Origin of the sequence: Acinetobacter sp. ANC 5600 (assembly GCF_002018395.1) — a bacterium.
Classification (GTDB): domain Bacteria; phylum Pseudomonadota; class Gammaproteobacteria; order Pseudomonadales; family Moraxellaceae; genus Acinetobacter; species Acinetobacter amyesii.
Genome location: NZ_MVKW01000002.1, coordinates 1 through 54,846, shown reverse-complemented (window position 1 = coordinate 54,846; position 54,846 = coordinate 1). Strand labels below are relative to the sequence as shown.

Annotated in this window: 67 protein-coding genes, 4 tRNA genes and 2 pseudogenes (1 of these 73 only partly in view); 52 read left to right on the top strand and 21 right to left on the bottom strand. The window is 41.9% G+C overall.

The window, feature by feature from the left end; translation table 11 throughout:
• The 29 genes and pseudogenes from rplC to B1201_RS03975 all read left to right on the top strand — a co-directional run.
• On the top strand, positions 1-588 hold the 3' portion of the coding sequence (rplC, locus tag B1201_RS04115) for a 50S ribosomal protein L3 (RefSeq protein ID WP_078189280.1). It extends 51 nt beyond the left edge of the window; only the last 588 of its 639 coding nucleotides appear in the window; its start codon lies beyond the left edge, outside the window; its stop codon occupies positions 586-588.
• Between the two features lie 11 nt (positions 589-599).
• Positions 600-1,202: a 50S ribosomal protein L4 gene (gene rplD / locus B1201_RS04110; RefSeq protein WP_078189279.1), complete on the top strand. Its 603-nt coding sequence runs from the start codon at positions 600-602 to the stop codon at positions 1,200-1,202.
• Entirely contained in the window at positions 1,199-1,519 is a 321-nt protein-coding gene (gene rplW, locus B1201_RS04105) for a 50S ribosomal protein L23 (RefSeq protein WP_005012992.1), read from the top strand. Before rplD ends, rplW begins: the two co-directional genes overlap by 4 nt.
• Before the next feature lie 11 nt (positions 1,520-1,530).
• Positions 1,531-2,355 (top strand): 50S ribosomal protein L2, encoded by an 825-nt coding sequence (gene rplB, locus B1201_RS04100; RefSeq protein ID WP_078189278.1) that lies wholly within the window; start codon positions 1,531-1,533, stop codon positions 2,353-2,355.
• 19 nt (positions 2,356-2,374) lie between these two features.
• The gene (gene rpsS, locus B1201_RS04095; protein ID WP_004281508.1) at positions 2,375-2,650 is read left to right on the top strand and encodes a 30S ribosomal protein S19; all 276 of its coding nucleotides are present in this window, start codon (positions 2,375-2,377) and stop codon (positions 2,648-2,650) included.
• An 11-nt stretch (positions 2,651-2,661) separates the two neighbouring features.
• Positions 2,662-2,991, top strand: a complete 330-nt coding sequence (rplV, locus tag B1201_RS04090; protein WP_035265103.1) for a 50S ribosomal protein L22 — start codon at positions 2,662-2,664, stop codon at positions 2,989-2,991.
• Position 2,992: 1 nt separating this feature from the next.
• Positions 2,993-3,809: pseudogene (rpsC, locus tag B1201_RS04085) on the top strand (30S ribosomal protein S3).
• A complete protein-coding gene (rplP, locus tag B1201_RS04080) occupies positions 3,749-4,162 on the top strand; it encodes a 50S ribosomal protein L16 (RefSeq protein ID WP_068909575.1) in 414 nt (137 codons plus the stop codon). The pseudogene rpsC and the gene rplP overlap by 61 nt, the downstream one beginning before the upstream one ends.
• On the top strand, positions 4,162-4,359 hold the full coding sequence (rpmC, locus tag B1201_RS04075; RefSeq protein WP_005012982.1) for a 50S ribosomal protein L29: 198 nt from the start codon (positions 4,162-4,164) through the stop codon (positions 4,357-4,359). Before rplP ends, rpmC begins: the two co-directional genes overlap by 1 nt.
• On the top strand, positions 4,356-4,613 hold the full coding sequence (gene rpsQ / locus B1201_RS04070; protein ID WP_078192456.1) for a 30S ribosomal protein S17: 258 nt from the start codon (positions 4,356-4,358) through the stop codon (positions 4,611-4,613). The genes rpmC and rpsQ overlap by 4 nt, the downstream gene beginning before the upstream one ends.
• 89 nt (positions 4,614-4,702) lie before the next feature.
• A complete protein-coding gene (rplN, locus tag B1201_RS04065) occupies positions 4,703-5,071 on the top strand; it encodes a 50S ribosomal protein L14 (RefSeq protein WP_005012978.1) in 369 nt (122 codons plus the stop codon).
• Between the two features lie 9 nt (positions 5,072-5,080).
• Positions 5,081-5,398: a 50S ribosomal protein L24 gene (rplX, locus tag B1201_RS04060; protein ID WP_078189274.1), complete on the top strand. Its 318-nt coding sequence runs from the start codon at positions 5,081-5,083 to the stop codon at positions 5,396-5,398.
• 15 nt (positions 5,399-5,413) lie between these two features.
• The gene (rplE, locus tag B1201_RS04055; protein ID WP_067762907.1) at positions 5,414-5,950 is read left to right on the top strand and encodes a 50S ribosomal protein L5; all 537 of its coding nucleotides are present in this window, start codon (positions 5,414-5,416) and stop codon (positions 5,948-5,950) included.
• Between the two features lie 9 nt (positions 5,951-5,959).
• Complete coding sequence (gene rpsN / locus B1201_RS04050) at positions 5,960-6,265, top strand: 30S ribosomal protein S14 (protein WP_067762906.1); 306 nt, start codon at positions 5,960-5,962, stop codon at positions 6,263-6,265.
• A 12-nt stretch (positions 6,266-6,277) separates the two neighbouring features.
• On the top strand, positions 6,278-6,673 hold the full coding sequence (gene rpsH, locus B1201_RS04045; protein WP_078189273.1) for a 30S ribosomal protein S8: 396 nt from the start codon (positions 6,278-6,280) through the stop codon (positions 6,671-6,673).
• Between the two features lie 13 nt (positions 6,674-6,686).
• A complete protein-coding gene (rplF, locus tag B1201_RS04040; RefSeq protein WP_078189272.1) occupies positions 6,687-7,220 on the top strand; it encodes a 50S ribosomal protein L6 in 534 nt (177 codons plus the stop codon).
• 14 nt (positions 7,221-7,234) lie between these two features.
• On the top strand, positions 7,235-7,585 hold the full coding sequence (gene rplR, locus B1201_RS04035; protein ID WP_067762903.1) for a 50S ribosomal protein L18: 351 nt from the start codon (positions 7,235-7,237) through the stop codon (positions 7,583-7,585).
• Positions 7,586-7,587: 2 nt separating this feature from the next.
• Positions 7,588-8,085, top strand: coding sequence for a 30S ribosomal protein S5 (gene rpsE, locus B1201_RS04030; protein ID WP_067762902.1), 498 nt, complete (start codon positions 7,588-7,590; stop codon positions 8,083-8,085).
• A gap of 6 nt (positions 8,086-8,091) precedes the next feature.
• Complete coding sequence (gene rpmD, locus B1201_RS04025; RefSeq protein WP_005012961.1) at positions 8,092-8,268, top strand: 50S ribosomal protein L30; 177 nt, start codon at positions 8,092-8,094, stop codon at positions 8,266-8,268.
• 3 nt (positions 8,269-8,271) lie between these two features.
• Positions 8,272-8,712, top strand: a complete 441-nt coding sequence (gene rplO / locus B1201_RS04020; RefSeq protein WP_078189271.1) for a 50S ribosomal protein L15 — start codon at positions 8,272-8,274, stop codon at positions 8,710-8,712.
• 45 nt (positions 8,713-8,757) lie between these two features.
• Positions 8,758-10,077, top strand: a complete 1,320-nt coding sequence (gene secY, locus B1201_RS04015) for a preprotein translocase subunit SecY (protein ID WP_171263746.1) — start codon at positions 8,758-8,760, stop codon at positions 10,075-10,077.
• 20 nt (positions 10,078-10,097) lie between these two features.
• Entirely contained in the window at positions 10,098-10,214 is a 117-nt protein-coding gene (gene rpmJ, locus B1201_RS04010; protein WP_000867907.1) for a 50S ribosomal protein L36, read from the top strand.
• A gap of 107 nt (positions 10,215-10,321) precedes the next feature.
• Positions 10,322-10,678 (top strand): 30S ribosomal protein S13, encoded by a 357-nt coding sequence (rpsM, locus tag B1201_RS04005; RefSeq protein WP_078189269.1) that lies wholly within the window; start codon positions 10,322-10,324, stop codon positions 10,676-10,678.
• A 19-nt stretch (positions 10,679-10,697) separates the two neighbouring features.
• On the top strand, positions 10,698-11,084 hold the full coding sequence (rpsK, locus tag B1201_RS04000) for a 30S ribosomal protein S11 (protein WP_001040166.1): 387 nt from the start codon (positions 10,698-10,700) through the stop codon (positions 11,082-11,084).
• A 12-nt stretch (positions 11,085-11,096) separates the two neighbouring features.
• A complete protein-coding gene (gene rpsD / locus B1201_RS03995; RefSeq protein WP_078192454.1) occupies positions 11,097-11,723 on the top strand; it encodes a 30S ribosomal protein S4 in 627 nt (208 codons plus the stop codon).
• A 17-nt stretch (positions 11,724-11,740) separates the two neighbouring features.
• Positions 11,741-12,748, top strand: coding sequence for a DNA-directed RNA polymerase subunit alpha (locus B1201_RS03990; RefSeq protein WP_004650465.1), 1,008 nt, complete (start codon positions 11,741-11,743; stop codon positions 12,746-12,748).
• An 18-nt stretch (positions 12,749-12,766) separates the two neighbouring features.
• Positions 12,767-13,132: a 50S ribosomal protein L17 gene (gene rplQ / locus B1201_RS03985; RefSeq protein WP_005012953.1), complete on the top strand. Its 366-nt coding sequence runs from the start codon at positions 12,767-12,769 to the stop codon at positions 13,130-13,132.
• A 216-nt stretch (positions 13,133-13,348) separates the two neighbouring features.
• On the top strand, positions 13,349-14,839 hold the full coding sequence (locus tag B1201_RS03980) for a flavin-containing monooxygenase (protein ID WP_078192453.1): 1,491 nt from the start codon (positions 13,349-13,351) through the stop codon (positions 14,837-14,839).
• Between the two features lie 133 nt (positions 14,840-14,972).
• Complete coding sequence (locus B1201_RS03975) at positions 14,973-15,770, top strand: alpha/beta fold hydrolase (RefSeq protein WP_228144752.1); 798 nt, start codon at positions 14,973-14,975, stop codon at positions 15,768-15,770.
• Positions 15,771-15,814: 44 nt separating this feature from the next.
• On the opposite strand, the gene B1201_RS03970 is transcribed toward B1201_RS03975, so the two are convergent.
• Positions 15,815-16,987 (bottom strand): acyl-CoA dehydrogenase family protein, encoded by a 1,173-nt coding sequence (locus B1201_RS03970; RefSeq protein ID WP_078192452.1) that lies wholly within the window; start codon positions 16,985-16,987, stop codon positions 15,815-15,817.
• A 181-nt stretch (positions 16,988-17,168) separates the two neighbouring features.
• On the opposite strand from B1201_RS03970, the gene B1201_RS03965 reads away from it, so the two are divergent.
• The 5 genes from B1201_RS03965 to B1201_RS03945 all read left to right on the top strand — a co-directional run bounded on the left by B1201_RS03965 (position 17,169) and on the right by B1201_RS03945 (position 22,414).
• Complete coding sequence (locus B1201_RS03965) at positions 17,169-17,426, top strand: succinate dehydrogenase assembly factor 2 (RefSeq protein ID WP_078189264.1); 258 nt, start codon at positions 17,169-17,171, stop codon at positions 17,424-17,426.
• Positions 17,419-17,805, top strand: a complete 387-nt coding sequence (locus tag B1201_RS03960; RefSeq protein WP_078192451.1) for a hypothetical protein — start codon at positions 17,419-17,421, stop codon at positions 17,803-17,805. The genes B1201_RS03965 and B1201_RS03960 overlap by 8 nt, the downstream gene beginning before the upstream one ends.
• Positions 17,806-18,324: 519 nt before the next feature.
• Positions 18,325-19,407 (top strand): hypothetical protein, encoded by a 1,083-nt coding sequence (locus B1201_RS03955; protein ID WP_078192450.1) that lies wholly within the window; start codon positions 18,325-18,327, stop codon positions 19,405-19,407.
• Between the two features lie 41 nt (positions 19,408-19,448).
• Complete coding sequence (rrtA, locus tag B1201_RS03950) at positions 19,449-20,021, top strand: rhombosortase (RefSeq protein ID WP_078192449.1); 573 nt, start codon at positions 19,449-19,451, stop codon at positions 20,019-20,021.
• Between the two features lie 191 nt (positions 20,022-20,212).
• Positions 20,213-22,414, top strand: coding sequence for a TRAP transporter large permease subunit (locus tag B1201_RS03945; protein ID WP_078192448.1), 2,202 nt, complete (start codon positions 20,213-20,215; stop codon positions 22,412-22,414).
• Positions 22,415-22,501: 87 nt separating this feature from the next.
• Here the strand turns inward: B1201_RS03945 and B1201_RS03940 are convergent, their stop codons facing one another.
• The 5 genes from B1201_RS03940 to rnr form a co-directional block, all read right to left on the bottom strand.
• Positions 22,502-23,377 carry a DMT family transporter gene (locus tag B1201_RS03940; protein WP_078192447.1) on the bottom strand — a complete coding sequence of 292 codons (876 nt, stop codon included), beginning with the start codon at positions 23,375-23,377 and terminating at the stop codon, positions 22,502-22,504.
• A gap of 66 nt (positions 23,378-23,443) precedes the next feature.
• Positions 23,444-23,881: a hypothetical protein gene (locus tag B1201_RS03935; protein WP_078192446.1), complete on the bottom strand. Its 438-nt coding sequence runs from the start codon at positions 23,879-23,881 to the stop codon at positions 23,444-23,446.
• A 16-nt stretch (positions 23,882-23,897) separates the two neighbouring features.
• Complete coding sequence (locus tag B1201_RS03930) at positions 23,898-24,107, bottom strand: YheV family putative zinc ribbon protein (protein WP_171256675.1); 210 nt, start codon at positions 24,105-24,107, stop codon at positions 23,898-23,900.
• Positions 24,108-24,147: 40 nt separating this feature from the next.
• Positions 24,148-26,187 carry a M3 family metallopeptidase gene (locus tag B1201_RS03925; RefSeq protein WP_078192445.1) on the bottom strand — a complete coding sequence of 680 codons (2,040 nt, stop codon included), beginning with the start codon at positions 26,185-26,187 and terminating at the stop codon, positions 24,148-24,150.
• A 160-nt stretch (positions 26,188-26,347) separates the two neighbouring features.
• Positions 26,348-28,765: a ribonuclease R gene (gene rnr, locus B1201_RS03920; RefSeq protein ID WP_078192444.1), complete on the bottom strand. Its 2,418-nt coding sequence runs from the start codon at positions 28,763-28,765 to the stop codon at positions 26,348-26,350.
• A 268-nt stretch (positions 28,766-29,033) separates the two neighbouring features.
• On the opposite strand from rnr, the gene B1201_RS03915 reads away from it, so the two are divergent.
• The 4 genes from B1201_RS03915 to B1201_RS03900 all read left to right on the top strand — a co-directional run bounded on the left by B1201_RS03915 (position 29,034) and on the right by B1201_RS03900 (position 29,871).
• Positions 29,034-29,123, top strand: a tRNA-Ser gene (locus B1201_RS03915).
• A gap of 15 nt (positions 29,124-29,138) precedes the next feature.
• A tRNA-Arg gene (locus B1201_RS03910) sits at positions 29,139-29,215 on the top strand.
• Between the two features lie 45 nt (positions 29,216-29,260).
• Positions 29,261-29,337, top strand: a tRNA-Arg gene (locus tag B1201_RS03905).
• 457 nt (positions 29,338-29,794) lie between these two features.
• Positions 29,795-29,871: transfer RNA gene (locus B1201_RS03900), tRNA-Arg, on the top strand.
• Positions 29,872-29,952: 81 nt separating this feature from the next.
• Here the strand turns inward: B1201_RS03900 and B1201_RS03895 are convergent.
• Positions 29,953-31,269 (bottom strand): hypothetical protein, encoded by a 1,317-nt coding sequence (locus B1201_RS03895; RefSeq protein WP_078192443.1) that lies wholly within the window; start codon positions 31,267-31,269, stop codon positions 29,953-29,955.
• 163 nt (positions 31,270-31,432) lie between these two features.
• On the opposite strand from B1201_RS03895, the gene B1201_RS03890 reads away from it, so the two are divergent.
• Both B1201_RS03890 and B1201_RS03885 read left to right on the top strand, forming a co-directional pair.
• Positions 31,433-31,930: a YcxB family protein gene (locus B1201_RS03890; protein WP_078192442.1), complete on the top strand. Its 498-nt coding sequence runs from the start codon at positions 31,433-31,435 to the stop codon at positions 31,928-31,930.
• Positions 31,931-31,962: 32 nt separating this feature from the next.
• Positions 31,963-32,604, top strand: coding sequence for a fumarylacetoacetate hydrolase family protein (locus tag B1201_RS03885; RefSeq protein ID WP_078192441.1), 642 nt, complete (start codon positions 31,963-31,965; stop codon positions 32,602-32,604).
• 52 nt (positions 32,605-32,656) lie between these two features.
• Here the strand turns inward: B1201_RS03885 and B1201_RS03880 are convergent, their stop codons facing one another.
• Positions 32,657-33,430, bottom strand: coding sequence for a tetratricopeptide repeat protein (locus B1201_RS03880; RefSeq protein WP_171263736.1), 774 nt, complete (start codon positions 33,428-33,430; stop codon positions 32,657-32,659).
• 96 nt (positions 33,431-33,526) lie between these two features.
• Complete coding sequence (locus tag B1201_RS03875; RefSeq protein WP_078192439.1) at positions 33,527-34,342, bottom strand: AraC family transcriptional regulator; 816 nt, start codon at positions 34,340-34,342, stop codon at positions 33,527-33,529.
• Positions 34,343-34,445: 103 nt separating this feature from the next.
• Between B1201_RS03875 and B1201_RS03870 the strand changes: the two genes are divergently transcribed.
• Positions 34,446-35,375 carry a DMT family transporter gene (locus tag B1201_RS03870; protein WP_213032927.1) on the top strand — a complete coding sequence of 310 codons (930 nt, stop codon included), beginning with the start codon at positions 34,446-34,448 and terminating at the stop codon, positions 35,373-35,375.
• Positions 35,376-35,427: 52 nt separating this feature from the next.
• On the opposite strand, the gene B1201_RS03865 is transcribed toward B1201_RS03870, so the two are convergent.
• Positions 35,428-36,675: a YihY family inner membrane protein gene (locus B1201_RS03865; RefSeq protein ID WP_078192438.1), complete on the bottom strand. Its 1,248-nt coding sequence runs from the start codon at positions 36,673-36,675 to the stop codon at positions 35,428-35,430.
• A gap of 112 nt (positions 36,676-36,787) precedes the next feature.
• Between B1201_RS03865 and wrbA the strand changes: the two genes are divergently transcribed.
• Together wrbA and B1201_RS03855 are read left to right on the top strand one after the other, a co-directional pair.
• Positions 36,788-37,381: an NAD(P)H:quinone oxidoreductase gene (wrbA, locus tag B1201_RS03860; protein WP_078192437.1), complete on the top strand. Its 594-nt coding sequence runs from the start codon at positions 36,788-36,790 to the stop codon at positions 37,379-37,381.
• Positions 37,382-37,698: 317 nt separating this feature from the next.
• Positions 37,699-37,884: a hypothetical protein gene (locus tag B1201_RS03855; RefSeq protein ID WP_078192436.1), complete on the top strand. Its 186-nt coding sequence runs from the start codon at positions 37,699-37,701 to the stop codon at positions 37,882-37,884.
• 107 nt (positions 37,885-37,991) lie between these two features.
• Here the strand turns inward: B1201_RS03855 and B1201_RS03850 are convergent, their stop codons facing one another.
• From B1201_RS03850 to B1201_RS03835, 5 genes and pseudogenes are all read right to left on the bottom strand, one after another.
• The gene (locus tag B1201_RS03850; RefSeq protein ID WP_143221668.1) at positions 37,992-38,390 is read right to left on the bottom strand and encodes a hypothetical protein; all 399 of its coding nucleotides are present in this window, start codon (positions 38,388-38,390) and stop codon (positions 37,992-37,994) included.
• Between the two features lie 268 nt (positions 38,391-38,658).
• On the bottom strand, positions 38,659-39,234 hold the full coding sequence (locus tag B1201_RS03845; RefSeq protein WP_078189246.1) for a xanthine phosphoribosyltransferase: 576 nt from the start codon (positions 39,232-39,234) through the stop codon (positions 38,659-38,661).
• A 90-nt stretch (positions 39,235-39,324) separates the two neighbouring features.
• Positions 39,325-40,038, bottom strand: coding sequence for a DUF3108 domain-containing protein (locus B1201_RS03840; protein WP_078192434.1), 714 nt, complete (start codon positions 40,036-40,038; stop codon positions 39,325-39,327).
• Positions 40,039-40,051: 13 nt separating this feature from the next.
• Positions 40,052-40,177, bottom strand: a pseudogene (locus tag B1201_RS17285) (hypothetical protein); the annotation flags it as partial.
• An 18-nt stretch (positions 40,178-40,195) separates the two neighbouring features.
• Entirely contained in the window at positions 40,196-40,879 is a 684-nt protein-coding gene (locus tag B1201_RS03835) for a hypothetical protein (RefSeq protein WP_078192433.1), read from the bottom strand.
• A 258-nt stretch (positions 40,880-41,137) separates the two neighbouring features.
• On the opposite strand from B1201_RS03835, the gene B1201_RS03830 reads away from it, so the two are divergent.
• Entirely contained in the window at positions 41,138-41,995 is an 858-nt protein-coding gene (locus B1201_RS03830) for an energy transducer TonB (RefSeq protein ID WP_213032932.1), read from the top strand.
• Here the strand turns inward: B1201_RS03830 and B1201_RS03825 are convergent, their stop codons facing one another.
• The 4 genes from B1201_RS03825 to miaB form a co-directional block, all read right to left on the bottom strand.
• On the bottom strand, positions 41,996-42,286 hold the full coding sequence (locus B1201_RS03825) for an antibiotic biosynthesis monooxygenase family protein (RefSeq protein ID WP_078189242.1): 291 nt from the start codon (positions 42,284-42,286) through the stop codon (positions 41,996-41,998).
• A 63-nt stretch (positions 42,287-42,349) separates the two neighbouring features.
• The gene (gene ybeY / locus B1201_RS03820) at positions 42,350-42,832 is read right to left on the bottom strand and encodes an rRNA maturation RNase YbeY (protein WP_078192431.1); all 483 of its coding nucleotides are present in this window, start codon (positions 42,830-42,832) and stop codon (positions 42,350-42,352) included.
• A 9-nt stretch (positions 42,833-42,841) separates the two neighbouring features.
• On the bottom strand, positions 42,842-43,933 hold the full coding sequence (locus tag B1201_RS03815) for a PhoH family protein (protein ID WP_078192430.1): 1,092 nt from the start codon (positions 43,931-43,933) through the stop codon (positions 42,842-42,844).
• A gap of 38 nt (positions 43,934-43,971) precedes the next feature.
• Positions 43,972-45,429 (bottom strand): tRNA (N6-isopentenyl adenosine(37)-C2)-methylthiotransferase MiaB, encoded by a 1,458-nt coding sequence (gene miaB / locus B1201_RS03810; RefSeq protein ID WP_078192429.1) that lies wholly within the window; start codon positions 45,427-45,429, stop codon positions 43,972-43,974.
• Positions 45,430-45,736: 307 nt separating this feature from the next.
• Here miaB and B1201_RS03805 point away from each other — a divergent pair, with 307 nt between their 5' ends.
• From B1201_RS03805 to B1201_RS03785, 5 genes are all read left to right on the top strand, one after another.
• Complete coding sequence (locus tag B1201_RS03805; protein WP_078192428.1) at positions 45,737-47,713, top strand: lytic transglycosylase domain-containing protein; 1,977 nt, start codon at positions 45,737-45,739, stop codon at positions 47,711-47,713.
• A gap of 45 nt (positions 47,714-47,758) precedes the next feature.
• A complete protein-coding gene (locus B1201_RS03800) occupies positions 47,759-48,418 on the top strand; it encodes a ribonuclease I (RefSeq protein ID WP_078192427.1) in 660 nt (219 codons plus the stop codon).
• Between the two features lie 170 nt (positions 48,419-48,588).
• Positions 48,589-49,575 carry a malate dehydrogenase gene (locus B1201_RS03795; RefSeq protein WP_078192426.1) on the top strand — a complete coding sequence of 329 codons (987 nt, stop codon included), beginning with the start codon at positions 48,589-48,591 and terminating at the stop codon, positions 49,573-49,575.
• Between the two features lie 189 nt (positions 49,576-49,764).
• Positions 49,765-50,025, top strand: a complete 261-nt coding sequence (locus tag B1201_RS03790) for a DUF2789 family protein (protein ID WP_078192425.1) — start codon at positions 49,765-49,767, stop codon at positions 50,023-50,025.
• Positions 50,026-50,130: 105 nt separating this feature from the next.
• Complete coding sequence (locus B1201_RS03785; RefSeq protein WP_078189234.1) at positions 50,131-50,388, top strand: DUF2789 family protein; 258 nt, start codon at positions 50,131-50,133, stop codon at positions 50,386-50,388.
• Between the two features lie 51 nt (positions 50,389-50,439).
• Here the strand turns inward: B1201_RS03785 and B1201_RS03780 are convergent, their stop codons facing one another.
• Positions 50,440-50,967 (bottom strand): hypothetical protein, encoded by a 528-nt coding sequence (locus B1201_RS03780; RefSeq protein WP_078192424.1) that lies wholly within the window; start codon positions 50,965-50,967, stop codon positions 50,440-50,442.
• A gap of 71 nt (positions 50,968-51,038) precedes the next feature.
• The gene (locus tag B1201_RS03775; RefSeq protein ID WP_078192423.1) at positions 51,039-51,641 is read right to left on the bottom strand and encodes a 2OG-Fe(II) oxygenase; all 603 of its coding nucleotides are present in this window, start codon (positions 51,639-51,641) and stop codon (positions 51,039-51,041) included.
• Between the two features lie 114 nt (positions 51,642-51,755).
• Here B1201_RS03775 and B1201_RS03770 point away from each other — a divergent pair, with 114 nt between their 5' ends.
• Genes B1201_RS03770 through B1201_RS03760 form a run of 3 tightly spaced genes read left to right on the top strand, consistent with a single transcriptional unit; the run spans position 51,756 to position 54,592 of the window.
• Positions 51,756-52,613, top strand: coding sequence for a 23S rRNA (adenine(2030)-N(6))-methyltransferase RlmJ (locus B1201_RS03770; RefSeq protein ID WP_078189232.1), 858 nt, complete (start codon positions 51,756-51,758; stop codon positions 52,611-52,613).
• A gap of 41 nt (positions 52,614-52,654) precedes the next feature.
• A complete protein-coding gene (gene pssA, locus B1201_RS03765; protein WP_078192422.1) occupies positions 52,655-53,479 on the top strand; it encodes a CDP-diacylglycerol--serine O-phosphatidyltransferase in 825 nt (274 codons plus the stop codon).
• A gap of 36 nt (positions 53,480-53,515) precedes the next feature.
• The gene (locus B1201_RS03760; RefSeq protein WP_078192421.1) at positions 53,516-54,592 is read left to right on the top strand and encodes a DUF6670 family protein; all 1,077 of its coding nucleotides are present in this window, start codon (positions 53,516-53,518) and stop codon (positions 54,590-54,592) included.
• Positions 54,593-54,846: the final 254 nt, after the last annotated feature.

Below are 54,846 nucleotides of genomic sequence, written 5' to 3'. Positions count from 1 at the left end.
GATGCTGGTGTTTCTGTACCTGTAACAGTGATTGAGGTTGATCCTAACCGCATCACACAAATCAAAACGCTTGAAACTGATGGTTATCAAGCGATTCAAATCACTACTGGTGAACGTCGCGAATCTCGCGTAACTAATGCTCAGAAAGGTCACTTTGCGAAAGCTGGTGTTGCTGCTGGTCGTCTAGTTCAAGAATTTCGCGCTACAGAAGCTGATCTTGAAGGTCGTGAAGTTGGCGGAACTATCGGTGTAGATGTGTTTACAGTGGGTCAAATTGTTGACGTTACTGGTACATCTAAAGGTAAAGGTTTCCAAGGTGGTGTTAAGCGTTGGAACTTCCGTACTCAAGACGCTACACATGGTAACTCTGTATCTCACCGTGTTATCGGTTCTACAGGTCAAAACCAGACTCCTGGTCGCGTGTTCAAAGGCAAAAAAATGCCTGGTCACTTAGGTGCTGAACGTGTAACTACACAGGGTCTTGAAATCGTTGCTATCGATGCAGAACGTTCAGTTCTAGTTGTTAAAGGCGCGGTTCCTGGTGCTACTGGTGGCGACGTTACTGTTCGTCCTACTATCAAGGCCTGAGGGGAAATAACGTGAATTTAAATACTGTTTCCGGCTCTGCTGTTGAGTTATCTGAAGTTGCGTTTGGTCGTGATTTTAACGAAGCTCTTGTACACCAAGTTGTTACAGCTTACTTAGCTGGTGGTCGTCAAGGTTCTAAAGCGCAAAAATCACGTGCTGACGTTTCTGGCGGTGGTAAAAAACCTTTCCGTCAAAAAGGTACTGGCCGCGCTCGTGCTGGTTCTATTCGTAGCCCAATCTGGGTTGGCGGTGGTAAAACTTTTGCTGCTCGTCCACAAGACTGGTCTCAAAAAGTAAACCGTAAAATGTATCGCGGTGCTATGCAATGCATCCTGGCTGAGCTTGTTCGTCAAGATCGCCTTGTTTTAGTTGAAGAGATTGCTGTTGCAGCTCCAAAAACTAAAGAATTGCTTGCAAAACTTAACGACTTGAATGCACCTCGTGCATTAATCGTTACAGATGCTGTTGATGAGAACTTGTATCTTGCTGCTCGCAACATTCCACACGTTGATGTGGTTGATGCTGCTGCAATCGATCCTGTTAGCTTGATCGCGTTCGATAAAGTTGTTATGTCTGTTGCTGCTGCTAAGAAAATTGAGGTAGAACTCGGATGAACAACGAACGTATCTATCAAGTCCTACAAGGACCTGTATTCTCAGAAAAAGCACAAGTTTTAGGCGAAACTGCTGGTGTTCAAGTGTTCAAAGTTGCACTAGATGCAAACAAACTTGAAATTAAAAAAGCCGTTGAGCAACTATTTGGTGTTCAAGTTGTTAAAGTTAACACAACGATCACTAAAGGTAAGACTAAACGCTTTGGTAAAACATTAGGACGTCGTTCTGATGTTAAAAAAGCATACGTCACCCTGAAAGCTGGCCAAGATGTTGAAATGGCTGACTTGGGCGATACCGCTGAAAACGCAGCGGAATAAGGACGAAAATTATGCCGATTCAAAAATGTAAGCCAACGTCTCCAGGACGTCGCTTTGTAGAGAAAGTGGTTCATAACCACCTTCACAAAGGCGCGCCATATGCTCCGTTGGTTGAAGCTAAAAAACGTACTGGCGGTCGTAATAACAACGGTCACATTACAACTCGTCACGTTGGTGGTGGTCATAAACAGCACTACCGTATCGTAGACTTCAAACGTAACAAAGACAGCATCCCAGCTGTAGTTGAGCGTATTGAATACGATCCAAACCGTACAGCTCATATTGCTTTATTGAAATATGCTGACGGTGAACGTCGCTATATTATTGCACCTAAAGGCCTTCGCGCTGGTGATCAAGTTCAGTCTGGTAACGATGCTCCAATCCGTCCAGGTAACTGCTTGCCACTTCGCAACATGCCTATCGGTTCTACTCTTCACAACATCGAGCTTAAAATCGGTAAAGGCGCACAATTAGTACGTTCTGCTGGTACATCTGCTCAATTGTTGGGTCGTGACGGTTCTTACGCTATCATTCGTCTTCGTTCAGGCGAAATGCGTAAAGTACACGTTGAATGCCGTGCTGTGTTAGGTGAAGTTTCTAACTCAGAAAGCAACCTTCGTTCACTTGGTAAAGCAGGTGCATCGCGCTGGCGTGGCGTTCGTCCTACCGTACGTGGTATGGCGATGAACCCAGTAGACCATCCACATGGTGGTGGTGAAGGACGTAACAAAGGTATTCAACCTGTAAGTCCATGGGGTCAAAAAGCTAAAGGGTACAAAACACGTACCAACAAGCGTACGACTAAGATGATCATTCGCGACCGTCGCGTTAAGTAACAAGTAAAGGAATCTGACAATGCCTCGTTCTCTGAAAAAAGGCCCATTCGTCGATGCGCACTTGTTCGCTAAGGTTGAAGCGGCTATCGCGGCTAATAACCGTAAGCCGATCAAAACTTGGTCGCGTCGTTCGATGATCTTACCGGATTTTGTTGGTCTAACAATTTCTGTACACAATGGCCGTAACCATGTTCCAGTGATCGTATCTGAGCATATGGTTGGTCATAAATTAGGTGAATTCGCGCCAACTCGTACCTATCGTGGTCACGGTGTTGACAAGAAGTCTAAACGTTAATAGGTGCTATGATGGAAGTAACTGCTAAATTACGCGGTGCCGCTATCTCGGCACAAAAAGCACGTTTGGTTGCAGACCTAATTCGCGGCAAATCTGTTGCGCATGCTTTGAATATCTTAAACTTCAGCAACAAAAAAGCTGCAGTTTTAGTTAAAAAAGCATTGGAATCTGCGATTGCAAACGCTGAACACAATAACAGTTTAGATGTAGACGACCTTAAAGTTTCTACGATCTACGTTGATGAAGGCATGAGCCTGAAACGTATTTTGCCACGTGCTAAAGGCCGTGCAGATCGTATTACTAAGCGTACTTGTCACATTACCGTTAAGGTAGGGGTTTGATATGGGTCAGAAGGTTCATCCAATCGGTATCCGCCTAGGTGTTGTGAAACGTCATAACGCTAACTGGTATGCGAATCCGAAACAATATGCTGAATATTTGCTAAAAGATCTTCAAGTTCGTGAGTTTTTAACTAAAAAACTTAAGAATGCGATGGTGAGCAATATTCTTATCGAACGCCCTACAGGCGCAGCTAAAGTAACTATTAGCACTGCACGTCCTGGTATCGTGATCGGTAAAAAAGGCGAAGACATTGAGAAATTACAACGCGAATTAACAGCCATTATGGGTGTTCCTGCGCAAGTAAGTATCAACGAAATCGATCGCCCAGATTTAGACGCTCGTTTAGTTGCTGAGGCAATCGCTTCTCAATTAGAAAAACGTGTAATGTTCCGTCGTGCTATGAAGCGTGCGGTTCAAAACTCTATGCGTGCTGGTGCTAAAGGTATCAAAGTAGAAGTTTCAGGCCGTCTAGGTGGTGCTGAGATTGCTCGTACTGAATGGTATCGTGAAGGTCGTGTACCTCTTCATACTCTTCGTGCTGACATCGACTATGCTACTATGCGTGCTGAGACTACTTACGGTACGATCGGCGTTAAAGTATGGATCTTCCGTGGTGAGATCTTGGGCGGCATGAAACAAGTCATGAACCCAGCTCCAGCTGAAGAACGTCCAGCTAAACGTGGCCGTGGTCGTGGTGAAGGTCAAGAGCGTCGTGGTCGTCGCAATGATCGTTCTGCTGAAAAAGGAGAATAATCCATGTTACAACCTAAACGTACTAAATTCCGTAAAGTGCAAAAAGGCCGTAACACTGGTCTAGCACATCGCGGTAGCTCAGTATCTTTTGGTACTATTGCACTTAAATCAGTTGAACGTGGTCAAATGACAGCACGTCAAATTGAAGCAGCGCGTCGTACAATCAGCCGTCGTATTAAACGTGGTGGTAAGATCTTTATCCGTGTTTTCCCAGACAAACCAATTACTGAAAAACCATTAGAAGTTCGTATGGGTAAAGGTAAAGGTTCTGTGGAATACTGGGTTTGCCAAATCAAACCAGGTAAAGTCTTGTACGAAATTGATGGTGTTAACGAAGAACTTGCTCGCGAAGCGTTTACGCTTGCTGCTGCAAAACTTCCGTTTAAAACCACTATCGTGACTCGGACGGTAATGTAATGAAAACTAATGATCTACGTGAAAAGTCGGTAGAAGAGTTGACAGCTTTGCTTGATGAGCAACAGCTTAACCAATTCCGTCTTCGTATGGCGAAAGCAACTGGTCAATTGGGTAAATCGCACGAAGTTGCGCTTACTCGTAAGACAATTGCTCGTATTAAGACCCTCCTTACCGAAAAACAGGGGAACGGACAATGAGTGAACAAACAGTTCGCACGTTAACCGGTAAAGTAGTTAGCGACAAGATGGACAAGTCTATCGTTGTTCTTATCGAACGCCGCGTTCAACACCCGTTGTATGGCAAATTAATCCGCCGTTCAACTAAATTACACGCTCATGATGAAAACAATGTTGCTAAAGTTGGCGACGTAGTAAGCATCAAAGAAAGCCGCCCAATGTCTAAAACTAAGTCTTGGACTTTAGTTGAAGTTGTTGAAGCTGCTGCTGAGTAATTAAACGTTCTTGCATCATCGGTCAATTTCGAGTACTCTTTGAGCCTTTCGAAATTGCGACCGGTGATGCTCGGTTTTGGAGTAGGGCAATGATTCAAACCGAAAGTATGCTCGACGTAGCAGACAACAGTGGTGCTCGCCGCGTACAATGTATTAAAGTACTTGGTGGTTCACATCGTCGTTATGCTTCTGTTGGCGACATTATTAAAGTTACTGTAAAAGAAGCTATTCCACGCGCACGTGTTAAAAAAGGTGACGTGATGAATGCTGTAGTTGTACGTACAAAATTCGGCATCCGTCGTGCAGATGGTTCAGTTATTCGTTTCGACGATAACGCAGCTGTTATTTTGAACAACAACAAAGCGCCGATTGCAACTCGTATTTTCGGACCAGTGACTCGTGAACTTCGTACTGAACAGTTCATGAAAATTATTTCATTGGCTCCTGAAGTTCTATAAGAGGCACTCATGGCTAAGATTAAAAAGGGCGATCAAGTAATTGTGATCGCAGGTAAAGAAAAAGGCAAACAAGGTACTGTTTTGTCTGTTTCAAATGACCGTGTTAAGGTTGAAGGCCTTAACTTGGTAACGAAGCATCAAAAGCCTAACCGAGCTACTGGCGCTGAAGGCGGCATCGTAACTCAAGAAGCTGAGCTTCATATCTCTAACGTGGCAATTTTTAATGCTACAACCCAAAAGGCTGACCGTGTTGGTTACCAAGTGATTGAAGGCGTGAAAACTCGCGTATTCAAATCTAATGGTGAATCAGTGGCGGTAGCGAAGTAATAGGTTGACTAGGCAATGGCCAGACTTAAAACGCGTTACAACGACGAACTTAAGGCTCAATTAAAAGAAACATTGGGCGTTAAGAATGTGATGGATATCCCTCGCATTACAAAAATTACCATCAACATGGGTGTTGGTGCTGCATCAGCTGACAAGAAATTGTTAGATGGCGCTCTTTCTGATATGCAAGCAATTGCTGGTCAAAAACCAGTACTTACTTTAGCTCGTAAATCTATCGCTGGTTTCAAAATCCGTGATGGTTGGCCGATCGGCTGTAAAGTTACTTTACGTGGCGAACGTATGTACGAATTCTTAGACCGTTTGATCTCTATCGCGATCCCTCGTATCCGTGACTTCCGTGGTTTCTCTGCGAAATCATTTGATGGTCGTGGTAACTACTCAATGGGTCTTAAGGAACAAATCATGTTCCCTGAAATCGATTTTGATAAGATTGATCGTATTCGTGGTATGGACATTACCATCACTACGACTGCTCGCACCGATGACGAAGGCCGTGCGCTTATGCGTGCATTCGGCTTCCCGTTCAAATAAGAGGTCGATATGGCTAAGAAAGGTATGATTAATCGCGAATTGAAACGCGAAGCTACTGTTGCTAAATACGCTGCGAAACGTGCTGAATTAAAAGCAATTATCGCAAACGTAAATGCATCAGACGAAGAACGTTTCGAAGCGATGATGAAATTTCAAGCATTACCACGTAATGCGTCTCCAGTACGTCTACGTAACCGTTGTGGTTTAACTGGTCGTCCTCATGGTTACTTCCGTAAGTTCGGTTTAAGCCGTAACAAATTACGTGAAACAGTAATGCAAGGTGATGTACCGGGCGTTGTTAAGGCAAGCTGGTAAGGAGCACTATAAATGAGTATGCAAGATACCGTTGCCGACATGCTAACACGTGTTCGTAACGCACAAATGGCAAAGAAACAAACTGTTTCTATGCCAAACTCAAAGTTGAAAGTTGCGATTGCTAACGTACTTCAACAAGAAGGTTATATCGCTGATGTAGCTGTTGCTGATAATGAAGGCAAAGCGACTTTAACGATTACTTTAAAATATTTCGAAGGCAAACCAGTTATTGATACTGTGAAACGCGTAAGCCGTCCAGGTCTACGTCAATATCGCGGTAAAGATGCACTTCCTAGCGTTAAGCAAGGTTTAGGTATTGCAATTGTTTCTACAAGCAAAGGCATCATGACTGATCGCGCTGCACGTGCTGCAGGTATCGGTGGTGAAGTTATTGCTTTTGTTTCTTAATAGGTGATTCCTCATGTCTCGTGTGGCTAAAGCCCCAGTAACTGTACCTAACGGTGTTACAGTTACTCAGAACGGCCGGCAGGTCGAAGTGAAAGGCAGCAAAGGTACATTGTCTTTCAACCTGCATGCGCTGGTCGAGCTAAAACAGGAAGACGGTACTCTAGTTATTGCTCCTAAAGCTGAATCTAAAGATGCTTGGATGCAAGCTGGTACTGCTCGCGCTGTGCTTAACAATCTTGTAAAAGGTGTTAACGAAGGTTTCGAACGTAAGTTACAGCTTATCGGTGTTGGTTATAAAGCTGCGGTTAAAGGTAATATTGTTAACCTTAACCTTGGTTTCTCTCACCCGATCGACTACAACCTTCCTGAAGGTGTAACTGCAGAAACTCCTACTGCAACTGAAATTGTACTTAAATCAGCTGATAAAGCTAAATTAGGTCAAGTTGCTGCAGAAATCCGTGGTTACCGTCCGCCAGAGCCTTATAAAGGTAAAGGTGTTCGTTATTCTGACGAAGTTGTACTTCGTAAAGAAGCTAAGAAGAAATAAGGCGCGAGGTTCTTATGAACGAAAAGAAACAATCCCGTTTGCGTCGTGCGAAAAGCACACGCTTGCACATCCGTGCATTGGGTGCGACTCGTTTGTGTGTAAACCGCACTCCGCGTCACATCTATGCTCAAGTTATCTCTGCAGATGGTGGCAAAGTATTAGCGCAAGCTTCTACTTTAGACGCTACTCTACGTGCTGGTACTACTGGTAACGTTGAATCGGCTCAGAAAGTTGGTGCTTTAATTGCAGAACGTGCTAAAGCGGCTGGTGTAACTAAAGTTGCATTTGACCGTTCTGGTTTCAAATATCATGGTCGTATCAAAGCCTTGGCTGATGCTGCTCGTGAAAACGGCTTGGAGTTCTAATCATGGCTAAAGTTGAACAAAACGAAGGTCTTGTTGAAAAGCTGGTTGCCGTTGATCGTGTAGCCAAAGTTGTTAAGGGTGGTCGTATCTTCTCTTTCACAGCATTAACTGTTGTGGGTGATGGTAATGGTCGCGTAGGTTTTGGTCGTGGTAAAGCACGTGAAGTTCCAGCTGCTATTTCTAAAGCACTTGAAGCTGCTCGTCGCAACATGATTACTGTTGACCTTGTTGACGGTACTGTTCAGCACCCTATCAATGCTCGTCACGGTGCAAGCCGCGTTTACATGCAACCTGCTTCTGAAGGTACTGGTGTAATTGCTGGTGGCGCTATGCGTGCAGTTTTAGAAGCTGTAGGTGTACGTAACGTATTAACTAAGTGTTATGGTTCTACTAACGCTGCTAACGTAGTAAACGCAACTTTTAACGGTTTGCGTGATATGACTTCTCCTGAGAAAGTTGCTGCGAAACGTGGTTTATCAGTAGCACAAATTCAAGGGTAATCAATCATGAAAACGATTAAAGTTACCCAGACTAAATCTTCATCGCATCGCTTGAAAAATCACAAGCTTAGCCTTAAAGGTTTAGGTCTGCGTCGTATTGGTCATACAGTTGAAGTGCAAGATACGCCTTCTAACCGTGGTATGATCAACCAAGTTTACTATATGGTTAGTGTAGAGGAATAAGCCATGACTCTGCGTTTAAATACAATTGCACCTGCAGAAGGTGCTAAGCGTGACAACCTACGTTTAGGCCGTGGTATCGGTTCTGGCGTTGGTAAGACTGGTGGCCGTGGTGTCAAAGGTCAAAACTCACGTAAGAGCGGTGGTACACGTCCTGGTTTCGAAGGTGGTCAAACTGCGTTATATCGTCGTTTACCTAAATTCGGTTTCACTAGCCAAATGGCTTTGAAAACTGCTGAAGTACGTTTATCAGAACTCGCTAAAGTTGAAGGCGACATCGTGTCTCTTGAAACTTTAAAAGCTGCTAACGTTGTGCGTAAAGATATGTTACGTGCACGTATCGTACTTTCTGGTGAAATTACTCGTGCGTTCACTGTTCAAGGTGTTGCATTGACTAAAGGCGCTAAAGCTGCTGTTGAAGCTGCTGGCGGTAAAGTCGAGGAGTAATCCCCAGTGTCTATGACTCCTAGTTCGACAGGTCATGTTAACATGATGAAAGGCCAGCCTTTTCATGTGAAATATCGTGAAATTATCCGCCGTATGATGTTCCTCATCGGGGCGTTGTTGGTTTTTCGACTGGGAGCACATATTCCAGTACCGGGCATTAACAATGCCGCACTAGAGAATCTGTTTAATGCAAACCAAGGTACGATCCTTGGTTTGTTTAACATGTTCTCAGGTGGTGCATTAGAGCGTATGTCAATTCTTGCTCTTGGGATTATGCCGTATATCTCTGCATCGATTATTGTGCAGTTAATGTCTACGGTTGTTCCTTCGCTGGAAGCTTTAAAGAAAGAAGGCGAACAAGGTAAGCGTAAGATCAATCAATATACGCGACAAGGCACATTGTTTCTTGCACTTGTGCAAGCTGTTGGGATGTGTGCAGGTCTGATTAGTCAAAATATTACTTTGACTAGTGGACTTGCTTTTTACGTTCCTGCTGTAACTTCTTTAGTTGCAGGTACAATGTTCCTGATGTGGTTAGGTGAGCAAATTACAGAGCGTGGAGTAGGGAATGGTATTTCCATGATCATCTTCGCTGGTATTGTTGCTGGTTTGCCGAACTTGGTTCTGCAATCTTTAACCTCAGTAGATAATGGCCAATCAAGTTTAATTGGTCTTGCAATTTTTGCATTGCTGTCTGTTGCAGTGTTAGCAGCAATTGTGTTTATTGAGAAGGCGCAGCGTCGTATTCCGGTAAACTATGCTCAAAAACAACAAGGTCGTCGTGTATTTACTGCCCAGCAAACACATTTGCCATTAAAAATTAATATGGCGGGTGTGATTCCTGCAATTTTTGCTAGTTCATTGCTATTGTTCCCAGCGAGCTTAGGGCAATGGGTAGGCAGCGCAGATCCAAATGCTGGCGTGATTAAACGTGGCCTACAAGATTTGGCACTCGTATTGTCGCCGGGTCAACCGATGTATTTGGTGCTATTTGGCGCATTAATTATCTTCTTCTGTTACTTCTATACTGCGCTAGTATTTAGCCCGAAAGAAGTGTCAGAGAATTTAAAACGTAGTGGTGCTTATGTACCGGGTATTCGTCCTGGTGAGCAAACTGCACGCTATTTAGATCATATTTTGAATCGTTTGACTTTTATTGGCGCGGTTTATATCACAATCATCTGTTTAATGCCGATGATTCTACAAAGTTCATTTGGTATTCCATTTAGCTTAGGTGGTACGTCTCTACTGATCGTAGTGGTGGTGGTGATGGACTTTATGGCTCAGCTTCAAGCTCATCTCACATCGCATCAATATGACAATCAATCGTTAATGCGTAAAACGACTGCTCATCCGAAAGGATAAGCGCACTTAGAGGTTTCATTATGAAAGTTCAAGCTTCTGTAAAGAAAATTTGTGGTAGCTGTAAAGTTATCCGTCGTAATGGGGTTATTCGCGTAATTTGCAGCGCAGAACCTCGTCATAAGCAGCGTCAAGGTTAATCTGATCAAGACCTGTTGATTTCAGTAGGCTAATTAGGTTATTATCCGCCCCTCAAAGATTTTGTCGGGCGGTTGATTATCTTAACTGCCTTTTTGGAGAAAATTGAATGGCTCGTATTGCCGGTGTAAACATTCCGGATAACAAGCATGCTGTTATCTCTCTAACGTACATTTTTGGTATTGGTCGCCACACTGCAAAAGCTATCTTAGCTGCTGCTGGTATTGCACCAACAACTAAAATTCGTGAATTAGATGACGCTCAGCTTGATGCGATTCGTGCAGAAGTTACTAAGGTTCCTACCGAAGGTGATTTACGTCGCGAAATTTCCATGAACATTAAACGTTTAATGGATTTAGGCTGCTACCGCGGTCTTCGTCATCGTCGCAGCTTGCCTGTCCGTGGTCAACGCACCAAAACTAACGCACGTACCCGTAAAGGTCCGCGCAAACCTATTAAGAAATAAGATTTCTGGAAGCTAAAAGATGGCTAAAGATACTCGCACACGCAAGAAGGTCACTCGTACCGTCTCTGAAGGTGTTGCACACATTCACGCTTCTTTTAATAACACCATTGTGACTATTACCGATCGTCAAGGTAATGCACTGGCTTGGGCTACCTCTGGTGGACAAGGCTTCCGTGGATCACGTAAATCAACTCCGTTTGCTGCTCAGGTAGCTGCTGAGGTTGCTGGTAAAGCTGCTTTAGATTACGGTTTGAAAAACTTGGACGTCCTTGTAAAAGGTCCTGGTCCAGGTCGTGAATCTGCGGTTCGTGCTTTAGGTGCAGTGGGTTATAAAATTAACAGCATTACCGATGTGACGCCAATCCCGCACAACGGTTGCCGTCCACCTAAAAAACGTCGCGTGTAAGGAGAAACATTCATGGCTCGTTATATTGGTCCAAAATGCAAACTCTCTCGCCGCGAAGGGACAGACCTGCAATTAAAATCTGGCGTTAAACCATTTGACGTCAAAACAAAAAAAGCTGCTAAAGCACCTGGCCAACATGGTGGCGCTCGTGGCGGCAAACAATCTGAGTACTCACTACAATTACGTGAAAAACAAAAAGTACGTCGTATGTACGGTGTTTTAGAGCGTCAATTTAGTAACTACTACAAAGAAGCTGCTCGTGTTAAAGGCGCAACAGGTGAAAACTTGTTGAAACTTCTTGAAAGCCGTCTAGATAACGTTGTTTATCGCATGGGTTTTGGTTCTACACGTGCAGAAGCTCGTCAGCTTGTATCTCACCGTTCAATCACTTTAAATGGTCGTCGTGTTAATATCGCGTCTATCCAAGTTAAAGCTGGTGACGTTGTTGCAGTTCACGAAGGCGCTAAACAACAATTGCGTATCAAAAACGCAGTTGAGTTAGCGACTCAACGTGGCATTCCATCTTGGATTGAAATTGATCATTCTAAATTGGAAGGTACATTCAAAGCTGCACCAGATCGCTCTGATTTACCTGCTGAAATCAACGAAAGCTTGATTGTAGAATTGTATTCTAAATAATCCTTGAGGTAGCAATAATGACGCGTACTGCAAATGAGTTTCTAACTCCGCAAGCGATTAAGGTCGAAGCGGCAAGCGGGACCTCGGCAAAAGTTATTCTAGAACCATTAGAGCGTGGCTTTGGTCATACTCTTGGTAATGCTTTACGTCGTATCCTTTTGTCTTCTTTACCTGGCGCAGCCGTGGTTGAAGTAGAGATTGAAGGTGTCGAGCACGAGTACAGTACTTTGGAAGGCTTGCAGCAGGACATCGTCGAGCTCTTGCTGAACCTAAAAGGATTGTCTATTAAGCTGTTCGATCAAAATGAAGCTTATCTGACATTGGAAAAACAAGGTCCTGGCGACGTTACAGCCGCTGACCTTCGTTTACCACACAATGTTGAAGTGGTTAACCCTGAACATTTGATCGGTACTTTAAGTGCTTCTGGCTCATTAAAAATGCGCCTGAAAGTTTCTCAAGGTCGTGGTTATGAGACTTCTGATTCACGCTTCCCTGAGGGTGAAACTCGCCCAGTGGGTCGTTTGCAATTAGATGCTTCTTACAGCCCAATCAAACGTGTGTCTTACACAGTGGAAAACGCTCGTGTAGAACAACGTACTGACCTTGATAAATTGATCATTGATCTTGAAACCAACGGTACTGTTGATCCTGAAGAAGCTATCCGCAAAGCGGCAACAATCTTGCAACAACAAATTGCAATTTTTGTTGATCTTCAGAAAGATCAAGCACCAGTTGCTCAAGAGCCTCGTGAAGAAGTTGATCCGATTTTGCTTCGTCCAGTAGATGATCTAGAGCTTACTGTTCGTTCTGCTAACTGTTTGAAAGCAGAAAATATTTACTACATTGGCGATCTTGTTCAACGTACTGAAGTTGAGTTGCTTAAAACTCCTAACCTAGGTAAAAAATCGTTGACTGAGATTAAAGATGTTCTGGCATCGAAAGGCTTGCAATTGGGCATGCGTTTAGAGAACTGGCCACCGGCTAGCCTCCGCATGGACGATCGCTTTGCTTATCGTAGCCGTTAATTAAGTAGGACTATCACCATGCGTCATCGTAATAGTGGTGTGAAATTAGGCCGTACAAGCAGTCATCGTAAAGCGATGTTCCAAAACATGGCTAATTCTTTGTTCGAACACGAGTTAATTAAAACTACTGTTCCTAAAGCAAAAGAATTACGTCGTGTTGCTGAGCCTTTAATCACTTTAGCTAAAGTCGATTCTGTAGCAAACCGTCGTTTAGCGTTTGCTCGTACTCGTTCAGCTGCAACTGTTGGTAAATTATTTACCGTTCTTGGCCCTCGTTACAAAGAACGTAACGGCGGTTATCTACGTGTTCTTAAAGCGGGCTTCCGTGCAGGTGATGCTGCACCGATGGCTTACGTTGAGCTAGTAGATCGCGAAGTTAACTAATTTCGTGAAGAGCAGCGTACGTTGTTCTAAAAAAGGTCGGTTTTTAACCGACCTTTTTTAATGCCTGCAGTTTTGTGTTGGCTGTATATTGTTAGACAATAATTCAATTTGTCCTTAAAAGATAAAAATAAATCGCCTTTTGCTTAAACTTGACATTGTGCATTGTCAAAAATGTGATTTAATAAATATAAATCTAAGATAGGTTAAAAGAACAACATGGAAAAACAAGTTGATATTCTCATTGTAGGTGCAGGGATCTCCGGTGTAGGTTTGGCTGCGCATCTTTCAAAAAAATGTCCAAATCGTTCATTTGAAATTATTGAACGTCGTGAAAGTTTCGGTGGTACATGGGATCTTTTTAAATATCCGGGTATTCGTTCTGATTCGGACATGTCAACTTTTGGCTTTAATTTTAAGCCGTGGAAAAAATCTAGTGTGCTTGCTGATGGGTCTTCGATTAAAGGCTACCTTTCTGAAGTGATTGACGAATATAAGATCAAAGAAAAAATTCATTTTCAACATCGTGTGGTGAGTGCAAATTACGACTCACAAACTCGTAAATGGTCTGTTGTTATTGAAGATGCGAAGAAGAAACAACAAACCTGGGTTGCAAATTTCGTCTTTGGCTGTACGGGTTATTATAATTATGACCAAGGGTTCCAACCTGAGTTCGCAGGGCAGGAAAATTTCAAAGGTACTTTTATTCATCCACAGCATTGGCCTGAAAATTTTAATTATGCAGGCAAAAAAGTGGTGATTATTGGTAGTGGCGCAACAGCGATTACACTGGTACCAGCTATGGCAAAAGGCGGTGCAGGGCATGTGACTATGCTACAGCGTTCTCCAACCTATATTGCCTCAGTACCTTCTATTGACATCATTTACGACAAAATGCGTAAAGTATTACCTGAAGATGTTGCTTATAAACTTACCCGTGCACGAAATATCGGTGTCCAACGGGCTGTTTATGCTGTTGCACAAAAGCAACCTAAATTACTCCGTAAGTTTTTATTAAAATCAATTGAGTTGCAATTGAAAGGTAAAGTGGATATGAAGCACTTTACCCCAGATTATAATCCTTGGGATCAGCGGCTTTGTGTGGTGCCAGATGGTGATTTGTTTAAAATTTTACGTGAAGGCCGTGCATCTGTTGAAACTGATCAAATTGAAAGTTTTACTGAAAATGGCATTCAATTGAAATCAGGTAAACATCTTGATGCAGATGTAGTAATTTCTGCTACAGGTCTCAACATTCAAATTTTAGGCGGGATCAGTGCCACAATTGATGGAGAACCACTGAATACCTCTAAACATATGTTATATCGTGGTGTTATGGTCAGTGATGTACCAAATATGGCGATGATTATTGGCTATATTAATGCTTCATGGACATTAAAAGTTGATATCGCTTCTGAATACATCTGTAAATTGATTAACTATATGGATCAAAATGATTACAACCAAGTGATTCCTCAAGGTGATGCGACCGAGTTGTTAGAAGATACGGTGATGGGCAGTTTGACCTCAGGCTATATTGCACGTGCAGCAGATGTGATGCCAAAACAGGGTAAACATGCACCGTGGAAAGTCAGCAATAACTATTTGGCAGATCGTAAAGAATTAAAGCATGCTTCATTTGAAGATGGAGTGCTGAAATTTGAAAAAAAGTCAGATCAAGTGGCGGCTAAACCCAGATTAGTTTCTTAAGGCAGTTATAGAAAAAGGAGCATCACGCTCCTTTTTTTTGCTTTAGATGAGTGACTTTTGGGTTTTATTTGATGCGCTTTATTTGTTGAAAAATATATCATGTTGAAAATAAGGAAAAGCACACAGGGTTAATGTGAATATTCAAGAACATTCAGAATTTATAAAATTAAATGATTATGAGCTATATACCAAAGCTTGGCAGCCTGAAACAGCAGATAAAGATGTAACTTTGGCCCCGATTATATTGATGCATGATTCACTGGGGAGTGTGGATTTGTGGCGTGATTTTCCTGCGCAATTGGCTTCTGCGTCTGGCAGAAAGGTCATTGCTTATGATCGGTTGGGTTTTGGTCGTTCGTCAGCAAATCCTGATGTATTAAGTACTGATTTTGTCTATGCCGAAGCACAGCAGGGCTTTAAGGCGCTTCTTCAACATTATTCCATTCAACAGTTTATTGTGATGGGGCATAGTGTCGGTGGGGGAATGTCTGTTGTGATTGCCAGTGAATATACTGAACAATGTCGAGGTCTGATCTCCATAGCAGCACAGTATGAAGTGGAAGAACTGACATTATCGGGTATACGTGAAGCTAAAACAGGGTTTGCGCAGCTGGGACAACTTGAACGCTTGGCTAAATATCATGGGGATAAAGCCCAATGGGTTTTGGATGCTTGGACTGAAACTTGGCTCTCACCGAGTTTTCGTCAATGGAACCTCGAGCAATATGTTGGAAAAGTACAGTGTCCAAGCTTGATCATCCATGGAGAACTGGATGAATACGGGACGACAGCACAAGCTCAGAAACTTTTTTCGGGTATACAAGGTGATGCTGAACTAGAGATTTTGGAAGGGCTTCATCACATGCCGCATAAAGAGCAACCCGCATTGGTCACTGCACTGATCTGTGATTTTGTGAATGATTTAAGTTGATATCGAAAGAATGAAAAAAGCCCATCAGATGATGGGCTTTGTTGTTATAAAGAGCGGGAAATCAGCTCTTTCATAATTTCATTGGTACCTGCATAAATACGATTGGCTCGATTGTCGATATAAGCCCGTGCAATTGGATATTCAAGCATATAGCCATAGCCACCATGCAACTGCAGACATTCATCCACAACTTTGGAAAACATTTCTGAAATTTTGTATTTAGCAGCGGCTGCAGCGTCAATACCGAGCTGTTCCTCAAGTTGTAGTTCCATACAGCGATCTAGATAAGCTCGACAAAAATCGATCTCAGTACGTAGTTCTGCCAATTTAAAACGGGTGTTTTGGAAACTTGATACGGTCTTGCCAAATGCCTTACGTTCTTTGGTGTATTGAACTGTGTGCGCAAAGGCTGCTTCTGCACCGGCTTGGCAAATAATCGCAACCAACATACGCTCCCAAGCCAATTCCTTCATCAGCATCATAAAGCCCATACCTTGCATGCCGAGTAAGTTGCTTTTAGGGACGCGGACATTATCAAAGAACAGTTCACAGGTATCCTGACCTTTCATGCCAATTTTGTTTAAAGGTTTGCCTTTACTAAAACCGACGCGATCTGCCTCGACGATAATTAGCGATAAATTAGCTGAGCCTTTTTCACTATTGCCTGTCTTACAGACCACAATCGCCATGTCACATAAATAGCCATTGGTGATAAAAATCTTTGACCCATTAATAATATAGTAATCACCATCTTCTGTAGCAGTTGTGCGTACGGCTTGTAGGTCTGAACCTGTGCCCGGTTCGGTCATTGCAATGGCAGTCACGGTTTCGCCAGAAGCCATTTTCGGCAGCCAATGCAGCTTTTGTTCTTCATTGCCAAAGTTATGAATATAATTGGCCACGATGTCGGAATGCAGTGAAAAGCCAGTAGAGGAGTCCATGGCATAGGCCTGCTCTTCAATCAGAATCATGCTATAGAGTCGGTCTACACCATAGCCGCCATAAGCTTCGGGCATGGTCGGGCAAAGCAAGCCCATGGCACCGGCTTTATTCCATAAGTCACGGTCAACATGTTGTTGTTTTTCATATTTTTCGATATTGGGCACAACTTCTTTTTCATAAAATTTTCGTACTGTTTCACGAAATGCATCATGTTCTGCATTAAATAATTGACGTGGCAGCATGTTGTTGAGTGGGCGAATCGCTCCAGATTGCATTTTGAATATCCTATTCATTTTTATGGCTTTGTCTCAACTTATAAGATGCAGCGAGTGACTGCAATGTGCAGAACATTCAAAAGCAGGAAATGCGATGAAGCATTCGGTCAATCTGTGAAAACACTCCACTTCAATGGGGTGGATGAGTTACACTAGACCGGTTCAACGATTGGGGAAGACAATGACTGATGAAATCAGCTTAGAAGAGCGTAAAGTGATCTACCGTGCACGTCGTGGTTTAAAAGAGATTGATGTTTATTTTGATCCCTACGTCAAAAATTACTATTTACAAGCCGATGCAGCTGAAAAAGACATGTTTGCAGAACTCGTTGCTGCAGAAGATCCAGATTTGTTGGATTGGTTTATGGAAGTTAGTGAACCGCCACGTCCTGAATTAAAAACGTTTATTCAAAAATTAAAACATTACGTTCATGGATAATCGGCAATTCAAACTGAAACGCAGTTTTTTATCGCATGCGTTTCAGTTTTTTATTTTTGCGGTATTGATGACGCTGCTTTATCAGTTACTAACACCCATGCTTTGGGGGATATTTTTCCTCATTGGACTGGTGGTTTATGTATTGTTTTTCCGTAAGCATTTAGACGTCACCAGTCTAGATTATTTGGATGGAACTGATTGGTCTTTGCAACGACTCAACCGCCCGGTGCAACGCGTTCAAATAAGCCATATTTTGGATCATCAAATGTATATTGTGGTGTATTTTATGCATGCACGTGCAAAACCAGTGATTATTTGGCGCGATCAATTGTCATTGAAACAGTGGAAATCACTCAAAGTATTGGCCAAAATGATCTAATTGTTAGACAGCCTTATTTTTTAAAATTCAATAAAATGCACATATTTCATTATCTTATTTTGTAGGTAAAATAATCTTGTCTGACAGGATTGGATTTTATTGGCAAAATATTTAAATTGTCTGACAATTTTAAGCTGTGCGGTGATTCTCTGCCTATATATTAGCCTTACCAACAGCCGTTAAAGGAAATCATCATGATGATGCCAACTTGGATGTTTCTGGTAATAGCGATTGTGTTAGCAATTGTTATAGGACGACTAGGAACAGTGCTGAAGGAACAGTTAACTCAAAAATAAGCAGTCAAACGCTTTCACAGTTAATAAGTAGCATGTGCCGAACCGTCGCTATGCTACTTTTTTTTGCCTAAAATTTAGTCTTTGTAAAAAATCAGTCAATTGCATTCAGTGTGATTCATGGCACAGTGTGTCGTTCAAATTAGAGCAAATACTCTTTTATTCATTTTTTGCTTCTGATATGTTTGTCGTGATGGACATAAACACAATTATAGAGGACAGGAAAATGTCGAGCGTCCAAAAAATATGCCAGGGTGTGGCAGTTGTAGCAATAACAAGTACATTATTCGCGGGTTGTTCGCAGGTTGTAAAAACCGGTGCTAATGTTGCACTCGGATTTACCGAAAAACATATTGTGCCACCCATTTTAGCCATGGAAGATGCTGAAATGGTGTGTAATTCAGGTAATTCATTAACTCCAGCTATTATGGCCACCAAAGATATGGGCGCAGACCCAACACGTGTGGCAGTGTTGATGTATTCAGCAGCAGGGATTTGTGCAGAACAAAAAGCCTTGGATGCAGAGTTACGTTATTTACGTGCATCTAAAGCCAACCAAGTGACCGAAGCACAGGATGCTCGTGTTGAGCAAAAGCGTTGGGCGGCACTTGCGGCACAGCGTCAATATACCGGCTATCAATTATTTCAAGATCGTTTTGAAAAGAAGTATAAGAAAAGTCTAGGTGAAGGCTGTCCAAAAATGAACAGCGACATTGACCAAACAGTGTATATGTTGGGAATGTTAAGTGGCTTACAGGCCATGACCAATGATATTAATTCAGGTGGGGCGGTAAACGTTCCGAAAGATATTGCTGCGATTGTTGAACGCGGTATGGTGTGTCTGAATAATGAAAAATTCTGGGGCGCACCAAATGCAACCCGCGCTGTGATCTGGACGTTACTGCCGGGTGCTGGAGATGGCAAACCTGATCCATACCAAACCTTAAAACAATCAGCGCAAATTGGTGAGCAAAAAGGTGTAAGACTGTCACATGCGTTATATGCAGTTGCTGCACAAGCCAGTGGCGATGATGCGAAAATCCGTGATGCCTTACGTACCTTTGCACAGGCACGTAGCGATGAAAAACCTGTTAACCCGCAATTTAAGCTCATCGATAGTATGGCTGAAAGCATGGTGAAAGGGATTTCAGATCGTTATTGGACTGAACATACAGGCGTTCGTACCGGCGATGATGGTATGGAACATTTCTGGGATGAAAGTGCCAATAGTTCAGAACTCGATGATTTGTTTAGTGGCGATGCTGAAACCAGTGGTGCTATAGAAACGAGTGGTGCTGCAACAAATTAATAAAGCATGTAGTCCAAATGTGAGGTACAGGAGGAGCGAAAATGAAAACACAATTTTTAATTCCGAAAATTGTCTTTCTTGCCGTATTCGTTTCGATCTGTGCCTCGCTACAGGTATTTAAAGACTATTTTATCTACTGGCAAGATGATTTATTTCATGACTTTTGGCGCTTATGGACGGCCCATTGGGTTCACGTCGGTTGGATTCATTTTGCTTTAAATATGTTGGCTTTTATCTGCTTACCGTTTATTTTTCCAAGAGTTTCAATATGGCATTTTGTTGCCATCTTATTGATTTTATCCCCTTTAATCAGTCTGAGTTTCTATTTTTTCCTCCCCGATATTGAAGCCTATGCAGGATTATCTGGTGTCTTGCATGGCGCCTATGTTGCGGTCGCTTGCGTACATTTAATGTATAAACGGGAGCGAAATTTTGCAGCCTTTGTCCTCTTGCTGATTTTGGCAAAATTGGTGTGGGAAAATACCGTAGGGAATACCGGAACGGCAGAATTAATAGGAAGCCCCGTTTTAGTCGAAGCCCATTTATTGGGGGTGATTTGGGGCATTGTCATCGCCGTGTTTTATCTTATTGGTAATTATTTCTGGGATCGCTAACGCACTTTAGGTGAATGGGTTGACAAAAAAAACCGAAAAGAAAATACATATTGTCATTTTAATGTTTTGAATATTGATGCAAATTTAAACGTAATAATAAAACAGTTAGGTCAGGGAAAGGAACTTCTCGAGCCGATAAGGAAAAGGATGCTTAGCCCCGCTAGGCTCCAAAATAAAAAATAGGAAGACTCATGCAAAATGATACACAAAACAGATCCGGCATCGTCGGGCTGTTAAGGTATGTCTGGACAGAATGGATTTCGACTCTAGTCGTGTTGATCTTGCTTCTGCTTACATTGATTATCGGGACAGGGGAGATGATTCATGGTCAGCTTCTGCGTACTGGTGAACGTTTGTATGGTAATGAAAGCATTGGGATGCAGTATTCATTTTTACGTGCAGAACCGACCAAGCCAGATTGTGACCGCCACCCAGATGTAGATAAAATGGTGCAAACGCAAATGAAAGCCAATGCGGCTGACGAATTTGCAGATATTTTTGGTACAGCATCTGAATCTGATGTACGTGCATCAGTCATGGCAGGTGTACAGCAATGTGAAGAAAAATTCCAATTTTATGACAAAGCAAAAGCTTATTTAGATGAGCATCCAAGTATTCGTACTTATCGTGCGATTGAAACGACATTCTTTGGCATCTTTAAATTTGGTTCCGAAAACCGTGTATTGATTCTTTTACTGATGGTCTTGGTGTCTGCCATTACTGCTTCAGTGAAGTTCCATCATATTGGTCTACGTGCGCCAACAACACGCTTGGATTATAAAGTCTATGCTTTATTCATGGCGATTGGGAATGGCCTATTAACCTTCTCGGTATATAGTCAGTTTAATTCAGTCCTAAATTCTGGGGTGAAATCGACCACAGAAACCTTGGCGGTATATTGGTTGTGGTTAGCCTTGTTTGGTATTGTCACGCTCATCAGTATTTATCAGTTCTTTAAACCACCTGCTGCGAAAGAGCCGGGTCCGGGGAATATTGGTTTTGCGCTATTGAGTGTACCGTTGTATGCCTTTATGGCGATTATTACGGGTGTAGCATTTACCTTCTTTATGGACTACCCAATGGGTCAGGGGATTTACCTCGGACAATTGGTCGAATTCTCTGGGATTTTCCTGAACCTTGCACTGTTTATTTGGGCCGGGATGTTATTGACCCAAACGCGCGTGATGGATTTGTTCTTGGGGATTCTACGTCCATGGAACTTAGCACCTGAGACTTTGACGTGGTTAATTCTGATTGCCGCGGCTATTCCAACTGCTTATACCGGCGCTTCAGGGATCTTCGTTGTAGCAGCCGGTGCAATTATTTATAAAGAAGTGTGGAACTCTGGCTCTCGTCGTCAGTTCGCACTCGCTGTATCTGCAATGTCAGGTTCCTTAGGTGTGGTCATCCGTCCATGTCTATTGATTATCTTGATCTCGATGCTTGATAGCCGCCATGTCACGTCAGATGAACTATTTGATCACGGTATCTATGTGTTCTGGCTCACAGCATTCTTGTTCTTGGGTATTTCACTGTTCTTGGCAGAAACACGTTTCCGTGTGGCATCGCCGAAAGTGGCTATTCCGGGCATGCTGAAAGCATTCATTCCCGTGATTCCGTATATCGTACTGACCTTGCTTGTGATTGCTTTCTACAAGTACGGTTTAGATACGCAAATGGATGAATTCACTGCCCCTGTGGTTCTACCGATCATTCTGATTGTTTACATTATGTTTGACCGTTGGTTTGCAGATCGTTTTACTTCGCAAACTGTAGATGCACATGAACAACTCAGCTTACAACATGAGCAAAGTTCTGAGTTCATGCGTGAACATGGTGGACATGGGGCTAACCGTCGTGGTTTCGGTAGTTCAATTTGGTTTGCTTCTTCAGAAACGGTTGGACACATTGGCGCATTAATTATCTTAATGGCCTTGTCGGCAAGTGTCGGCGGTTTGATTGAACGGACAGAAATCGTTGAATTATTACCAACGCATTTGGGCAATATCTATATTTCGTTGGCCTTTATCGCATTGTTATTGGCGATTATTGGTATGACGACAGATCCATTCGGGGCAGTAATTTTGGTTGCAGCAACGATTGCACCAGTAGCCTACGAAAATGGTATCCATCCGATTCACTTCTGGATGATCGTTTTGGTTGCCTTTGAGCTCGGTTATGTTTCGCCACCTGTAGCGCTGAATCACTTATTGACACGACTCTCCGTCGGGGATGAAGAGGTACGGGCAGCAGATGCAGAAGCAAAAGCCCAATACACCAATTTCTATTATCGCTATGAACGTTGGATTTTACCGATCCTTGTATTGTTCCCAGCTTTGGTGATCGTGACTTATGCTCCTTATATTCTGAAACTGTTTGGTTGGTACCAATAAGTTCGCAGTGAGCCATTAAAAAAGCACCTTCGGGTGCTTTTTTTATTGAATAAGGGGCTGTGCGTTTGAAGGTAAATGAATGGATATTTATGACTTTTTAAACTTATTTTGTAGGAACGGACTACATAGCAAAATCGCTAAAAATATAAAAGCAAAACCGAATAGGCTGTAAATATCTGGCAATTCTTGCCACAGTGCAAAGCCCCAAATACCCGCAAAAATAATCGCGATATAGTTCACGGGGCCAATTTGACCTGCGGGTGCAAGCTTATAGGCATTGGACATAAAAATTTGACTGATATTGGCCAAAAGCCCCGCTGTAATCAGAAAAGCAAACTCCTTGAAACTATAAGGACGCCAAAGCCAGAACATCGGGATCATGGAAATGAGTGTGCCAAAAAAGCAGAAATAAAACACGATGCGTTCAGGCGGCTCGGTTGCTGTAAGGGCACGGACAGTGACAAATGCCATGGCTGCCAAGAAGCTTGCGGTCAGTCCGATGAATGATAACTGATTAAACATTCCTGCATCGGGCTTTGCGACGAAGAGCACGCCGATTAAACCAATGACTGCGGCAATGAGCATACTCAGGGTCATTTTTTCTTTTAAAAATAACCATGCAATTAAGGGGATGAAGATCGGCGAGGAATAGGTGAAGACCATGGCATTGGAGAGTTTTAAGTGTGCGATGGCATAAAAAAAGCCATACATTGCCACCAAGCCTACGATTGAACGCCAGGTATGCATCCACAGTTTTTCAGTTCTAAAAAATGTGCTGCCCTTTTGTAGGATCAAAGGTAGAAAGATCAATAAGCCAACCGCATTGCGAAAAAATACGATGGTGGCATTATCTACTGTGTGGGATGCATAGCGTATACAAACCCCCATAATGGAAAAAAGCAGCGCTGATAGCATGAGAAAGCCAATTGCTTTGGGGATATTTTGTGGTGTAGTAGTGGACATAACAAAAAGGCTAGAAAATCTGATGATATTCTAGCCTATAAGTACGCATGGTGTAGCAGAAGTCGGTTATTTTGCTTGTTGTGCTAACTGGGCTTCGAGTAATTTAATTTGTTCTTCTTTCAGTTTAATCAGCTCATCTGCATCAGAATGCTGCTGTTTTAAACTTTGCTCCTGATCATTCAATTGTTGTTGAATGTCATCTAATTTGGCAATTTCCTCTTTGGCTAAAGAGGCATTTTCAGGTACAGCTGCATCTAAAATGTCTTCTTCGACCAATTTAAGGGTTTCAGTCTCTGCGACAGGGACTGATGCTTCAGTTTCAGATTGGACTGGGACTGCAACAGGCGGTTTAGCCGGTGCAGCGACCATTTCTTCTTGAAGCGCAGATTTATCTGCTGTACTGCTGCTTAACCATTGATATGCAAAAAAGATAGCAATCAATAACGTTAAGCCCCCAATGATTCCAACTAACAATTTTGGATTATGTCTTTGATCTTCTGTCATTGCTTGACCTTAATTTTTATTTAGGCTGACGTGGCTTAAATTGGATCACACCGATATCGTCTGGCACGGCGGGTTGTTCAGGTTGATCGACATGAGTCGGTCGATTTTCACTGTAACCACAATCAATGCATTCGATCCATTCGTCTTCGCCAGAGGTCAGCATGACAACCCGGTCCATCGCTTGGCATTTTGGACATTTTGCACCTGCAATGAAGCGTCGTTTAATGGTCATCATACTTACCTTGAATCTAACTAAGGTCCCTAGTTTAAGCGTTTTTAGATGCGTTCGTCCAACCTTGATGACGCAGCAAAGCATCTATTTTTGGCTCGCGTCCGCGGAAATTGATAAATGCGTCAAGTGCCGTATCTTTTCCGCCAACTGCTAGAATAAATTGTCTAAACGACTTGCCAGTCGAAGTATTAAAAATTCCTTCATTTTCGAATCGGTCGAAGGCATCACTTGCCAAAACCTCTGCCCATTTGTATGAATAATAGCCAGCAGCGTAACCACCTGCGAAGATATGACTGAAACCATGTTGGAAACGGTTGTACGAAGTGGTGGGTGCAACTGCATATTTTTGACGAATATCATCTAAGGTTTTTTGGATGCCTGTAGCATCCAAAGCAGGGTTGGCCTTATGGATATTTAAGTCAAACATGGCAAATTCAATTTGACGTAACGTTTGCATCCCTGACTGGAAGAAACGTGCATCTTGCAGTGCTTTTAGCAGATCGGCTGGTAAAGTTTGCTTTGATTCGATATGTTCACTGAGTAAATCTAAACTTTCTTGATCCCAAGTCCAAAATTCCATGAATTGACTTGGCAGCTCTACAGCATCCCACGCCACGCCATGTGTACCAGCCACAGCAATGTTATCGACTTCAGTGAGCATGTGATGTAAGCCATGACCAAATTCGTGGAACAACGTCGTTACTTCATCATGGGTAAGTAAAGCAGCTTGCTCACCGACAGGTGGGGTAAAGTTGCAGACCATGTAGCAAATTGGTTTTTGCAGACCATTTTCAGTTTGCATGCGTGAACGGAAGCCGCTCATCCATGCGCCGCCACGTTTACCGCTTCGTGCATACAGGTCAAAATAAAAACCGCCAATCACGCTGCCTTGATCTTCAAGTTCAAAATAACGTGCATCAGGATGCCAAACAGGCGCTTCACGCTCGATCACATTGATGCCATAGAGACGATTTACAATGCTGAACAAGCCTTGAATAATTTTAGGTGCAGGGAAGTAGGGCTTCAGGTCTTCTTGTGACAAATTAAACTGTTGAACTTTGAGTTTTTCTGAATAGAAAGTGGCATCCCACGGTTGCAACTCAGTGATACCGTCTTGCGCTGCAATGGCTTTCAGTTCAGCGATTTCTTTCTCTGCTGGCGCACGCGCATGTTCTGCCAGTTCAATCAGGAACTGATCTACAGTTGCCACATCGGGTGCCATTTTGCTTGCTAAAGACAATTCGGCGTAGTTGTTAAAACCAAGCAGGCTAGCCATTTCCTGACGTAGTTTCAAGATTTCTTCCATGACCGCTGTATTATCAAATTCAGCAGAGTCTGCCTGATCAGAGGCACGTGTGGTATAGGCTTTATAGAGTGCTTCACGCACTTCGCGGTCTTCTGCATAGGTCATAATGGCAATATAAGACGGGAAGTCGAGTGTGGCTACAGCCTGTTCGAGTTCGCGTTGTTGACCATATTGTTTCAGAAGTTCAATACTGCCTTGAGGTAGTCCTTTGAGCTGCGCTTCAGTTAAAGGTTTGAAGTAGGCTTGGGTGGCATCCAATACGTGATTGGAAAAGTCTGATGATAACTGTGAAAGTCGTGCAGATATTTCTGCATAGCGTTTTTTCGCTTCACCTTCTAAGGCTACGCCTGAAAGTTTAAAATCTCGTAACGCAAGTTTAATCGCGCTTTGCTGTGCTGCAGGAAGCGTGTCAAATACACTGTTGTCATGTACATGCTGATAGGTTTGATACAACACTGTATGTTGACCTAGCTGTGTATAGTACTCACTCAGACTGGGTAATAAAGCCTGATACAGCTCACGGGTTTCCGCGTTGTTCATCACAGCATTTAAGTGTGACAACACGCCCCAAGCTTCGCTCATATTATTTTCTAGGCGATCAACTTGTTCTAAGGTATTCAGTTGTTGCTGAATCGAATCAGGGACTTCTGTTAATTCATTGAGAAATTGCTGACCTTGTTGAATGGCGCTTTGAATTTTTTCTTTCAGCTGTTCCAATGTGATTTGGTCAAATTGTGGAACAGGTAATGTTGCCTTTTCTAAAGTCATATTTTCTACTTCATATAAATCCTGAGTTATTTATAGATGTAGGGTTTGTTGCAGGTTAAATCAAGACTAAATCAGGAATTATTCATCTTCTACAGCGGGCGCGAAGTCTTCATTGACATTAAGAATCAAAAAGAGCGCCGAAGCGCTCTTGATTTAAAACTTAATCCGCAGATGATTTTGCATTGGATTTTTTCTTTTTCGGTTTAGATTTTTTCTTCACTTTATCTTTAGCCTTCGCTTCAGATTTGCTTGCAGATTTTTTAGCAGGCTTTTTACCGAATGAACTGGGCTTAGATTTTGACTTTTTGCGTCGTATGGGCTGTTCTCCATCTTCAGCAACGTTGGTTTTACGTTCTGAAAAGACTTCTTCTTTGGCTGTAGGTTTTGCAACACGAGGGGCACGTGCGCGAATAGCGCGACCTGCATGGCTCAATTGTTGAATCAATTCAAAGTCAATTTTGCGCTCTTCTAGGTTTACACCAGCGACTTTAATTTTCACTTCATCGCCTAGACTGAAAACTTGACCGCGAGATTGACCAATTAAGCTCTGACTTGGTTGGTCATAGACAAAGAAGTCATCACCCAATTGGCTGACGTGGATCATGCCATCAACATATAAGTCTTTGAGCGTTACAAACAGGCCAAATTCAGCAGTCGCACTGATAGTGCCGACAAACTCTTCACCCAAATGTTGCTGCATGTAATGGCACTTCAACCATGTAGTGACAGAACGTGATGCTTCATCTGCACGGCGCTCAGTCGCAGAGAAGTGTTCACCAGCATCATCCAGCGAAGCGCCAGAAATTGGGTAAGGTTTTTTCTTTAATTGTGCTTTGATGGCACGGTGAAGTAACAAGTCTGGATAACGACGGATTGGAGATGTGAAATGCGTATACGCTTCATAAGCCAAGCCAAAGTGACCAGCATTGTTCGCGCCATAATAAGCTTGCATCATTGAACGGAGTAAAACGGCATGAATACTTGGAGCATCAATACGGTCTTTGGTGGCATCGATTACGGCTTGATAGTCAGCTTGAGTCGGCTGTTCAGGGAATGGCAGCCCCAATAACTTCACAAAATCACGAACCTTTTGAATACGTGAGAACTCAGGTGGCTCATGCACACGGTACAGCATCGGAATTTCATTCTTTAAAGCATACTCTGCCGCTGCAACGTTTGCCAACAACATACATTCTTCAATCAGTTTGTGTGCATCATTACGGCTACGCGGTAGGATTTCGTTAATACCGCCTAGCTCATCAAAGGTCATATAGGTTTCAACGGTTTCAAATTCCATCGCGTGGCGTTCAGCACGTAAGCCTTTCAACACTTGATACAACTGGAATAAGGTATTGACCGATTTACGCACATCACGGTCTTCAGGAATGGCTTGACTATTACCCTCAAAATATTCGGCAACTTGGGTATAGGTCAAACGAGCTTTTGAATGCATCACACCTGGGTAGAATTCAAACTTAGTAACACGACCTGCGCGAGATAAGTTTAAATCACAGACCATACATAAACGGTCTACGTGTGGGTTCAAAGAACATAAACCATTCGACAGTGCCTCAGGCAACATCGGCAATACAAAATGAGGGAAGTACACCGATGTACCGCGCTCTTGAGCTTCGTCATCGAGCGGTTTACCCGGACGTACATAATGGCTGACATCGGCAATTGCCACCACAACGCGATAACCACCACCCGGACGTTTTTCAGCATACACGGCATCATCGAAGTCGCGTGCATCTTCACCATCAATGGTGACAAGTGCTAAATCACGTAAATCGACACGACCTTCACGGTCTTGTTCTGATGGTTCTTTAAAGCTGTCGGCTTCTTGTTGTACCGCTTCAGGGAATTCGTAAGGTAAACCAAACTCTAAAATGGTTTGTGGAATAATAATTTCAGTGTCTGCTTTATCAGCCATCGACTGAACAATATGACCTGTCGCAAATTCTTCTTTGGTTGGGTAGCTGTCAATCGCAATACGTACAGAGTCACCGAGTTTGACTTTGGCATGCTCGATTAATTCTCTTTCTAACGTAATCGGTTGGTGTGCATTGGGATTTGCCGGCTGAATAAAATATTCACCTTCATACTCAGACACTTTACCAATAATTTCTTTGACACGATGCTGTAGAACTTCAGTAATAAAGCCCCATGCTTTGCCTTTACGGTCTACCGAAGTTTGGCGGACTTTAACACGGTCACCATTAAACACCTGACGTAACTCACGCTCAGGAAGTAAAAGGTCATCTTCACCGCTAATATTGGCTGTGCCTAAACCTTTTGAGTTGATATAAACCGTTGCTTCATGAGTCGGTTGCTCAGCTGCAAGCTGGAACTTAAATCCATCTTTCATCAACTGACCATCTCGAACCATCGCAATCAGACGATGACTCAGTGCATCAATACTTTTTTGATCGGCAATTTCAAAATGTTCTACAAGATCGGCATGCGACATTGCAGTTTTCAGTTGTTCAATCGTCTCTTGAATTAGAGTACGGCTTGGAATTGGATTGTCATAACGTTCGGCTTCAGCTTTTGCTTCAGGGTCGACCCAGTTTTTCATATGTATTTGGCTTCAAATCAGAAGATTAGGATTAGCATAAGTCATGCAAGCAGATACTGCACGCAATTGATTGCAATAAAGTGTTTTATGCCGATATTTTATAATGTCTAAAGCTGAAAAGTAGGGGATAGCAGCGCGTGCTGAACTAATTTTGCGCTAATTTTTTGAAAATCGTTTAAAAAATATCTAATTGAGTAAAAAAATGAAAAAAATATAACGACTGTGCTTGCAGTCGTATCATGATCTTTGTATTATGGCGGCACGTTACGGTGAGATGGGTGAGTGGCTGAAACCACATCCCTGCTAAGGATGCATACGGGCAACTGTATCGAGGGTTCGAATCCCTCTCTCACCGCCACGATTTACTTATGTCGCGCTCATAGCTCAGCTGGATAGAGCACTTGGCTACGAACTAAGGGGTCGGGAGTTCGAATCTCTCTGAGCGCACCAATAAGTAAATCTGAAAACGTAGTCTTTTAAGACGACACAAGTTACGCGCTCATAGCTCAGCTGGATAGAGCACTTGGCTACGAACTAAGGGGTCGGGAGTTCGAATCTCTCTGAGCGCACCAACTTGAACAAATTACCGCACATGTTGCGGTTTTTTTGTGCTTGTGATTTATCGCTTTGATATAGCTGTCTTTTGTTTGGATTCTATTAAGCGTTCTATTTCATAAAACTACCCATCAGTAAATTTCAATTTTGCTTATCTTCTATAGATAACCCTTTTTTCAGATATTCATAGTGATGCAATTTTTTTAAATCTAAGTTTAAAAAAGAATTGAGTGAGTTAAAGCAGTGACTCAATGATGTCGATAGATTTGTTATCTATCTTGAGCATTTATACATGAGTATTGCTAAGTTTAAATTCCAAACTTGTGATGCAAAAGCCATTAAAAAAGTAAATCTAGCTGATTTTTAGCGTGTTTAAAGGGTAATTGTTTATTTGCTGTGCGTTTGGTTAAATTTATATGAAAAAGCTCTTAACAAAAAATAAAAATCACGTATAATGAGCCTCATCAAGACGTCGCGCTCATAGCTCAGCTGGATAGAGCACTTGGCTACGAACTAAGGGGTCGGGAGTTCGAATCTCTCTGAGCGCACCAACTTGATCAAGATTGAAAAAACCGCACATGTTGCGGTTTTTTTGTGTCTAAAATATAGCTAAAACCAATAAATTCAGCTCATCAATCAAGGTTCAAATTTAACTTCTGTTTAACTTTGAGTGCAAAGACCGTATTTCCGCCTAAAGCCGGCAACATGTCGTGATACGGCATACTGCGCATGGCGCGAAGTAAAAACGGTGCTTTGTCATCAATCTTCACCGCACTGGTCAATTGTAATAACGATCCTTGTTGTAAGGGGCGAATATGCATTGCACCTCGGACAAACTTTAGGTCTCCACCGGTTGCGGTATATTGATTTTGCAGTAAGTCTGGGTAGTTAAAACGCATTTTAAAATCAAAGGGAATATTGATCACGCCTAAACCCACCGAAATTTTATAGTCGGCATCCATGAGGTGCGGATTAATTTTCTGCACTTGCATATGTTTAACTTGTCTTGGAAATAAGTGCTTGAACGAAGACACATTAATCCAGCGCTGTAAGCTCGAAGGCTCTTGTGCATAATATTGAAAACTGGTGCTAAAGCGCATCAATTCATAATTTTGCCCAAAGGGAACGCGCTGCGCTGCCAAAATAAAGGACACAGGTTCTTTCGAGCTTTGACTTAATTGGGTGACTTTGTCGAGTTGGGAGGCATTTAATTTGAGTTCAGGCAATTGATTTGCAGCGAGAGTTTCACTACTAAAGGCTTTAAATCGGCGCTGTAATGATTCCAGTAAAAAACTATTGGTTCCCGCAGGAATCCCTAATTTGGCATCGGGTAAGGCATTTAATATTTTGCTAAACAAAAAACCTTTAGGCTGATTTAAATCGCCCCATTGGGTCACACTAATCAAGGTGTGTTGTGCATCGATCTCAAACCATTCAATTTTTCCTGCACCAAAGGGCACCGGTGCTTGCAGAACCAAACTATTAATGCTGTTGTGATCAATTTGGTGCTGCATCACCACGGTTTCTTTAAAGTTTAAAACCGGAATCGGTGTCGGGATATGGATACGATATTCAACTTGGCTGGTTGAACCTTGTTGTTGCAAAACCTCAGCAGATTTTAGCGTGGGAAATAAGCCGGCGTAGTTTGGATAATTACTGAGTAATCTGGCCACATTTTTGCTGTTGGTTGGGACAACCACAGCGGCACTTTGAAATTTACCAACGACTTTTTGACCTGCTTTCATCGTGGGCAGACTAATCTGTTGTGAGGGATGCGCAAAAATCACGATGTGATCACCGGCAAGATTGGCCAAGGCTTTGGCATTGCCATTAAATAAGTCCAAACTACTAGGAATCTGGGGTTGCCATTGAACGAATTTGGCCCAACTGGTCGATATGCTCAGTCCACTCAGAAACACCAGCACTATCATTATTTTTGTTATCTGCATGTCACATCCTGCGTATGCAATCTTTTATTTGTTGCTGTTTTTAACGTATTTCTAGATGGAAGGGAAGTAGTGAAGTGTTACAACCGACCATTAAAAAGCATGAAGCAAGTTTGAATTGTGGTGTAGTATTTAGCGCAATTCATTTTTAAATATTCATACGCTTATGTCTGAGAATCTACCTGCATTATCGCTGCGCTATTTTTTAAATCTAGAAGAATCACAGGATGGTTTTGCACTAGCTACTTTTGGCAAAAAGCAATTTACGCGTTTTTTAACGCCAGCCATTAGCCTTGGGATTATCATCTGGGGTTTTTACTTGGGTGTAGATGGCGTTGGTGCCTACTATGTTGGTCTGGGTGCTTTCTTTTTACTCCTTCAAGGCATCATGCGTTATTGGTTTTTACCGATGATGTTTAAACGCCAATTTGTAAAATACCAATTAGGCAAAAGTGAACAAGGTATTGATTTATTTCAAGACTATGCAGAAATTCATGCCAATGGGCGTAAGAATGTCTTTCATTATGCTGAAGTGGCAAATTTTGCTGAAGGCAAATTGACCTATATGCTTGAGCTGAAAAATAAAACCGTGATTATTGTGCCGAAAAGTGCATTTAAAAATGCTGCGGACCAAGCGACTTTTAGCAATACTTTTCAACACTAAGACAATCTATTCATAACAAAAGAGGGAGTAGTATGCAGTCACGTCCATCTAAAATTGTTTGCGTCGGTCGTAGTTATGCAGATCATGCCAAAGAATTAGGCAATGCAATTCCTGACCGTCCTGTACTTTTTATGAAGCCGCCAAGTGCATTAACCGCATTAGACCAAGGCATCTCATGGAATCCTGTATGGGGCAGTTGTCACTATGAATGCGAATTAAGTTTACGTATTGATCGACCTTTATCGGCTGAAACTGATCCACGCAAAGCCTTAGAAGCAGTCGGAGCTGTGACTTTGGGTCTTGATCTGACTTTGCGTGATCTACAAGATGACTTAAAGAAAAAAGGTCAGCCGTGGGAACGTGCCAAAGCTTATGATGGTTCTTGCATCCTTGCGGATTGGGTCGATGTCCAAGAGGTGGTTCAAGATTGGAAAGATGTGCATTACACCTTGCATGTCAATGATGAACTGCGTCAGAACGGTGATACTGCATTGCTGATTTTTGATGTGGGTACATTACTGGCCGATATTAGCCAAGTGTTTAGTCTTGAAGCGGGTGATGTGGTCATGACAGGTACGCCTGCAGGTGTCGCGGCACTACAGTCAGGTGAGCAGTTGAAAATGACCCTAAAAGGAAAAAATCAGGATTATATCTGGACAACCTTTGTCAAATAAACTGTGAACGAAATACAAAAAAGGCTGCTTAATGCAGCCTTTTTTGATTGATTTATTCAGTGCTACTTGATGGTGGTGGCTCATTGGGTTGTAAAGGACCAGTGTCTTTCCATGTTTCATAGGTGTCGGCAATATGCTGTGAGTCGGTGTCTCCCAATGCACCTGCTTTGGCATACCATTGTCGCGCTTTTTCACCATCTCGAATATCATAATGATAATAATGTGCCATTTTCATTGCGGCGTCAGCATCTTGTCCTTGTTCTGCAGCATAGCTTAAATATTCGGCTGCTTTGTCCGGTGTAGACGAAGGATGTTCAGAAAAATAATGTTGATTTCCCAAGACTTTGATCGCTTCGACATTCTTTTGTTTGGCAGCTTTTTCATACCAAATTTGCGCTTGGTGCTTATCTTGAATTAAGCCTTTTCCAGTGTCGTACATCCAACCAACGGTATATTCAGCAGCAGGATCATGAGTCTTTTTTGCAAGGTCTAGCACCCAGTGTGCAAGGAAAATATTGCCATCTTGCTGCATCTTTCGAATCACTTGATCTGCATGAGAGTTTCCTTGGTAGGTTTGAGTCATTAACCATGCGAATGCGTCCGTAGTGCCTTGATCCGCAGCAGCTTTGTACCAATGTACACTTTGTTCGATATTTTGTTCTGTGCCCGTTCCAGTGAGGTATAAATCACCCACTTTCATTTGCGCAGTCGCATCACCACTTTGAGCTATTTTGAGTGCAGATTTAAATTCACGCTGTTCTTTTGAACTACAAGCCGTTAAAAATACGGCAGATAAACACAGCGCTAAAATTGTTTTTTTATTCATTCGAAATGGAATCATTATCATTCTTCGTGGATTTTTTGATCTTAGCGGATTGTTGAATCACTTTATAGAGATCCTTGCGGCTAAATTTAAACAAATTTAGGGCTTTAAAGCAGATTTTCTAAACTGATCTGGGGTGCAAAGCATCCATTTTTTAAACATATTAATAAACGCCGAGGCATTGGCATAACCAAGTTCTAAAGCAATATTTTCGACGGTTTGACCTGCGTTGAGCATCGACATGGCTTTCATAACTTTGAGACGTTGTCGCCATTCATGCAGTGACATCCCGAGTTCTTTTTGACAATAACGCGCCAGAGTACGTTCCGTCATATTTATCCGCTTTGCCAATTGCTCAAGCGTGCTCTGATCTGCAGGATGTTGATGTAAATAATCAAGCAGCTGTTTGAGGGCAGGGTGATCCGAATGCGGTAAATAACTACTGACCAGTTTGGCTTGATGCAGTTGATCTAAGATCACATGGAGTAAGCGTTGATACTCGGCCGTATTTTCCATGAGATCGACATGTTGATGCAACAGACGCAAATGGCTGAATATCGCTGTAACTAAAGGTGAGCTGAGTAAAATCCCCGGTTGTTTCGGCAAGTAGGTGCATAGAGATTCATGTACATATAAGGTTCCATGTGAAACCGCAGTACGATTTAAACCACTGTGTTCTAAGTGTGGGGGAAGCCAGATACCATAAGGTGGAGGGGTAATATAGTCTATTTGATTGATGTTTACTTCCATCACGCCATTAAAGGCATAGACAAATTCACCCCAAGCATGCCCGTGGACGGGATAAACAGACAGTGCAGGATCGTCACGAAAACTGATCCACAGCGCTGCTTGAATTTCATCGTTGGTGGGAAGTTGTTGCAACTGCGTATGATCTGCACGAGCTTTATGACCCATAAGAAATTTTGCCTGAATAAGAAGATCACTTGTCTATTTTGAAGTATATATTTTATTTCTGACAGTTCTATAGTGTTGCTTGTCGTATTGTCGAGTAAATAGTGTGGAACAGCGTAAGGCGCTAGATGCAAAAGCTTCTGGTTTGATGATTATTTTGTGCATGATTTTAGGGATTCAGCAGGTCATTTTGAAATTGGCCGCGGTTGATATTGCGCCGATCATGCAAATTGCCATTCGATCGGGTTTGGCTGCGCTGTTGGTCTTTCCACTGATTCGTCTCAAGCCGGGAACACATTTATATACACGCGAATACTTGCTGCCGGGTATTTGGTTGGCGTTTTTATTTTCAGCCGAATTTATTTTAGTGGCAGAATCCCTGCGCTATACCTCTGCATCACATACTGTTGTCTTGCTCTATACCGCACCGATATTCGTGGCACTAGGTTTACATTGGAAGTTGCCTGAAGAAAAGCTTACAGCGATCCAATGGGTCGGTATTTTTATTGCCTTTTCAGGAATAGTACTGTCGTTTATGGGACGTGAAAGTAGTACTACAGTCAACACTCAAGCCCTGTTGGGTGATGCGATGGCATTACTTGCTGGGGTGATGTGGGCCTTGACCACCATTTCATTAAGACTCACCAAACTCTCTGATGCACCTCCGACTCAGACCTTGTTTTATCAGTTGGTTGGTGGTTGTGTATTTTTATTACCCGTGGCGTGGCTGACAGGACAAATGACTGTACATTGGACGGTGTTGTCCATCGGCAGTATGATTTTTCATGTGCTCATTATTTCATTTTTTAGCCTGATGCTTTGGTTTTGGCTGTTAAGTAAATATCTGGCCAATGGTCTGGGCGTTTTTTCATTCCTTACCCCAATCTTTGGACTAGTCTTTGGCGTATTGATCTTAAACGAAACGATTGAACTGAACTTTATTTTGGGAACGGCCTTAGTAATGGTTGGAGTGATGACGGTAACCTTGCATCGGTGGTTGTCTAAATTGATGGGACGTCAGCGCACAGCGACCTAAGATCATGTATAAATAAAAAAGGAGAGCTACGGCTCTCCTTTTTTATTTACGCTTATTTTTCTTCAAAAATAGTCGCAAGTGGAATCGAGAGTTTGGCCGCGAGATAATCATCCGATTCGACCAGTTGCGGCCCAATTTTTTCCATCCAAACATCATCTGGATCGACGCGACCTAAATCTTGCCGTTTAGGGAGCGGATAGGGCAGCTTACTGTAAAAACTCCAAAAGTCCACTTGGGTTAAATTCCGAACTAAAACATAATGATCATCATCTGTACGTTTAATCAGGTGTTGCTCTTCAAACAATAAAATATAGCTTGGCAGGCGGCCGATTTCATCACGCCCTAAAACCTCAAGCGCTTCTTTTTCTGTCACGCTCTGACCGAGTTTTTGCTTTTTATAAAATAATTCAAGCAAATCCATCAACATAATAACAGGATGACGTTTTTGGTCGTTGCCCGAATTGAAAGCTGTCAGTGCATAACTAATTTCTACCCCAATCAGCACGATATTCCATGAAAGGAATATCCAAAGCAGGAAAATTGGCACCGCAGCAAATGCACCATAAACGATTTGATAACTGGTGAAATTTGACATGACAAAGCCAAAGAGGTTTTTGAGTAATTCAAATACCACGGCACTAAAGACACCCGCGATCAGCGCCGCCTTAATCGGCACACTGCGGTTGGGAATCGTCCAATACAGAATGAAAAAACCTAAAATGGTCAATGAAAAAGACAAGATCCACAGCAGAAAAGCCCCATCCAGTTCATAGCCGGCAAAATTATTGCTGAGGACATTCATAGAGGCCAAGGTAGATGACACAACAAATGCGCTACCCAGTAAGATTGGGCCTAATGAGATAATAGTCCAATAGCGCATAAAGCCAATAATGCCGCCACGTGTCTCACGCACCCGCCAAATTCGGTTAAATACTGTCTCAATGCTGGTCAGCATCATAACTGTGGTAATGAATAAAAACAGCACACCTATCACGGTCAAGTTACTGGATTTATCGGTGAAGGCATTTAGCGCTTTATCAAAAGCAATCGTCGTTTTCGGTAGGAAATTACTATAAATCAATTGTTGAAGCTGTTGACGAGCAGGTTCTAAAGCTTTAATTGAGGAGATGATGACCAAGAATACGGTCAACATGGGTACCACTGCAAACAAGGTGGTATAGGTTAATGATCCTGCTTGTTCACGGCAGCGATCGGCTTCAAAACGTCGAATGACAAATAAAACAAACTGAAACCATTTCTTGTCGTAAAAGGGAAGTTTTTTTAAAAATGCTTCGATCATTCGTTCAAGTCTCGAGTTATTTTAGTCATGTTTATGCAATTTTCATCACTTAGCTTAACCAAAAAATAGGAAAAATACCGTATAGTTTTCTTTTTTCATTGAATTTATAAAAATGACGCAAGCTTATGTACTGGTGTTGTATTACAGCAAATATGGTTCAACACGTGAGATGGCACATTTGATTGCCAATGGGATTGAAGCTTCTGGGATGGCGGTAAAAATACGTACCGTTCCAAATTTATCTACCGTGGTAACTGACGTGCAGCCCAGTATTCCTGCCGAAGGCGATATTTACTGTAGCTTAGATGACTTAGCGCATTGCTCAGGTTTAGCCCTTGGTTCACCGACACGTTTTGGTAATATGGCGTCGGAAATGAAATATTTCTGGGATCAAACCACAGCGCTTTGGCTCAATGGCGCATTGCATGGCAAACCTGCCTGTGTGTTTACCAGTTCAGGTTCAATGCATGGCGGACAGGAAAGTACTTTGCTGACCATGCTGCCGCCTTTGTTCCATCATGGAATGATGGTTATGGGTCTAAGTAATGCCCATCCTGCATTATCGAATACCAAAACGGGTGGTACGCCCTACGGTGCAAGCCATGTCAGTGGTCCGCGCCATGATCAGTCATTGAGTCAAGATGAGCGAAACTTATGTGAAGAGCAGGGTAAACGCCTAGGCGAAGTGGTCAAAAAGTTGATTTGATACTTACTTGTTCTAGGAAGTTACGCAGACTTTGTAGCGAACGAGCAAGAAAAGGTTTAAATATTGCACTTTTCTTGCTTTTTTACGTGTGATTTCTTTTATTTACGATATTGTATTTGCGCCCAAAAATATAAAAATAAATCTGTCGAACTATTCTTAAAATACCCAAAATAAGTGATATCAATAACATATTGAAAGTTTTTAAATACAGCCTGCTCAGTGATGGCCTTGAATCGATTTTTGCTGTCTCTTTGGGCGCGTTATTTTTATTTTTTGATTACATGATTTGTATTTAAATTTCTTCTTTGGGGTGTGTGATGTCTATTAATTTTCGAATGATTTTCCTGTATTCCGCATTGGCTGCATCTTCCTTGTGTACGGCAATGCCAGTTTTATACAGTATGGATTTCCCGCAAGAGAAAAAAGCCGAAGAAAAAGAATTTTTGGCGACACAAGATCAAATCAAAGCAGAATCAAAATCTTTAACCGATGCTTCAAAATAATTGATTCGCCATGGTTTCGAATAGCATTTCAATAGACTAGAAATACATATTAGAAAACAATAACCTATTAAAAAAGAGCGCTGATGTGCTCTTTTTTAATATCGAAATTAGTCTTGATCCGAAGTCTTTGCAGCGTCTTCAGGCTGTTGCTCAACTTCAAAGCGCTGTTTGCAATCTAAACATTGGTAGTCGAGAAAAATATTTTGATCGACGATCACGCCGGCTTTTTTACCAAAACGGTGTCCGAGAAAACCGCCTGTAATACCGACGCTAATTGCACCAACAAAAGTCCCGATGGTTCCGCCCATAATCACGCCAAGTGGGCCTGCAGTCACACCACCAATCGCAGCACCAATAGATGCGCCAGATGCCGCACCACCGACAGTCCCTGCAGCAGTTCCTGCACCACTGAGTAAGACCCCACCAATTTTTTGTAAGTTTTGTTCATGGTTACGCTTTTCAATATGGGTTGATCCACATTTTGGACATTTAACTGTCGATTCCATGTTTTGCTCTTCTGTATTCATAACTTTCCGTAGCCTTAAAAAATAAAGTGGCCGAATTTATGGTGCAGCATAATGTAATTTGACAGATGAGTAGTTGACCCATTCGATCAAATGTGACGATTTTCCTGAATTTTATCGAGTTTTGCACACCGATGTTTTGTCTGCTTGTAACTAAGGTGTTAAAAAGTGCGCTCTATGTCACCTTAATGGCAAATTTTTAGCAAAAAAAAAGAACACCTGATGTGTTCTTTTTTCTTTTGAACGCAAACTAGTCACGAACAAATTCAACTGTACCATTCGCCAGCGATTTCACACGTGCCAATGATTCAACGCGATAGCCTTTTTCAAGCAAAATATCACGACCAGGTTGGAATGATTTTTCAATCACGATACCGATACCCAATACTTCAGCACTTGCTTGATGAATAAGATCTGCAAGACCTAAAGCAGCTTGACCATTGGCCAAAAAGTCATCAATCACTAAAACTTTATCTTCAGCATTGATGTGCTTTTTAGAAATCGCGATAGTGCTTTCAGTTTGTTTTGTGAAAGAAAACACTTTTGAGCGATACAAATCATCTTTTAAGGTTAAAGATTGATATTTACGTGCAAAAATCACAGGAACACCAAGTTCAAGACCAGCCATTACTGCAGGTGCAATACCTGATGCTTCAATCGTAATGATTTTTGTGATGCCAGCATCTTTAAAAAGACGGGCAAATTCTTGACCAATTTGCTGCATCATCACAGGGTCAATTTGGTGGTTCAGGAAAGAATCGACTTTCAGAACTTCTTCAGAGAGAACGATACCTTCAGCTAAGATTTTCTGTTCCAGAGCGTGCACGGGAGAATCCTCGAGGGGCAGGTGCTTTTTAAAGCAAAAGCGTATTTTAAAAAGCACCGTGAAAAATGCAAGCGAAATTGATCAAATCAATTAATTTGTTGCACCTTTATAGCCCGTTAACAATAAACCGTAAGAGGTTTTATTGTCTTGGTGAGAAACTTTGACAGGTAGGTAATCTAGTTTTGGTGCTAACCAGAAGGTGGTTTGACGGCCAGGTTTGTCATGGCGCATCACGACTTTCACGGTGTCAAAAGTCCCGTAAGTGGTTTTCACTTTTTCAGTGCCTTGTTTCACGAACTTACGAGCTTCAACCTCTTTGGCATCGGCAATGTAGTAATTCGATTTCAAACCACCATTTTTTAAATCTTCACGAATTTGCAATTCAGCATTGAGTTCATCTAACACACCTGATTTCCACGCAAATGAACGCGCTTTATCATCTTTTTTGGTATTAATGGTTTTTGCGCCAGCATTAAAATTAATATTCATGGTGTTGTTGTGCACCAAAATTTTGCTGCTGCGGCTAAAGCTGTTCGAGTGAATTTGGCTGCCATTTAAACTAAAACGACTGGTTTCAGTTGCAGAGGCCATCGCACCAGCTTTTGCTGCGAAAACATAGGTCCAGTTATTCCCAGATTGTTTTAGGGTACGTGTTGCAGAACCCAAGTTTTTGCCGTTGTAGTTAAATTGGTAGTTGGCTTGGAATGGACTCATGGCAAATGACTGACTTGAGAAACCAGTCAAAAGCAGTGTAGTCGATACCCCAGCAACAAGACCTAAATTTTTCAAAACTGAATGTGCCATAAGTATGGTTTTCCTATTCAATAGAAGTGTGGTGGGCTAAACCACCTGATATGTTTATTATGCGGCTGGATTGTGGAGAATCTCGTCGCAAATCCGTGCCTAATGTATATGTTGTGTAGCGTTTTATATGCTCAAGATGTCTAAGTACAGGATAAGTCTAGCTTTCCTTTTGCTTAATTGGCGTGACTTCATCGTCTTTTAAATTTGAATCATCCCAGTCTTCAATCCGTTCTTGCGACATCTTGGTGAACAATGCGGTTAAATTAACATTACCAATCACCACCAATTCGGCCTCACGTAAAACAGCATGGTTGACATGGACTTTGCCCAGTGTGTCGATAATTGATCGACTTTTACCGAGCCAGCGATTTAGGTCTAAATACAGTAAATCATCTTTAACTTTGATCACATTGAGCTTTTCCAAAATCATACCCAATGGATCTTGGTTGAGTACTTTTTGATAGAACCATAACGCCATGCGCACGCCCATCTTATACAGAACATTTGGATACTTCGCTTCAATCACTTGTGTATCACTAATTTGTTCAAATACGATCAATTGGGTTTGTTTGTTGAGTTCCATCTGTACCAGTTTTAAATCGACAGAGAGTGTTATGATCAGCCCGTTATAATCCAATGTGGCATACAGTCGAAGCCAGTCATCATGCAGGTCAGCATGCAAGTCTTTGAGCATTTTCACATTATCGGTCACAAAGCGCTGAAATGTCGCATTTAAAAACACTTGAGACATTGGGAATTCACGCTCATCTTCAATAAATCCTTCAGCTTTTTGGTACACTTGGCGTATACGTTTAGCGATATTGGAAACTAGCGTTTGCATAAGAAGTGCATCCTGACAAATTATGTTTTTTAACGATGTTTATCTTGTCGATTTCTATAAAAACACAAGGTTTTGATCTTGCAGTTTAGCAAAATAAATTGCACCATTTTCATGATTTTAATTGTGCATTATCGATGTGTTGATGGATTTCTCGTTTTCATCAAAAAATGAATACGAGTTTTATTTTATACTGTTTTAAGCAGTTTGGGGAATGCGGCAAATTGTCGGTTTAATGTGATGCTGAAAAAAATAACGTTCATGCCCTTGATGAAAGAGTGGTGGAAAGATCCCATATTTGCAACTGCATTGGCGTTTGCTGCTGTGTTGCATTTGGCTTTTTTAACCATGCAATTTTCCATGCCCCAAGAGGCGGATTATAACACCAAAGAAATTGCAGTTTCTTTACGTTCTACGACGGAAAAAATTGAACATGCAGACTTTTTAGCACAAGCCGATCAGCAGGGCTCTGGGACATTCCGTGAGTCGCATCGTATGTCGAGTGACATGCCTGCACCGATGATCGAACAAAAAGCCGGTGAGCAAAAAAGTGAAGCTTTAGAACAACTGCAACAAAAGAAAGAACTCAGCTTTGAAGATAAAGTGTTGATGACAACTTTGAGTTGGCAAAAACAAGCTGAAGAAAACAGTCGTAAAAAAGCCGTTGAGGAGTTGAATAGTCAGTTTCAGGCCAAGGCTGCGATGGTGGCGAGTATCGAAGCCCAATATTTACAACGTCAGCAAAACTTTAGCCGTCAGCAAAAAATTAAAACCATTGATGGTATTCAAGCCAAGCAAGATGTTTCTGCGGCTTATATGGAAAAATTCCGCGAAAAAGTCGAGTTTTATGGCAACCGTTATTATCCTGAAGCGGCAAAACAGCAACAGCTACGCGGTGAAGTACGTTTAATGGTTATTTTGAACAGTAATGGCGGGATTCGTGCCATTCGTTTGATCGAAAGTTCAGGTTCAAGTTTATTGGATGAAGCTGCAAAAACCTCTGTGCGTAAGGCGGCACCTTTTGGTTTGTTTGATGCCAAAATGAAAGACATCTCAGAACTTCGTATTGTGCGTACTTGGCGCTTTGATCCTGCAGAAGCAGAGTTTGAGGTGCGTTAATCAGTTGTGATAGCGTCGCAAAACTTCGCAGATTTCGACGCTAAAACTCGCATACCATTGGTTTTTCCCCAATTGCTGCGCGACCAGATGTTGTGCATCTTGTTGCCAAGCTCGAATGTCTTCTAATGTATTCCAGTAGGAAAGGGCGATTTCATGCTCACCCTCTGTCAGCGCTTCAAAATGTTGACAGTTAAAGTGTGTCAAGGCTTTGTCTCTAAGCTGCTGTGCAGTCGAAAAATACAGCTCATCAAGCGTACGAATGCGTGCTTTAAAAATCACGACATATTGCATATCTTTCCTTCCTTGGTTTTTATGACGATAAAAAAAGCGAGCCGTAGCTCGCTTTTTGGGTTCTTAATCTCTTTCCAGATAAGGGTTATCAAACCCTAATTTGGCTAAAATCTCGATTTCCAACGCTTCCATTTCTTCAGCATCTTCATCAGAGGTTTCATGGTCATAGCCCATGAGGTGCAACGTACCGTGTACCAGCATATGCGTAAAGTGGGTCAGGGGTGCTTTGCTTTGTTCTTGTGCTTCACGAAGAACCACAGGAATACAAATCACCAAGTCGCCAATCGGAAATGAGTCTAAAACTGCAGCCATTTCATCGGGGAGATCGCTCGGAAAAGACAACACATTAGTCGGTTTGTCTTTACCACGATATTCCAAGTTCAATTTGTGGCTTTCGTCATTGTCCACACATGCAATACCGATCTCACAATCACTTTGTGTATCGATATGACGTAAAGCCGTTTCCACGACTTTTTTGATATGCGCACGTTTCACCACCAATTCAGGTGACTGAAAATTTTGCTGCAAGGAGAGATTAAGTTTCAAAATGAATCCTTAAATGTTTTCGTCTTGATGCTGCCCATCAGCTTTAGCATCATTGTCCGCCACCAAGGCTTCCTGACGTGCTTTACGTTCTGCACGTTGTTCAGCTGTAAGGCGATGTTGTTCGCTGTCCCATCCCTCATAGGCTTCAACAATTTTTTGAACCAATTGATGACGTACCACGTCACGAGAGTGGAAGCGAGTAATATGAATTTCTTTGATTTTTTCAATCACACGTAAGGCATGTGCCAAACCAGATTGTTGACCACGAGGTAAATCGACCTGTGTAATGTCGCCCGTGATTACTGCACGAGAACCAAAACCTAAACGGGTGAGGAACATTTTCATTTGTTCAGGGGTGGTGTTTTGTGCTTCATCTAAAATCACAAAAGAATGATTTAAGGTACGACCACGCATGTAGGCCAGTGGTGCAACTTCAATCACTTGACGTTCAATTAGTTTAGCGACTTTTTCAAAACCGAGCATTTCATACAAAGCGTCGTATAGCGGACGTAAGTAAGGGTCAATTTTTTGGCTCAAATCACCGGGTAAAAAACCCAATTTTTCACCGGCTTCAACCGCAGGGCGAACCAATAAAATGCGTTGAATTTCGTTACGTTCTAGCATATCTACAGCAGCGGCGACCGCGAGATAAGTTTTACCTGTACCCGCTGGGCCGATACCAAATGAAATATCGCTTTGTAAAATACGCTGTACATAGCGTTTTTGATTGGCACCACGTGGATTGATTCGACCTTTACGGGTTTGTAGATAAACATTGTCTAAACCGGTATGCTCATTTTCAGAAAAATCTTCCTGAATTTTGCGGTCAGTCTGACTGCCTTGAATCATCATGTGTAAAATGTCCGCACTAATCTGTGGATTGGTTTCGGACTCTTCATAAAGACGGTGAAGGAGACTTTCGGCTCTCTCTACCGCATCGATTTCCCCATCGACAAAAAAAGCATCTGCACGATGAGAAATTTTGACATCCAAACGTTGTTCAATTTGTTTGAGATGACCGTTATAGGCACCGAGCATGCTTTGTAAACGGTCAAGTGGAATACCAGCAAAAGTTACAGTACGTCGAATCGCTGCAGTCAAGAGAATTCCTTTAAATTGGTCTGACGATTAAGCTTACATTACGCCACGTCAGGCTCAAGATTCAAGAGTTCACCGTAAACAAACTTCAAAGTTTTAATATCGGTCACTTCAATCTCTGCAAAACGCCCAACCCATGCAGGATCACCGATAAAGCTAACCAAACGTGTATTGTCTGCAGTACCAATCAGCAAATTCGGATCTTTGTCTGAAACAGACTCAATCAAGACACGTTGAATGGTCCCAAGCATTGCATCAGTTTTATCGATACTGGATTGTTTAATCCATTGTTGAACTTTTGCAAGACGTTCTTTTTTCACATCTTCAGGGGTTGTGTCTTCAAGTTCTGAGGCAGGAGTACCCGGACGTTTTGAGTAGATGAAACTGTATGAATGATCGAAATCCATATCTTGGATAAATTGATAAGTTTCTTCGAAGTTTTCGTCAGTCTCACCCGGAAAGCCAATAATAAAGTCGCTAGATAAATGCATATCAGGGCGAACTTGACGTAATTTAGCAATTTTATCGATATATACATCAATCGTGTGGTTACGTTTCATGGCTTGTAGCACGTCATTCGAACCACTTTGAACTGGTAGATGCAAGTGAGAAACCATTTGCGGTAAGTCACGGTAGCATTGAATCAAGTCATCATTAAATTCAAGCGGGTGCGATGTGGTGTAACGAATACGACCAATCCCTGGAATCTCAGCAACTAAACGTAATAAGTCGGCAAAGGTACAGATTTCGCCTTCAAAAGTTTCACCACGGTAACCATTCACGTTTTGGCCGAGTAATGAAATTTCACGTACGCCTTTTTCAGCTAAAGTGGCAATTTCAGCCAATACGTCATCGAGTGGGCGAGAAACCTCTTCACCACGGGTATAAGGAACTACGCAGAATGAACAGTATTTAGAACAGCCTTCCATGATAGAAACAAAGGCTTTAAACCCTTCTACACGCGGTTCAGGTAAAAAGTCGAATTTTTCAATATCAGGGAATGAAATATCCACCAACTGAATTTTTTCTTTTTTCGGTTTGACCACTTGCTCAGTATGTTGATCAAGCATTTGCGGTAAACGGTGTAAGGTTTGTGGACCAAAGACCATATCGACATAAGGCGCACGTTTTTGAATGTTGTCACCTTCCTGAGAGGCAACACAGCCACCAACACCAATCACCAAGTCAGGATTTTTTTCTTTCAGCTTGCGCCAGCGGCCTAACTCAGAAAATACTTTTTCTTGTGCTTTTTCACGGATAGAACAGGTATTCATCAGGAGAATATCCGCTTCTTTTGGATCGTTTGTCAGCACATAGCCGTGAGAATCACCTAAAAGGTCGCCCATACGTTGACTGTCATACTCATTCATCTGACACCCTTGCGTTTCGATGTACAGTTTTTTCACTGCTCCATCTTGAGCTGGGGTGTGCTGTGGCTGGGTAACAGTGTTATCTGGGGCAGCTTGGGCACTATTGGGGATGAAGGTTTGAACCGTCATGTAGGCTCCTAAAGGAATTTTATGAAAATCAATAACCATACGTGGCTGACAGACAATTCAATCAATTGAATTGTGCAGCTGCGGAGGTCAAAAAGGGGATTTTAAGAATGGGCAATATTTTAGCAGTAATTTACTAGAAACTTACAGCCTAAAATGACAACTCTGCCATATTGATTTATGAAGCAAAAATGTTTGAAAATTAATATTGGCTAATCATAAGGTTACATAACAGAACACAATGCAGAGTTTAGAATTATTAAACTAATTCCTAAACAAAGTTCGATGTGCTGTAACTGAGCAGAATGACATGAAAGAAGGCAAGTGGATGTTAAAACATAATTTTAAACAGAAAAATTACGCTAAATTACTTGCTTTGAGTGTCGGGCTCTCCGGAATTTCTGCGTTTGCCCAAGCCGCAGATGAGCAGTTTAACGATGCTTTACGTGCTGCGAATGCAGGCAATATTAGTTTATTACAACAATACCAATCATCCATGCAAAATGACGTTTTGGGCTATTATCCAGAATATTGGTTACTGAATAACAATTTGGCTTCACAGCCAGCAAGTGCCATTATTAATTTTGCACAGCGCTATCCAAATTCGGCAATGGCAGAAAAATTAGCCGCAGATTATGTTGAAGAAAAAGTCAAACAAGCTGATTTCGCTACAGCACAGCCTGTCTTGCAATATGTGACTAATGCTGACCGTGCTGAAACATGTGCCATGGCTCAAGTCCGCGCAAAGTCGGGCGACCCTCTGGTTTTCGCAGAATTTAAAGATGTATGGTTGACCACAAACTCACAACCTGACTCGTGTACGGGCTTGGGCCGTATGATGCTGTCGAGTCCTTTAATGACTCAAGATGACCGCCATCAACGGATGTGGGGACAGTTAAGAGCGGGTCAGTCAGGACAAGCGATTGCGACTGCGCAAACCATTGGCGTAAATATTAATTTGTCACAACTCAACACCATTCAAGCCAATCCACTGAATTATTTATGGTCTGCACCCAAAGCCACAGCTGAAGATCATGCATACCTGATTTATGCGATGGGACGCTTGGCAGATAGCGACTTAAATGGCGCAATTTCTTCGGTGAAACGTGCAGCTGAAGGCACACCAGCCGATGTACAAAAAGCCCTCTACCGTAGTGTCGGTTATATCGGTGGTACAACGGTAATGAAAAATAATTTCAACCGTGAAGTATTAAATTATCTTGATTTGAGTTATGGCTTGCCTTTTAGTGCAGAAGAAGCCGAGATTTATGCGCGACAAGCCATTCGTTTTGGCGCATGGGAAAGTGTCATTCGTGCAATTGATGCGATGAGCGTTTCGCAAAAGCAGGAAGACCGTTGGCAATATTGGTTAGCACGAGCATCTGAACAACGTGGAGATGCCTCATCTAAACGTGCGGCTAAAGAAATTTATCGCAAGCTTGCCGTTGGCGATGATTACCATAATTTGTTAGCACGTGACAAAATTGGTCAGTCTTATAACAATATTCCGTCAAATGTGCAGCCTTCGTCACAAGATGCGCAGCGTCTCAGTCAGGATATTCACTTCCGTCGTGCCTTTGCATTGCGCAATATTAATGCATCTGACAGCTATATTAACCGTGAATGGAACTGGGCAGTGCGTCAAGCCTACTTAAAGCATGATGATGGCATGATTCTTGCCGCAGCTAAACGTGCAACCGATATGGGGTGGTATGATCGGGCGATTTATGCAGCAGATCGAACCACTAAACAGCATAACTATGCTTTACGTTATGCCATGCCACATCAAAATTATGTGGTGAGTCATAGTCGTAATGCAGGTATTGACCCAGCATGGGCTTATGGTTTGATGCGTCAAGAAAGTCGCTTTGTTACTAGCGCGCGTTCACATGTCGGTGCTGGTGGTTTAATGCAAATTATGCCAGACACCGCAAAATTGGTGGCTCGTCAGATGGGGGAGAGTTATAACCCCGCTGCATTAACGGATATGAATACCAATATCCGTTATGGCACTTTCTATTTATCAATGATTCAACGTCAATTGAGTAATAGTCCAGTATTAGCGACTGCAGGCTACAATGCGGGTCCAAATCGTGCTCGACGCTGGCAGCCTGAGTATCAAGCGATTGCAGCGGACCAATATACAGAATCGATTCCATTAACGGAAACTCGAGACTATGTAAAACATGTGATGACCAATGCAACCCATTACGGCCTTTTATTGGGTCAGGGACCGCAATCGATTGAAAAACGAATGCAAATGATTCCATTACGGAATGCGCAATAAGCATTAAAGCAATGCGCCTGTTTTAAGGCGCAATATGGGTAAATAATGAATGCCGAATTGAACATTAGACCTGTTTATCGAATACTGACATTACTGCTCATCGGCAGTGGTACAGGCTTTGGTGTGTCTGTGCTTTCGGCAGCACCCGTGGTTAATGGTTATGTGATGGATGTACAAATGGTGCCAGCTGTTTGCGCCTATGATCCTTTAAAAAGTAAAAAACGTAAATGTCTGGAAGGGTATTCACTCAATATCACGGGCCTATATCCAGAAACTTCTACCCGTGATTGCACCACCAATAGTTCAGCTAAACTTTCTCCGTTGCAAGCCAAAGTGGTTGCACGGATTATGCCTGATGAAAATGCTCGCGTGGCGCTTTGGCACACTACCGGCGGCTGTATCCCAATGAATGCCAGCCAGTATTTCAGAACCATTATTAATTATGCAGATAAGCTAAAAATTCCAGATGAATTGACTAGCCAAGAAACCCAATCCATTCAAGCCAATGTCTTGCGTAATAAAATGTTGCGTATGAACAGCGGATTGGTATCCCAAAGTATTGAATTTAACTGTATGCAAACCCGTGGTGGCAGTTTACTGACCGAGATTAAAATTTGCTATAAAAACAATGGTCAGTATAAAAGTTGCCCTACGACTATTGTCGGAAATTGTCCTGCAACTTTCATAATTAAAGGTTCTTTCTAAGCTTTTTTCGGCATTTAATTTATATTTCCTATCATACTTTTGTTGAAAAGCATTCTCTTTTACATGCAAGCGTCAAAAGATTGGAGTACAATCTTTGCCGTTTATGATTATTAAGATTAGATAGAACAGCTATTTAATCATTATGACCTTCCTCAATTGGAGATAATTACATGAAGCAAGCAGTTCGTGTTGCCGTTACTGGCGCAGCTGGTCAAATCGGTTATAGCTTATTATTCCGTATCGCAAGCGGTGAAATGTTGGGTAAAGACCAACCAGTTATCCTTCAATTATTAGAAATTCCAGTTGAGAAAGCTCAACAAGCGCTTAAAGGCGTAATGATGGAACTTGATGACTGCGCATTCCCTCTTTTAGAAGGTATGATCGGTACTGATGATCCTAAAGTTGCATTCAAAGATGCTGACTACGCTCTTCTTGTAGGTTCACGTCCACGTGGTCCTGGTATGGAACGTGCTGACCTTCTTAAAGTAAACGGTGAAATCTTCATCGGTCAAGGCCAAGCACTTAACGAAGTTGCTAGCCGTGACGTTAAAGTTCTTGTTGTAGGTAACCCTGCAAACACTAACGCTTACATCGCAATGAAATCTGCTCCAGATCTTCCAGCGAAAAACTTCACAGCAATGTTACGTCTTGACCACAACCGTGCGTTAACTCAACTTGCTCAAAAAGCGGGTGTTGCAGTTTCTGACATCGAAAACATGACAGTTTGGGGTAACCACTCTCCAACAATGTATGCTGACTACCGTTTTGCAAATGTAAACGGCGAAAGCTTAAAAGACAAAATCAACGATGCTGCTTGGAACAAAGACGTATTCCTTCCAACTGTTGGTAAACGTGGTGCTGCGATCATTGAAGCGCGTGGTCTTTCTTCTGCTGCTTCTGCTGCAAACGCTGCAATCGACCATATGCGCGATTGGGCTCTTGGCACAAACGGCAAATGGGTAACTATGGGTATTCCTTCTGACGGTTCTTATGGTATTCCTGAAGGCGTAATGTTCGGTTTCCCTGTAACTTGTGAAAATGGCGAATACAAAATCGTTCAAGGTCTTGAAATCGACGAATTCAGCCGTGAACGTATCAACGTCACTCTAAACGAGCTTGAAGAAGAACGTGCAGCAGTTGCTGACATGGTTAAATAATTTAATTTTTTAAATTAAATTATAAAAAAAAGCACTCCATTTGGGGTGCTTTTTTATGGCCTGCGAAAAATACCAAGCTTAAGTTTTGAACAAAAAATAACACGTTGAGATGTAGTTGCAACTGACAAAGTCAATTAAACAGATAACTATGAAGATGGAAGAAATGTTTTTGGCTTGAGGAGAACGGCAATGTTTGATCAACAACCGACGTTGGAACTATTTTTTGAACAATTGGGGTTAGATGCAAGTCCGGAAGGCATTGACCAATTTATCGAAACGCATCAAATCACCATGGATGTTCCATTGCACGAAGCGCCATTTTGGACGAAGTCACAGCGTGATTTCATTATCAGTCATTGGAAAAAAGATGATGACTGGGCCATAGTGGTCGATATTTTAAATGAACAATTGCATACAGAACATAAGCTTTCCGGATCATGCAAAATCTAAATACAATTTGAAACAACAAACCTAGTTTTAACGCTAGGTTTTTTTAGCTTCATCATATAAGTTAATTAAATAATAAATGACAGATTAGTTGATAAGGAGGGCGAGATGCTCAATCAAAATAAACCATCCTTAGCTTTATTGTTTTCTCAATTGGGGTTAGCTAGCAGTCCAGCAGCGATCGAGTTATACGTGCGTACGCATCAGCTTGCTGCAAGTGAAAATTTACATGATGCGCCATTTTGGAATAAAGCGCAGCGTGATTTTCTAATCAGTCATTTAGTACAAGATGATGATTGGGCGATTTGGATTGATGAGCTGAATCAACAGTTGCATATGGATGCATATAAGCTGCAGCCAGCATAAATTTCATTTCTCCACAAATAAAAAAACACCTCCTCGGAGGTGTTTTTTTATTTAGTGCAGTTTGCTTTGGCGTAATTCTGAAAACCAGTCTTCTTGGCGATATGGATTAAATGCAGGATGCTCAAGTAATGTGGTCAGTTTGAATTCTTGAGATTTGCAGTACTTATTTAGCCAGTGGCGGGTTAACGCAGGTTCCTGTTTTACTGCAGAGGCATAGGCCAGGTAGAAGTAAATGTCGCCATGTTCAGCTTTGGACATCGGTTTCATAATCTGCTGGGTAATCAGGGCATAGCGCTGCTCTTGGGTAATTTCAAAAAATATCATATAAGCTTTGGCTAAATGTACAGACAAATTGATGTATAGCTCAATCGGCATTTCTTCAAATTCAATCCGGCTTTGCTCAAGTAGAACAATGGCTTCTTGCAGAAAATACACTTGTTCTTGATGGTTCTTACTTAAATTAACCAATTGCAGGCGTAAGTCTGCACGCTCAAGAGCAAGTTCAGGGCTGTTGCCTTGTAGAAATAATTGATCGGTTTCGCCAATACGCTGAATAATTTTATGACTGTTTTGACGCATCGGGTACATCCTCATCTATGAATGACTCATATATGAGGATAGTTTAAGGGATTTAAAGGAGGAATCTCGAATTACCACATCGAGTTGTCATTACGTAGCCAAGCCGTAATCGATAAACGTTGATGTTTTGCTTCGAGTACCTCGTGTAATAGGTCACTTTGGAATAACGCAATGCGATTCGGTTTAGGTTCTAAAATATGCCAAACATCATTCTTATCTTGTAAGCGCAATTCACCGCCCCAGTCGGCTTGCCAATATTCATGCAAATAATAAACCGCTGAAATGACACGTCCATTTTTGCCTTGAGGATTATCTTTGTGTAGTGCATAAAACTCACCTGCGTTATAACAAGCAAAATGTGCTTCGACTTCGTGAATGCCAGAAAAAAATGCGCGATTAAATTGTTCTGATAAATGTTCTAAGGCTTGAACGTGTTCTTGTGCGACATCTAATGTGTCGTTAATCCATAAAATATGATCACTTCTAATTTTACTGATGACTCCATTTTGTACGGCTGCATCCCTGAATTTATTTAAATTTGACATACATTCTTCAACAAGTGCATGTATATATTCTGCAGGATAAGCGTCATCAATAATGCTAAACCCGTGTTGATCTAAATCATCGAGGATTTGATCAACCGGCCAAGACTTTGGGAGAAAGGCTGTTTCCATATACGATCCATAAAGTTGTGGAAAAAAAGGTGACGTATTCTAGAGCAAGAATAGCATCGGAATGAAACTATTTTTCATGCTAAAATGTCCGTTGATATTAGGAATTAAAGAAACATGAATTACCGTCACCATTTCCATGCAGGCAACTTTGCCGACGTGATGAAGCACGTTTTGCTGCTTCAGTTATTAAGTCGACTGAATGCAAAAGATAAACCTTATCGCTATGTAGATACACATGGTGGTGCAGGTAAATATGATCTTTCGACCTCTGAAGCACAGAAATCAGGTGAGTTTTTAAATGGTATTCATCGTTTAGTTAAGCTCGATGATTCAATTAAACGCAATGCGCCTGAAGGTGTTCAACAATATTTAAAAGTTGTTGAAAAAATGCGTGAAAACTTTGGTAAAGGCGCTTATCCAGGCTCTCCGTGGTTCGCACTTGAAGGCATGCGTGAAACTGATAAGGCAACGATTTTTGAAATGCAGCGCGATGTATTCCAACAATTGCGCCACAATATTTTTGATAAACGTGCAGGCTTGCATGAGCGTGATGCTTACGAAGGTTTACTGGGTGTAATTCCACCAAAAGAAAAACGTGGTTTGGTCATGATTGACCCGCCTTACGAATTAGAACGTAAAGATTTTCCACAGCTTGTAGAATTGTTGGTGGCTGCTTATAAAAAATGGCCGACAGGCGTTTTTGCGGTATGGTATCCAATTAAAGACCGCGCGATGATTGAACGTTTTGAAAAGAAAATGTACAAAACCGGCATTCGTCGTCAGTTGGTTTGCGAAATTTGTGTATGGCCAGATGACACTCCAGTCGGTCTAAATGGTTGTGGTTTATTGGTGATTAACCCACCTTGGAAATTCTCTGAAGATGCGGATGAAGCATTACAATGGTTGTTCCCACATCTTCGTATGAATGAAAATGGTGGTCATGCAGCCGTACGTTGGTTGGTTGGCGAATAATTTTAAACTTGAAAAAGAAAGGTCACAGTTAGGATCGAACAATGACAAATACAAATAAACCTGAGCGGGAAATTTCTTCAAAGGATGAAAATGCATTTGATGGCATTACATTTGAAGTTGAAGAAGAGGAGCATACCCATGAAGGGCATAAAGTGAAACGTCGTGGGATCTATCTGTGGCCAAACTTGATTACAACTGCAGCGTTGTTATCCGGCTTTTATTCAATAATTGCCAGTATGAATGGTGAGTTTCAACAAGCCATCTATGCCATTTTCCTTGCAGCATTATTTGATGGTTTGGATGGACGTGTCGCACGTGCTATCGGCGCACAAAGTCCTTTTGGTGAACAGTTTGACTCGTTGTCGGACTTGCTAGCATTTGGTGTTGCACCTGCCATTTTAATGTATAGCTGGAGTCTAAATGACTTAGGCCGTATTGGCCTGGCAGCATGTTTTGTTTACACCGCATGTGCAGCCTTCCGTTTAGCACGTTTTAACGTACAAATCGGGGTTGTCGATAAACGTTATTTTATTGGTGTTGCAAGTCCACTCGCAGCCGTTATGATTATTTCATTGGTATGGGTAGGTATGGATATCCCTGCGGTCTTCGACTTACGCGAAACAGGTATTCAGATTTTTAATGCGGTAGTGATTATTGCAGTGGGTCTATTGATGATCTCAAATGTAAAATACTATTCATTTAAAACTGTGGATCGTCGCCGTGTTCCATTTGCGGTGTTGCCAATCATAGTCTTCATTTTAGCTGCTGTAACGTATAATATTCCAATGGGTATTTTAATTATTTCAGTAATTTATGCATTGTCTGGCTTTGTCACAACCTTAATGGCAAAAAAGGCTGAAGCATGAGTTAAAACATGAAATAAAAATGAAAAGGAGCTTGATATGCAGATATTTCAAGATTTCTTGGATCAATCAAGACGACTGAATCAAGCTCCAGATTTACAACATAAAAAAATAAATCTACATGCGCCGAATACGTCTTATCCTTCAGTCCATTATGGACTTTGTCTACCGAATCTTCCTGCGCCCTTACATTATCTTAACTTTATGAGTTGGCTTGGGCAGCCTCAGATTCCCGCTTTTCAAAATCCTGTGTCCATTCAACAAGACGAACTCAATACAGCCACAGTATTGACCAGTGTGAGCGGTCATATGGTTGGGCAATTACAATCATATTCCATCAAAGACGACTGTAGTCTGAGTGATACCGTCTTTAAATTTAGAGATAAAGAGCAGATTGGTTGGGATGGAGCGGTATTTCAAATCCATCGAGAAGATACTGAACTCAGTTTAGATTTGTCCGTGCAAACTACCGATATTTCTTCGTGTTTAATTAAGTTGAGATTAGGTCTTGCTGAATATTGGTCGGTGATGTGCCAATGTGAAGGTCAAATCAAATTTCAGGGCCAGATTTATGATGTAAATCAGCTGGCGGTATTATCCTATGCACAAATACGCAAGTTCCCATATTTACCTTTAGCATTTTATACCCATCAGGTGATTAACCTTAGTCGACAACGTCAAATTATCTTTATGCAAACGCGAGACCGTTATAACAATATTTTGAGTTCACGTTTATATCTAAGAGATTTAAATCAGCAGCAAGTGTTTATGGCAGACCAAGGCGTGTTCTTTAAAGTCATGCGCGTTTATCCTGTGGTTAAAACCCCCAATTTGCAAAAAATGTATTTGCCACGTGAATTTGAATGGATTTACCAAAATGACAAACTAAAAATACATATACAAGCGCAGAGCCGTGGGGATTTTAAATTTGGACTCGGCGCTGGCTATGCAGGAAGCTTTAACTATCAAATTAAAATTAACGACGAAATCGAGTGTGGGGAGGGTGGCTACTGTGAATATGTAGATTGTCGAGCTTTAAAATGGCAAGAAAAGAATGAAAAAGATAAATTAACGGACAAATATGGAAATATTGTCCCTTTTATGCTCAAAAAATAGTAAAAAAACTTAATTTAGTAGAATAAATAAACAAACGTAATGAAAAATTAAAAATAAATGGAAAAGGGTGTTGCAACGGATGTGAAATGCTGTAGAATGCACATCCATTGGCGGTGATGAAGATTAAAACTTCTGATAAAACAATGACTTGGTTGAATTGATTAAGTTGGGTTTTATTTGATAAGTTTAAAAATAATTTGAATTACCAGTTGACTCTTTAGAAATAAAGAGTAATATAGCCGACCTAGCTTGCT

What these genes read in the sequence shown, in the direction of transcription:
- rplW (WP_005012992.1), top strand. Translation starts at nt 1,199, where the DNA reads ATGAACAACGAACGTATCTATCAAGTCCTACAAGGACCTGTATTCTCA.
- rplB (WP_078189278.1), top strand. Translation starts at nt 1,531, where the DNA reads ATGCCGATTCAAAAATGTAAGCCAACGTCTCCAGGACGTCGCTTTGTA.
- rpsS (WP_004281508.1), top strand. Translation starts at nt 2,375, where the DNA reads ATGCCTCGTTCTCTGAAAAAAGGCCCATTCGTCGATGCGCACTTGTTC.
- rplV (WP_035265103.1), top strand. Translation starts at nt 2,662, where the DNA reads ATGGAAGTAACTGCTAAATTACGCGGTGCCGCTATCTCGGCACAAAAA.
- rplP (WP_068909575.1), top strand. Translation starts at nt 3,749, where the DNA reads ATGTTACAACCTAAACGTACTAAATTCCGTAAAGTGCAAAAAGGCCGT.
- rpmC (WP_005012982.1), top strand. Translation starts at nt 4,162, where the DNA reads ATGAAAACTAATGATCTACGTGAAAAGTCGGTAGAAGAGTTGACAGCT.
- rpsQ (WP_078192456.1), top strand. Translation starts at nt 4,356, where the DNA reads ATGAGTGAACAAACAGTTCGCACGTTAACCGGTAAAGTAGTTAGCGAC.
- rplN (WP_005012978.1), top strand. Translation starts at nt 4,703, where the DNA reads ATGATTCAAACCGAAAGTATGCTCGACGTAGCAGACAACAGTGGTGCT.
- rplX (WP_078189274.1), top strand. Translation starts at nt 5,081, where the DNA reads ATGGCTAAGATTAAAAAGGGCGATCAAGTAATTGTGATCGCAGGTAAA.
- rplE (WP_067762907.1), top strand. Translation starts at nt 5,414, where the DNA reads ATGGCCAGACTTAAAACGCGTTACAACGACGAACTTAAGGCTCAATTA.
- rpsN (WP_067762906.1), top strand. Translation starts at nt 5,960, where the DNA reads ATGGCTAAGAAAGGTATGATTAATCGCGAATTGAAACGCGAAGCTACT.
- rpsH (WP_078189273.1), top strand. Translation starts at nt 6,278, where the DNA reads ATGAGTATGCAAGATACCGTTGCCGACATGCTAACACGTGTTCGTAAC.
- rplF (WP_078189272.1), top strand. Translation starts at nt 6,687, where the DNA reads ATGTCTCGTGTGGCTAAAGCCCCAGTAACTGTACCTAACGGTGTTACA.
- rplR (WP_067762903.1), top strand. Translation starts at nt 7,235, where the DNA reads ATGAACGAAAAGAAACAATCCCGTTTGCGTCGTGCGAAAAGCACACGC.
- rpsE (WP_067762902.1), top strand. Translation starts at nt 7,588, where the DNA reads ATGGCTAAAGTTGAACAAAACGAAGGTCTTGTTGAAAAGCTGGTTGCC.
- rpmD (WP_005012961.1), top strand. Translation starts at nt 8,092, where the DNA reads ATGAAAACGATTAAAGTTACCCAGACTAAATCTTCATCGCATCGCTTG.
- rplO (WP_078189271.1), top strand. Translation starts at nt 8,272, where the DNA reads ATGACTCTGCGTTTAAATACAATTGCACCTGCAGAAGGTGCTAAGCGT.
- secY (WP_171263746.1), top strand. Translation starts at nt 8,758, where the DNA reads ATGAAAGGCCAGCCTTTTCATGTGAAATATCGTGAAATTATCCGCCGT.
- rpmJ (WP_000867907.1), top strand. Translation starts at nt 10,098, where the DNA reads ATGAAAGTTCAAGCTTCTGTAAAGAAAATTTGTGGTAGCTGTAAAGTT.
- rpsM (WP_078189269.1), top strand. Translation starts at nt 10,322, where the DNA reads ATGGCTCGTATTGCCGGTGTAAACATTCCGGATAACAAGCATGCTGTT.
- rpsK (WP_001040166.1), top strand. Translation starts at nt 10,698, where the DNA reads ATGGCTAAAGATACTCGCACACGCAAGAAGGTCACTCGTACCGTCTCT.
- rpsD (WP_078192454.1), top strand. Translation starts at nt 11,097, where the DNA reads ATGGCTCGTTATATTGGTCCAAAATGCAAACTCTCTCGCCGCGAAGGG.
- B1201_RS03990 (WP_004650465.1), top strand. Translation starts at nt 11,741, where the DNA reads ATGACGCGTACTGCAAATGAGTTTCTAACTCCGCAAGCGATTAAGGTC.
- rplQ (WP_005012953.1), top strand. Translation starts at nt 12,767, where the DNA reads ATGCGTCATCGTAATAGTGGTGTGAAATTAGGCCGTACAAGCAGTCAT.
- B1201_RS03980 (WP_078192453.1), top strand. Translation starts at nt 13,349, where the DNA reads ATGGAAAAACAAGTTGATATTCTCATTGTAGGTGCAGGGATCTCCGGT.
- B1201_RS03970 (WP_078192452.1), bottom strand. Translation starts at nt 16,987, where the DNA reads ATGCAATCTGGAGCGATTCGCCCACTCAACAACATGCTGCCACGTCAA.
- B1201_RS03965 (WP_078189264.1), top strand. Translation starts at nt 17,169, where the DNA reads ATGACTGATGAAATCAGCTTAGAAGAGCGTAAAGTGATCTACCGTGCA.
- B1201_RS03960 (WP_078192451.1), top strand. Translation starts at nt 17,419, where the DNA reads ATGGATAATCGGCAATTCAAACTGAAACGCAGTTTTTTATCGCATGCG.
- B1201_RS03955 (WP_078192450.1), top strand. Translation starts at nt 18,325, where the DNA reads ATGTCGAGCGTCCAAAAAATATGCCAGGGTGTGGCAGTTGTAGCAATA.
- rrtA (WP_078192449.1), top strand. Translation starts at nt 19,449, where the DNA reads ATGAAAACACAATTTTTAATTCCGAAAATTGTCTTTCTTGCCGTATTC.
- B1201_RS03945 (WP_078192448.1), top strand. Translation starts at nt 20,213, where the DNA reads ATGCAAAATGATACACAAAACAGATCCGGCATCGTCGGGCTGTTAAGG.
- B1201_RS03940 (WP_078192447.1), bottom strand. Translation starts at nt 23,377, where the DNA reads ATGTCCACTACTACACCACAAAATATCCCCAAAGCAATTGGCTTTCTC.
- B1201_RS03935 (WP_078192446.1), bottom strand. Translation starts at nt 23,881, where the DNA reads ATGACAGAAGATCAAAGACATAATCCAAAATTGTTAGTTGGAATCATT.
- B1201_RS03925 (WP_078192445.1), bottom strand. Translation starts at nt 26,187, where the DNA reads ATGACTTTAGAAAAGGCAACATTACCTGTTCCACAATTTGACCAAATC.
- rnr (WP_078192444.1), bottom strand. Translation starts at nt 28,765, where the DNA reads ATGAAAAACTGGGTCGACCCTGAAGCAAAAGCTGAAGCCGAACGTTAT.
- B1201_RS03895 (WP_078192443.1), bottom strand. Translation starts at nt 31,269, where the DNA reads ATGCAGATAACAAAAATAATGATAGTGCTGGTGTTTCTGAGTGGACTG.
- B1201_RS03890 (WP_078192442.1), top strand. Translation starts at nt 31,433, where the DNA reads ATGTCTGAGAATCTACCTGCATTATCGCTGCGCTATTTTTTAAATCTA.
- B1201_RS03885 (WP_078192441.1), top strand. Translation starts at nt 31,963, where the DNA reads ATGCAGTCACGTCCATCTAAAATTGTTTGCGTCGGTCGTAGTTATGCA.
- B1201_RS03880 (WP_171263736.1), bottom strand. Translation starts at nt 33,430, where the DNA reads ATGAATAAAAAAACAATTTTAGCGCTGTGTTTATCTGCCGTATTTTTA.
- B1201_RS03875 (WP_078192439.1), bottom strand. Translation starts at nt 34,342, where the DNA reads ATGGGTCATAAAGCTCGTGCAGATCATACGCAGTTGCAACAACTTCCC.
- B1201_RS03865 (WP_078192438.1), bottom strand. Translation starts at nt 36,675, where the DNA reads ATGATCGAAGCATTTTTAAAAAAACTTCCCTTTTACGACAAGAAATGG.
- wrbA (WP_078192437.1), top strand. Translation starts at nt 36,788, where the DNA reads ATGACGCAAGCTTATGTACTGGTGTTGTATTACAGCAAATATGGTTCA.
- B1201_RS03855 (WP_078192436.1), top strand. Translation starts at nt 37,699, where the DNA reads ATGTCTATTAATTTTCGAATGATTTTCCTGTATTCCGCATTGGCTGCA.
- B1201_RS03850 (WP_143221668.1), bottom strand. Translation starts at nt 38,390, where the DNA reads ATGGAATCGACAGTTAAATGTCCAAAATGTGGATCAACCCATATTGAA.
- B1201_RS03840 (WP_078192434.1), bottom strand. Translation starts at nt 40,038, where the DNA reads ATGGCACATTCAGTTTTGAAAAATTTAGGTCTTGTTGCTGGGGTATCG.
- B1201_RS03835 (WP_078192433.1), bottom strand. Translation starts at nt 40,879, where the DNA reads ATGCAAACGCTAGTTTCCAATATCGCTAAACGTATACGCCAAGTGTAC.
- B1201_RS03830 (WP_213032932.1), top strand. Translation starts at nt 41,138, where the DNA reads ATGCCCTTGATGAAAGAGTGGTGGAAAGATCCCATATTTGCAACTGCA.
- B1201_RS03825 (WP_078189242.1), bottom strand. Translation starts at nt 42,286, where the DNA reads ATGCAATATGTCGTGATTTTTAAAGCACGCATTCGTACGCTTGATGAG.
- miaB (WP_078192429.1), bottom strand. Translation starts at nt 45,429, where the DNA reads ATGACGGTTCAAACCTTCATCCCCAATAGTGCCCAAGCTGCCCCAGAT.
- B1201_RS03805 (WP_078192428.1), top strand. Translation starts at nt 45,737, where the DNA reads ATGAAAGAAGGCAAGTGGATGTTAAAACATAATTTTAAACAGAAAAAT.
- B1201_RS03800 (WP_078192427.1), top strand. Translation starts at nt 47,759, where the DNA reads ATGAATGCCGAATTGAACATTAGACCTGTTTATCGAATACTGACATTA.
- B1201_RS03795 (WP_078192426.1), top strand. Translation starts at nt 48,589, where the DNA reads ATGAAGCAAGCAGTTCGTGTTGCCGTTACTGGCGCAGCTGGTCAAATC.
- B1201_RS03790 (WP_078192425.1), top strand. Translation starts at nt 49,765, where the DNA reads ATGTTTGATCAACAACCGACGTTGGAACTATTTTTTGAACAATTGGGG.
- B1201_RS03785 (WP_078189234.1), top strand. Translation starts at nt 50,131, where the DNA reads ATGCTCAATCAAAATAAACCATCCTTAGCTTTATTGTTTTCTCAATTG.
- B1201_RS03780 (WP_078192424.1), bottom strand. Translation starts at nt 50,967, where the DNA reads ATGCGTCAAAACAGTCATAAAATTATTCAGCGTATTGGCGAAACCGAT.
- B1201_RS03775 (WP_078192423.1), bottom strand. Translation starts at nt 51,641, where the DNA reads ATGGAAACAGCCTTTCTCCCAAAGTCTTGGCCGGTTGATCAAATCCTC.
- B1201_RS03770 (WP_078189232.1), top strand. Translation starts at nt 51,756, where the DNA reads ATGAATTACCGTCACCATTTCCATGCAGGCAACTTTGCCGACGTGATG.
- pssA (WP_078192422.1), top strand. Translation starts at nt 52,655, where the DNA reads ATGACAAATACAAATAAACCTGAGCGGGAAATTTCTTCAAAGGATGAA.
- B1201_RS03760 (WP_078192421.1), top strand. Translation starts at nt 53,516, where the DNA reads ATGCAGATATTTCAAGATTTCTTGGATCAATCAAGACGACTGAATCAA.